Genomic DNA, 54,186 nt, shown 5'->3' with positions numbered 1-54,186 from the left:
GCCTGGTGTGCGTGACCCTGACACAGGAACGCTGCGAGCAACTGCAGCTGCCCCTGATGGCCAACCAGAACGGCACGCGCTACGGCACCAATTTCACCGTTTCGATCGAGGCCGCACAAGGCGTCAGCACCGGCATCTCGGCGGCGGACCGAGCCCGCACCATCCAGGCGGCGGTGGCGCGAGACGCATGCCCGGCCGATCTGGTGCAGCCGGGCCATATTTTTCCGGTGCGGGCGGTACCCGGCGGCGTGCTGGTGCGCGCCGGCCATACCGAAGCCGGCTGCGACCTGACGGCCATGGCCGGCCTGACGCCTGCCGCCGTCATCTGCGAGGTCCTGAAGCCCGACGGCACCATGGCCCGCTTGCCGGACCTGATGGTATTTGCCCGGGAACATGGCCTGAAGATCGGCACGATCGCCGATCTGATCCAGTACCGCAGCGAACATGAAACCATGGTCGAACGGCTGGTCGAGCGCGCCGTGACCACGCCTTGGGGGGATTTCCAGGCGGTGGCCTATCGCGATCGCGCCTCGAACGCCCCGCACCTGGCCCTGGTGCATGGGCAGATCCACGCCGACACGGAAACCCTGGTGCGCGTGCACGAACCCACCAGCGTGCTCGATGTGCTGTGCGAGGGTGCCACCCGCCACAGCTGGACCATCCCGCAGGCGCTGAGCACGATCGCCGCCGCCCCCAGCGGGGTGCTGGTGCTGCTGAACTGCCACGGCGAAGCCGACCTGCTGTTCGCCCAGTTCGATGCCTGGGCCCGCAGCGCGTCCGACGCCTCCACGGCAGCGGCACAGCCCGACGGCGAACGCCATGGATTGCGCACCTTCGGGATCGGCGCCCAGATCCTGCGCGACCTGGGCGTCGGCCAGGCGCGCCTGCTGGCGCGGCCTAGAAAAATGCCCAGCATGGCAGGGTTCTCCCTGACCATTACGGGGTACCATAACGAACCTGGCGTGTCCGACGCCGTCAACTGACATGGAATCACGGCTATGAACCCTTATGTGATGACCCCCGACATGAACGGCGAAGGCCTGCACATTGGCATCGTGCGTTCCCGATTCAATGCCGACATCGGCGAAGCCGAATTGCAGACTTGCCTGGATGAACTGGCGGCCCTGGGCGTGGACGAGCGCGACGTGATGGTCGTCTCGGTGCCTGGCGCGCTGGAACTCGGCGTGGCGCTGGCCCAGATGGCCGAGACCTTCGAATTCGACGCCCTGATCGCCCTGGGCGCCGTGATCCGTGGCGAAACCTACCACTTCGAGATCGTCAGCAACGAATCCGCCTCCTCCATCAGCCGCATTGCGCTGGAAACCGGCATTCCGGTCGCCAATGGCGTCCTGACTGCCGATACCGATGAACAGGCCCAGGCACGGGCGGCTGACAAGGGCCGCGATTGCGCCCGCGCGGCAGTCGAGATGGCCAATCTGGTCGCCGCGCTCGAGCCCGAATCAGGCGATGATGACGACGATGATGATGACGACGACGAGGACTTCGAAGAGGACTCTGATGACTGAACCCAAGGCGCGTAACGGGCGGGCCAATGCCCGCAGCGCCCGCCGCATGGCGCGTGAATTCGCGCTGCAGGGGGTCTATGCCTGGTTGCTGCGCGGCGGTACCGACCTGGGCGAACTCGGCGAAATCGATGCGCACGTGCGCGACGGCGAGGACTTCGACCAGGCCGATGCCCAGTGGTATCAGACCCTGTTGCAGGGGGCTGCCCGCCAGGCGGAATCCCTGCGGGCCAGCTTCGTGCCCTATATCGACCGTCCCTTGGCCGAACTGTCCCCGATCGAACATGCGGTGCTGCTGATCGGCAGCTTCGAATTGGTTCATCACGTCGAAGTCCCCTACCGCGTGGCCATCAACGAGGCCGTCGAACTGGCCAAGTCCTTTGGCGGCACCGATGGCTACCGTTTCGTGAACGGCGTGCTGGACAAACTGGCTGCCGAAGTCCGCGCATCCGAGGTGCAATCCACTGCGCGTCGCTGACGCGCCCAGGCCAGGCCTATGCCTTCAGGCGGCGAATTCGATCTGATTGCCCGGTATTTCAGCCGGCCAGCCCCCAGCGGCATGCTGGGGGTGGGCGACGATTGTGCATTGCTGTCGCCTGCCCAAGGCTGCGAATTGGCCGTCAGCACCGACATGCTGATCGAGGGCCGGCACTTCTTTCCGAATACGGATCCCGGCCTGCTGGGGCACAAGGCCCTGGCCGTCAATCTGTCGGATCTGGCCGCCATGGGCGCGCGGCCCCTGGCCTGCACCCTGGCCATCTCGCTGCCTTGCATCGACGAAGTCTGGCTGCAGGCCTTCGCCGACGGTTTTCATGCCTTGTCGCGAGAATCCCGCTGCCCCCTGGTTGGCGGCGACACCACCGGGGGTTCCTCGGGGGTGGTCCTGAGCATCACCGTCATGGGCGAGGTCCGCCGCCACCATGCGCTGCGCCGCGATGCTGCGCGGGCCGGCGACGATATCTGGGTGTCCGGCACGCTGGGCGCTGCGGATGTTGCCCTGCGCCTGGTTCAGGGGCGGCTGCCGCCGGATCCCGCGCGCCTGCAGGCTGCCCTGCCATTTCTGGAACGCCCCGTCCCACGCCTGAAACTGGGCCGTTATCTGGCCGGAGTCGCGCATGCGGCCATCGACATTTCCGATGGCTTGCTGCAGGATCTGGGCCACATCCTGGATGCCAGCCAGTGCGCGGCCGAGCTCTGGCTGGATGCCTTGCCCGCTGATCCGGTGCTCGACGGCCTGCCTGAGGACGTGCGTCGCGATGCCCTGCTGGCGGGGGGCGACGTCTATGAATTATGTTTCACTGCGCACCCGAGACGGCGTGAACAGATCGAGATCCTGGGGCGTCAGCTGGGCCTGCCTGTCTCGCGGATCGGCGAAATCCGGCGCGGCTCGGGCGTGCGTGTGCTGGATGCCGGCGGGCAGGCATTGACGGTGGAACACCAAGGCTTCGACCATTTCGCAGAATCCGTATGAACTCCTCTCGACATCCTGGCGCGGGCCGCGACGCGCCCGACAACCCTGAGCGGCCTTCTGCCGCCTGGGTGTTCTCCCGTCCCGAACGCATTCTCGCCTTTGGCTTCGGTTCCGGACTGATTCACCCAGCGCCCGGTACCTGGGGCACCCTGGTGGGCTGGCTGCTCTGGGCCGGGCTCTTGCGCGGGCTGCCGGACAGCTGGATGGTCGTCATTCTGCTGCTGTCCTTCGGACTGGGCTGCTGGGTGGCCCAGCGTTGTGGCGACGACCTGGGCATCGCCGACCACGGCGGCATCAATTGGGACGAAATCGTCGCCATCTGGCTGGTGTTGTGGCTGATGCCGGCCGGTTTCCTGTCTCAACTGGTCGGGGTCGTGCTGTTCCGGGTCTTCGACATCCTGAAACCGCCGCCCGTCAGCGTGCTGGACCGGCGCTTCAAGAACGGCTTCGGCGTCATGATCGACGATATCTTCGCGGCGGTGTATGCCTTGTTGGCCGCTGCCGTACTCATCCGTCTAGGAGTCCTGTGATGATCGACCGTGACTTGCGCGCCCTGGCGGGCGAATTCGGGGCTGCCCTTCGAGCAGCGGGCTGGATGTGCGCGACAGCCGAATCCTGCACCGGAGGGCTGTTGGCCGGGGCGATCACCTCCTGCCCGGGGTCCAGCCAATGGTTCGAGCGTGGCTTTGTCACCTACAGCAATGCGGCCAAGGCCGAGCAGCTGCGTGTTTCAGTCGACACTCTGGAACGCTATGGCGCCGTCAGCGAGGAAACCGCCATGGAAATGGCCGGAGGTGTGTTGGGGGCGGTGCCGGCCGCACGGCTGGCCCTGGCGACCACGGGCATTGCCGGGCCGGATGGCGCGACACCCGGCAAGCCCGTCGGCATGGTGTGTTTCGGCATCGCGCATCGGGCCGGGTCCGGCATCACGACGCGGGCCGTGACCAGGATCTTCGAGGGCGATCGGGAAGCCATTCGCCTGGCAGCGGTGCGTTTTGCCCTGCAGGTGGCGCTGGGCGACCTGAGCCGCCGCTGATGCGGCGCGCCAGGCTGTTCGCCTGGCGTCAGCGCGTCGTCGTTGTGGATGCCGCAGGGCCTTGCAAGGCCTGGCGGATTGCGTCGCGGGTGGCACGGGCGGCTCCGGCGGCCGCGTCGGTCCAGTCATCGCCCTGGCTGGCGTACAGGATGGCGCGGGACGAATTGATCATCATGCCAGCGCCAGACGCCGTGCGGCCCGCCTGGACGGTGGCCTGGACGTCGCCGCCCTGAGCGCCGATGCCGGGGATCAGCAGCGGCATGTCGCCCACACGGCGGCGCACCTGCGCGATTTCCTCCGGGAATGTCGCCCCCACGACCAGTGCGCACTGCCCGGTGGTGTCCCAAACGCGCGCGACCTGGTCCGCCACATGCAGGTAAAGCGGCGTGCCGTTGGCCAGGCGCATGTCCTGCAGGTCCGCGCCGCCGCGATTGGATGTGCGGCACAGGATGATCACGCCCCGGTCGCCATAGTCGATGTAGGGCTGCACCGAGTCGCGTCCCATGTAGGGGTTGACGGTGACGGCGTCGGCGCCGTAGCGCTCGAAGGCTTCCCGGGCGTACTGTTCGGCCGTGCTGCCGATGTCGCCGCGCTTGGCATCCAGCACGATGGGCAGGGTGGGATGATGTTCGCCGATGTAGCGGCACAGATCCAGGAGCTGGTCTTCCGCGCCCAGGGCCGCAAAATAGGCGATCTGAGGCTTGAACCCGCAGGCGTAGGGGGCGGTGGCATCGACGATGCGGCGGCAGAATTCGAACACGGCATCCGGCCGACCGGCCAGTTCCGCCGGAAAACGGCGCGTGTCCGGGTCCAGGCCGACCATCAGCAGAGAATCCTGGCTGGCCCAGGCGCGATGCAGTTTGTCGATGAACGTCATATGAGGTCTCTTTGTGTCGTGGCCTACAGCCAGCGGGGGATCAGCACGCAGGCCCAGGCAGCGCCGGTCAACAGCAGCGTGAGCAGCACGGCTGCGCTGCCGATGTCCTTGGCGCGCCCCAGCAAGGGGTGGTGGTCCGTGCTGATGGCGTCGGCCAGGGCCTCGATCGCGGAATTGATCAGTTCCACGATCAGCACTGCCACCACCATGCCCGCCAGCAGCAGCCGTTCCGTGGCGGAATCGCCCAGCCACAGGCCCAGGGGGATCAGCACCACGGCCAACAGCGTTTCCTGGCGGAAGGCGGCTTCGTGCCGCCATGCGGCGCCCAGCCCCTGCAGCGAGTAGCCGAAGGCGCGGACGATGCGGATCAGTCCGCCAGTGCTTTTGTAGGAAGGAGGCTGGGTCATGGCGGCATTGTACCGACCCCGGATCCAGATGCGGTACGGACCTATACGGCGCTGCGGTGCCGCTGGATGCAGGTGTCGAGCACCTCGCCCATCTCGCGTTGCCACCAGTTCGCCGCCGAGAAGATTTCGACTTCGCTATAGCCGGCGTAGCCTTGTTCTTCGACCCAGCTGCGAATGCGCGGAATGTCGATCGCGCCATCGCCCATCATGCCCCGGTCGTTGAGCATGTCGGTGGTCGGCGTCAGCCAGTCGCATACGTGTAAAGCCAGCAGCCGCGACTGGCCGGCGCGCGTGATTTCCGCCTGCAGCTTGGGGTCCCACCAGACGTGGTAGACGTCGCAGGCGACACCCAGGGCGCCGCTGCGGCCCGGATCAAGCAGGTCGCACAGGTCCAGGGCGTGTTCCAGGGTGTTGACGCAGGCCCTGTCTGCCGCGTACATGGGGTGCAGCGGTTCGATGGCCAGGGGCATGCCGGCTTGGCGTGCGTAGTCCAGCAGCCGATGGATCCCGTCCGCGATCTGTTGCCGCGAGAGTGCGAGGTCCTTGTGCAGGGGGTGTCCATCCAGCGCGCCCGGCAGGCCGCCCACGACCAGGACCAGACAGGGCGCGCCCAGCTCACAGGCCTCGTCCACGGCGCGCCGGTTGTCTTCATCCGCCGCCCGCAGGCCGGCCTCGTCGATCGCCGGGAACATGCCGCCCCGGCAATAGCCGGACAGCTTCAGCCCCAGGGATCGCAATTGCCGGGCGATGGGCTGGACCCCGACGGCGGCGACCTGGTCGCGCCAGGGCGAAACGGCACGGATGCCGCGCGCCGCGCAGGCGTCCAGGATCCTGTCCAGGGGCACGGGCTTGCCCTGGCTGAAGCGCACGGTTGCCGTGTTGATGGATAGCCAGCGGTGGTCGGTACTGAAGTCACGCATCGGGATCTCCTGTGTTCGGGGGGTGTGTCTGCGCCTTAGTCGATGCCGTGCAGCGCCAGCAGGGTCCGCATGCGGTGCGCGGCCAGGTCCGGCGACTGCAAGAGATCGGCGGTGTCGGCCAGGCGGAACAACTCGGCCAGGTGCACAAGGCTTCTGGCACTGTGCTGGCCCCCGACCATGGTGAAATGGGATTGGTGTCCGTTGAGCCAGGCCATGAACACCACGCCGGTCTTGTAGAAGCGCGTGGGGGCCTGGAAGATGTGCCGCGACAAGGGCACCGTCGGGCTCAGGATGGCGTGGAAGCGATCCACGCGTCCTTGGGCCAGCTCCGTCAGCGCCGCGCTGGCGGCGGGCGCGATGGCGTCGAATATGCCCAGCAGGGCGTCGCTGTGTTGATGCTCGGGGGCCTGGCCGTGACCGTCGCCTGCGATCAGTTCCGCGTAGTTGAAGTCGTCGCCGGTATACATGCGCACACCGGCCGGCAGGCGCCTGCGCATGGCGATCTCCTTGTCCTTGTCGAGCAGGGAGATCTTGATGCCGTCCACCTTGTCGGGGTGGGCGGCGATCACCGCCAGGGCGGTTTCCATGGCCTGGTCCAGATCGCGCGAACCCCAGTAGCCGCTCAGGGCGGGATCGAACATGTCGCCCAGCCAATGCAGGATGACGGGTTCGCGGGCCTGGGTCAGGATGCGGTCATAGACCGTGTGGTAGTCCTGCGGCCCCTGAGCCAGGCGGGTCAATGCGCGGCTGGCCATGATGATCAGGCGGCCGCCCAGGGCTTCGATGGCCTCCATCTGGATCTGGTAGGCGTCGATGACGTCGGACAGCGAACCAGCCGCATCGGCGGCCAGGTGATCCGTGCCGCATCCGCAGGCGACGCGCGCGCCGGGAACATGCCGGGCGGCTTCCTGGGTCCGCCGGATCAGTTCCAGGGACGTCGCCCAGTCCAGTCCCATGCCGCGCTGGGCAGTGTCCATGGCCTCGGCTACCCCCAGGCCCAATGCCCAGAGGTGTTGCCGGTAGGCGATGGTTGCATCCCAGTCGATGGCGGTCTGCAGCCAGGGATCGATGGCGGCGCGCGGGTCGGAGACGACGTGGGCGGCGGAGTAGGCAATGCGGTTGAAGCTCTGCGTGCCGGACGTGGCGACGGCGGGGGCCTGGCCCCTCAGGGTGTAGGGGGCGAGCCCGCCGTCCGCGCGCGGGAGATTCAGGGTCGAGGGCATGGCCGGCTCCTAGAGGGTCAGTTCGGGAACGTCGATCCAGCGCCTTTCGCGCCAGGACTGATGGGCCAGATCGACCAGCTGCACCCCTTTTGCGCCTTCCAGCAAGGTCCAGCGGTAGGGGGCATCGTCGACGACGTGGCGGATGAAGTGCTCCCATTGGATCTTGAATCCGTTGTCGTAGGTCTCGGTATCCGGCACGTCCTGCCACTGGTCGAAGAAGTCCATGGACTGCTTGACGTCGGGGTTCCAGACCGGCCTGGGAGTGGCGACGCGGCTCTGGATGCGGCAGTCCTGCAGGCCGGCGACCGCCGATCCGTGGGTGCCGTCGACGTGGAACGTCACCAGGTCGTCACGCCGCACGCGGGTGGCCCAGGACATGTTCATTTGCGCGATGACGGGTTCCCCCGCGTGTCCGATCAGTTCGGCCGTGGCATAGGCGGCATCGTCCGCCGTGACCTGATAGGGGGCGCCCGACTCGTCCAGGCGCTCGGGCACGTGGGTGGCGCCCAGGCAGGAAATCGACTTGACCTCGCCGAACAGATTGTCCAGGACGTAGCGCCAGTGGCACATCATGTCCAGGATCATGCCGCCGCCGTCCTCGGCCCGGTAATTCCAGCTGGGGCGCTGGATCGGCTGCAGGTCGCCCTCGAAGACCCAGTAGCCGAATTCCAGGCGCACGCTGAGCATGCGTCCGAAGAATCCGGCGCGCCGCAGCATGTCCAGTTTGCGCAGGCCTGGCAGGAACAGCTTGTCCTGCACTACCCCGTGCTTGAGCCCGGACGCGTGCGCCGTGCGGGCGATCTCGAGCGCTTCATGCAGCGACGTGGCGATCGGCTTCTCGCAGTAGACGTGCTTGCCGGCCGCGATGGCCTGCGCCAGCAGGGCGGGCCGCATCTGCGTGCTGCCCGCGTCGAAGAACACGGTGTCGTCCGGGTTGGCCAGCGCGACCGCCAGGTCCGTGCCCCAGCGTTCGATGCGATGCTGCTGCGCCAGCGACTGGAGCTTTTCCGCATTGCGGCCCACCAGGATGGGGTCGGGCATCACCCGGTCGCCGTTGGCCAGCAGCACGCCGCCTTGCTGGCGGATGGCCACGATGGAACGGATCAGATGCTGGTTCATGCCCATGCGGCCCGTGACGCCGTGCATGATGATTCCCAATCGTCGTGTGGTCATGTTGAAAGCTCCTTTGAGAATGTCCGAAGGGCGCAGGCCTTGCGTCGGCATGCCGTCAATCGCGCATCACGTATCCCAGGATCAGGTCGCACATGTGCGTCAGGCGTTCCTGGCGCGCCTTGGGGGCGAGCAGGTGGCGGCCGAAGATGGCCGACAGGGTGTGATTGTTGGAGAGATAGAAGAACGTGAGTGCGGCGATGGAAATATAGAGTTGGGTCGGGTCGATGCCACCGCGAAAAATGCCGTCGCGGCGGCCTTGTTCCAGGATGCGGCCCAGTGTGTCGACGACCGGGGAATTCAGCTCGCGTGCCCGGGACTGGCGCAGGTGCCGGGCCTTGTGCACGTTGGCGCTGTTCAGCAGGGATTGGAACTCGGGGTGCGTCGTGCTGTAGTTCCAGGTGAACTCGACGAGCTTGCGCACGGCTTCCGGCGGGGTCAGCGACAGCAGGTTGAGCGCTTGCTCGGCACTGCGAATATGCTCGTACGCTTTTTCCAGAACCGCCTGGAACAGCTGGTCCTTGTCGCGGAAGTAGTAATAGATCAATCGCTTGTTGACCTCCGCGCGCTTGGCGATCCCCTCCATGCGGGCGCCGTCGAAGCCCAGCTCCGCGAATTCGTCCCGGGCCGCCGCCAGGATCGCGGCCTGCGAACGGTCCGCGTCGCGTTGACGTTCTGGAGCGGGTGCGGTGGCGCTCATTCCATGCCTCCCGCTTCCAGGGGCTGCATGGCGGAAAAATCCGGATCCGCGCCGCTGGCGTAGCCGACGCAGGCCAGGGATGCGCATAGGATGCGGCCGGAGTGAATGGCCAGGCGCACTGCCCCGTGCCGGCGTTCGTACAGATCCGGATGCGCCTGCAGGAATGCGTCCTGTTCCGCTGGTGGCTGCGCGGCCATGCCGTTGACGTAGTGATGACCGTTGCGTTCGACGTGGGTGATGCCCAGCAGATTGACGAGCGCCAGGTCCTGTTGCACCGACAGCCCCGCCTGGGTGGTCAGGTCCTCGGCGGACATGAAATAGCGTGTGTCCTGTTGCGCGCGATTCCAGGCAATGCAGCGGCCGGTGTTGAGCAATGAACGATAGATGCCCTTGCAGGTCTTGGAGGACACGCCGGCGTAGCCGCATGCGCGCGCTTGCACGAAGGCATCCAGGACTCCGTCGGATTCGTCGATGATCACGGGCTTGCCCGGGCGTATATGGCGCAGGTCGGTCTCCAGCGCGTGCTGGCGCGAGATGGGTTGTTCGATGAAAACGATGGACGACCATAGGCGCGCCAGTTGGGGCGTGGCGCGTATTGCTTCCGTCAGTTCCAGCAGTTCCTGCGCGGTTGCATACTGTTCGTTGCCATCCAGCGATGCGAAGTAGGGTTCGGGGCGGCGATCCAGCACGGCGGCGATGTGGCTCAGGCGTTCGATGTCGTGCTGTCGCTGGCCGCTGACTTTGAGCTTGAACCAGCGGTGGCCGTACGCGGCGACGACCTCTTCCAGGGTCTCGGGCAATCCGTCGTCGAGCCGCTGCGCCTGGTCGTCCGCTGTAATGGCGTCCAGCAGCCCCACCGTGTGACGCGCCTCGATGGATGCCGCCGGGCGCAGGCTGCGCAGCAGGGCGCTCATGCCCAGGTTCGCGAAAGATGGCAGGGAATCATCGATACCCGGCAGGTTGGCCTGCAGGGCATCGTAGAAGGACATGTCGTTCAGGCGGCACGCCGCGTCCAGCACGGCGCGATCCAGCAGCGCCGGGCCGTAGTTGGCCAGCAGCGGATTGAATCCGCGTGCCACGCAGGCGTCTTCGTGGGCGTGGTGGTGGCGCGCGAAATGGCCGAATGCCGTGGCGGGCAGGGAGTCCGACAGGTAGGCGTCCCGTGCCGTCCACAAGACGGTGCGCAGCTGCCGGAAGTTGTCTTCGTTGGACAGTTGCAGGTTCTTGTCGAACCACTTGGGCGCCATGAGTTCCGCCGATGCTCCCCATGCGGCGCGGCCATCGGGGCCCCGCACGCGCACACGGGCAAAGGCCTGGGGGCATTCGGTGAGCGTCACGACCCCGAACCGGAAAGGCAGGCGCAGGCGCACGGGCCGTTCGTACAGTTCGATGGCTTCGATGCCAAGGCGGGGGGCGTCAATCGTCACGGCCGTTCTCCTGCAGTATGCCGCGGACGTAGCCGATGGCACGGGCCGCGCAGCCGGGCCCGTCGGGCACATAGTCGAAGGGTTCGACGGCGACGATGCCGTCGTAGACGCCTGCGTGTTGCAGGGTTCTAAGGCGGCGCAATATGGGGCCGAAGTCCATGTCGCCCTGGCCGGGGCCCTGCCGGTTCGGGTCGTTGATCTGTACGTGCGCGATATGGCCGCTCGGCATCCAGCGGTCGATCAGTTCGGTGACGGATTCCTGTTCGGTCTGCCCGGCCGCGCTGCAGTCGATCATGGTCTTGAGGCCCGGCGAGCCGACGTCCGTCACCATGCGCACTGCGTCACCGACGGTATTGACGAGATCCGTCTCGACCATCGATAGGGGCTCGAGACAATAGTGCAGTCGGCAGGCCTGGGCATGTTCGGCGGCGTGGCCGAGGCAGGCGCGGGCGCGTTCCCACGCCTGGGCATGGCTGGATCCCGGCGGCACCGAGCGCTGCTTGGGCGAACCGTGGACCAGATAGCGTCCGCCCATGAGCGCGCACAGCTCGATCAACCGTCTCATGACGTCGACGGTGCGCTGCCGCTGCGCGGCATCGGCGCTGACGATGGACAGGCCCGCCGGCGCGACCAGCAGCCAGTGCAGGCCCGAGATGAACAGGCCATGATCGCGCGCGACCCGTGCGCAGTCCCGCGCTTCCGCGTCCGTGATGCTCAAGGGGTCGGGCTTGAGCGTGAAGGGGGCGACTTCCAGGGCGTCGTAGCCCAGCTGGGCGGCCAGGCGGCACTGCGCCGGGAAATCCAGGGGCTGCAGCACTTCGTTGCAGAGCGCGATCTGCATGTGTGAGGCCGTTTTCATTCGGATGCCCCCCGTCCGATCAGGCTGCGCAGCCCCTGGCCGGCCATGGAAGCGGCGCGGCCGATGGCGCGGCGGACCGCAGGCACGTAGAGCAGGAAGGTGAAGATCGTGATGGTGGCCAGGACCAGGGCGATCGGCCGGGTGAAGAACGGGATCAGGCTGCCGTCGGAGAGCACCAGACCCCGGCGCAGGCTTTTGTCCAGCAGCGGTCCCAGGACCAGGCCCAGGACCAGGGGCGCCATTTCGTAGCCTCGCCTGCGCAGGAAGTAGGCGCCGATCCCGATGGCGACCATGACGTAGACGTCGAACAGCCGCGAGGCGACGGCAAACGAGCCCACGACGCACAGCAGGAAGACGATGGGCATCAGGATGTCGCGGGGGACTTTCAGGACCTGCAGCATGGGGCGCACGCCGAACAGGCCGAACAGCAGGATGGCGATGGAGGCCAGCGTGGTCATGGCCACCACCTGGTAGATAAAATCCGGGTGCTCGATCATCAGCATCGGGCCGGGCTGCACGCCGTGGATGATCATGGCGGCCATCAGCACCGCTGATGGCGCCGAGCCGGGCACGCCCAGGGACAGCACCGGGATGAGGTGGCCGGGAACAGAGGACATGTCGCCGGTCTCGGCCGCCATGAGGCCGTCGATGGAGCCCTTGCCGAACTGGTCCTTTTCCTTGCTGACGGCCTTGGCCGCCGCGTAGGAGACCCATGAGCCCGCGTCTTCGCCCACCCCCGGCAGCAGCCCTGTGAAGACGCCGATGAGGCCGGATCGCATGACGGTCCAGCGGTATCGGAACAGATCGCGCCAGCGTGGCAGGACCGAATCGGTGAGATCGTGGATCTTGCGCTCCACGGGGTCTGACAGCGCCATCAGGACTTCGGCCAGGCCAAAGGCGCCGACCAGGGCCGGAATCAGGGCAAGGCCGCCGGCCAGCTCTTCCGAGCCGAAAGTGAAACGGTCGTAGGCATAGAGGCTTTCTTCGCCGACCTGGGCCAGGAACAGCCCCAGCAGGCCCATCAGCCAGCCCTTGAGCGGGTCGCCGCCGACGATGCTGCCCGAGAGCGTGACGCCAAAGAGCGCCAGCCAGAAGAACTCGAAGGCGCCGAACTGCAGCGCGACGTCGGACAGCAAGGGCGTCAGCGTGGCCAGGAAGATGACGCCGAACAGCGTGCTGGTGACTGCGCCCGAGGTGGCGATGCCGATGGCGCGGCCCGCCTGTCCCTGCTGGGCCAGGGCGAAGCCGTCGGCGCAGGATGCCGCATTGGCCGCCGTGCCGGGGATGTTCAGCAGGATGGCCGTCCGTGATCCGCCATACAGGGCGCCGACGTAGGAACAGATCAGCACCAGGATGGCTTCATTGCCTTTCAGGTTGATGGTGACGGTGGTCAGCAGCGCAATCGCCAGCGTTGCGGACAGGCCGGGCAGGATGCCCATGATGAGCCCGACGAATGCGCCTCCCAGACCGTAGAGCAGGGTCATGGGTTCCATGAAGCTGAGGTAGGCAGCGCCCAGATCTTGCAAACCGTTCAGCATGTGCGTATCTCGTGAAAAAGGATGGCCATCGTCCCGTTCCTAAGGCAGGCGGACCAGGAAAAGCCGTTCGAATACCAGCCAGACAACCACCGATGAGCCCACTCCGATCAACAGTGCGTGGACGATGGCCTTCAGATTGAAGGGGTGGCGGCTTGTGTCCGGATGGAGGCGGTTCAGCGTCAGGATCGAGCCGGTGACGTAGATCGAGGACGCCAGCCAGAAGGGCAGGCCGTGACCGATCAGCACGATGCTGTAGCCGCAGCACAGGATGATCGTCAGCAGGACGCGCTTGCGCCGCAGATGGGCATGATCGTCGGCGACCGCCGCCGGGCCTGCAGGGTGGTGCCGATGGCGTTCCCAGCTGCGTATGGCCAGGATGGAGCCGACGATGATCATCCCCAGGCCCAGCAGGCCGGGCACCAGGCCCGGAATGGTGTAGGGGTTGATGTGCTGGTCTTCCAGTCGGCTCATGTTCCAGGAGGCGATGCAGATCGCCAGGCCCAGGACGATCCAGCCCAGTGCGTCATGCAGATCGGCCCGGGGTGAGGACTTTGCGTCGGGGGGCAGCCCCGCGTCCTGGGGCTTGTCGAGATCCGATGCGGGAACTGGGTCTGGAGCTTGCATGTTGGCCTCAGGGTTTGGGGATGCCGACGGTGTCCGGGGAAACCTTGCCCTTGCCGCTGTTGTAGATGTTCCAGGCATTCAACTGCACTGCCGGGAAGACCGCTTTTTGAGCGGCGTCTCCATACAGCGGGTCATAGACAGCGCCCCTGGACGTGGCGTATTTCTTCAGCGCAGCGTCCGACGGCATTTTCTCGGCCCAGATCTTTTGCAGGGTCTGGATGACGTTGTCAGGCACGCCCTTGGGGATGAAGATGCCGAAGTAGTTCAAGGGAGCCTGCAGGTTGGGGATGTCGTCGGACAATGATGGGATCGTTCCGTAGCCCTCCAGCTCCAGCGGCTTGTTGCCCACGACACCCACGGGGCGCAACCGTTTGCCGCGGATCATGTCGGCCTGCTCGACCGCCAGTTGCGAGGTCAGGTCGGTTTCACCGGCGACGGCGGCCAGGACAGCGGGATTGCCGCCGTCGTAGGACACTTCCTTGTATTTGACGCCGGTTGCGGCAACGATCCGGTCCATGGCCGCATGGCCTGCTGATGTGACGCCAGCGGTTGCCACGCTGATCTCTCCGGGCTTGGCCTTCATGGCGTCGATCAGTTCCTTGCCGGTCTTCCAGGGGCGCTGTGGATTGACGCCCAGGACCGAGACATTGGCCACATTCAGGAACAGATGCCAGTCCTTGATGCTGGCATCCAGCGAGCCCAGCGTCTGGTAGGCGCCCAGGTCCTGGGCGGCGCCCGCCGTCCAGGTGTAGCCGTCCTTGTCGGCCGTCAGTGCGTTGCGGGTGCCGATGGCGCCGGACGCACCGGGCTGGTTCACGATGACGATGGTCTGCCCCAGGACCTTTTCCAGTTCCGCCGCCGTGATGCGCGTGACCTGGTCGGTGGAACCACCGGCCGCCCAGGGCACGATCAGGTTGATGGGGCGCGTCGGCTTCCAGTCCTCTGCGCTGGCGGGGAGTGCGGTGGCCAGGACGGCGACAGCGGCCGCTGCTTGAAGGAATACACGCTTTTTCATCGGAGCTCTCCTTGTGGTTGCTCAGTGAATCCGGGCGGTAGTGTTGTCAGGTCAGCCACCGGCCGAGGTTTTTGGTGACAAATGCGTCATCCACCAAATGCGGGTAATCGTTATGCACCCGGGTCAGGGCTTGCGCCTGTCCGGGGCTGAGGCCTTCGTGCGGGTCCAGGCACCAGATGCCTTCGAACAGGCCCTGGCGGCGCAGGATTTCGTGGCAGCCAGCGATGCAGCCGCGAAAATCGTGCGCCACGTCGAACAGGGCGGCGTTGCAGTCCGTGATCTGCGGGTCCAGCGCCAGGAGGGCGGCATCGATCTGTTGCGCCCGGGCGGCATTCCGGATCCGTTGGAAGAGCTGCACGGCCCGTTCGGTCCAGACGCTCCAGTGGCCCAGCAGGCCGCCGCAGATGCGGACGGTGACCGGTTGGCCTTCGTGCACGAACGTGTACGGCGTCAGCAAGTCGAGCACGATATGGTCGTCATTGCCGGTGTACAGCGCGATGCGCTCTTGCGCTTTGGCCGCCAAGACGCCGCGCACGACATCCAGGGTGCGGTAGCGGTTGAAGGGCGCCATCTTGATCGCCAGCACGTTGTCGATCTCCGAAAAACGTTGCCAGAACGATTCGGACAGGAACAATCCGCCGACGGCGGGCTGCAGGTAAAAGCCCATGATGGGCATGACGCCGGCCGCCGCCCTGCAATGCTCGATCAGTTCTGTTTCGCTGGCGCCCGACAGCGCTGCCAGGCTCAGCAGTCCGGCGTGGTAGCCCAGGTCGCGGGCGGTGCGCGCTTCGTTCAGGGCCTGTGACGTCTTGCCCGCCAGGCCCGCCACCATGAACAGGGGACGGCGCCCGCCCAGGGGTGTCCAATCCTGGACGGTCCGCATGGCCAGCTCCAGCACGGGGCGATAGAGGCCGGATTCGCGGATGGCGAATTGAGTCGAGTGCACGCCGACGGCCAGGCCGCCGACACCCGCGTCCAGGTAATAGCGCGTCAGGGCCTGCTGTCGACGGGTGTCGAGGGCTCGGTTGGCGTCCAGGGCCAGCAAGTGGGCCGGAATTACGGTTCCGGCGCGCAGCGCCGCCAGGGTGTCGTCCGGTAAGGTGGCCCAGTGCATCATCGCGGCCTTGATTCAGTATTTGCCATCGCGTGCTTCGTAGTGCGTGGGTTTGTCCAGGCTGGCTCCGCCCCGGCGCACCCAGTCGGCGGTCCAGTCCAGCAGCCTGTCCAGCCCGACCTGGGGCGGGCCGAAAAGCCGGTCGGCCTGTGTGCAGTCGATCAGCAGCGCGCTGTCGGCTTCGGTGCCGGTGAAGCGGGGCTCTATGCCCAGGCGTTCGCCCAGCCCGATCGCCGCCTCGCGGATTGAGACCCTGGGGCCGCTGAGGTTCAGCGGCGACGTCGGGGTGTCGCAGTGCGCCAGCGCGCGCAGGGCCCGTTCGTTGGCGTCGCCTTGCCAGATGATGTTGGCGTAGCCCATGGCCAGATCGATGGCCTGGTGTTGCAGGACCTTGTTGGCCACGTCGTGCAGCACCCCGTAGCGCATGTCGATGGCATAGGACAAACGGAGCAGGCGCCCGGGTGTCTGGTGCTGGTGCGAGAAATACTGGAACAGTCGTTCCCGGGCGACGCAGGAGTTGGCGTATTCACCAACTGGTTCAAGCGCGCCGGATTCCGGGGTGCCGGCGCCATGGGTTTGCGTGAACGGATAGACGCATGCCGTGGAAAATACGACCAGGCGGGATTCTGAAAAGCGCTGAGCGACCAGCGCCGGAAGGTGGCTGTTCATCGCCCAGGTCAGCCATTCGCTGCCGGTGGAGCCAAATTTGCGGCCGGCCATGAAGATGATGTTGGGGGCGGCCGGCAGCCGATCGAGTGTTTCAGGATCGAGCAGATCGCCTGAAACGCAGTCCACGCCTTGCTCTTCAAGCTGGGTGCGCAGGCCGGGTTCGGAAAATCTGGCGACGCCGATCACGTGCCGATTGGGCGCGGCGCGCTTGGCCATGCGGGCCAGGGTCGGCCCCATTTTCCCGCCCACCCCCAGGATCATCAGGTCGCCGGGCACACGGCCCAAGTCATTGACCAGGGCCTCGGAGGGGCTGGACAGACAGTCTTCCAACTGAGAGACATCGTTGAAGCGGTGGGGCAGCGACATGGCATGTTCCCAAAGCGCGATGTCGTTATTTTCACCGTCCGGTGAATTGAATCAATACGGGTATTCCCTGGAAGGTGGCGTCTCCACCGAGACGATGGCGGGTATCGCGGCGCGGGTTCCGCATATGAAAAATCCCTGCTGCGGCGAACCGCAACAGGGATTTCCGAGGCTGCCCCCAGAGGCGAGTGAACGCCTGCCGGGGGCCGGGAAGGGATGGGCTTAGAAGCCGCCCATGCCACCCATGCCGCCCATGCCGCCCATGTCGGGCATGGCCGGGGCCGGCTTGTCTTCCACGATTTCAGCCACGGCGGCTTCGGTCGTCAGCAGCAGGCTGGCCACGGAAGCAGCGTTTTGCAGCGCGGTGCGCGTGACCTTGGTCGGGTCGATGACGCCTTGCTCGACCAGGTCGCCGTATTCGCCGGTGGCGGCGTTGTAGCCGAAGTTGCCTTCGCCCTTTTCAACCGCGTTGACGATCACGCTGGCTTCGTCGCCGGCATTGCTGACGATGGTGCGCAGCGGGGCTTCGATGGCGCGCAGGACCAGCTTGATGCCGGCGTCCTGGTCGGCGTTGTCGCCCTTGACCTTGGCCACGGCGGCCTTGGCGCGGATCAGCGCGACACCGCCGCCCGGGACGATGCCTTCCTCGACGGCTGCGCGCGTGGCGTGCAGGGCGTCTTCGACGCGGGCCTTCTTTTCCTTCATTTCGACTTCGGTGGCGGCACCGACGCGGATGACGGCCACGCCGCCAGCCAGCTTGGCGACACGTTCCTGCAGCTTTTCACGGTCGTAGTCCGAGGTGGCTTCCTCGATCTGCGCGCGGATCTGCTTGACGCGGGCTTCGATGTTCTTGGCATCGCCGGCGCCGTCGATGATGGTGGTGTTTTCCTTGGCCACTTCGATGCGCTTGGCCTGGCCCAGCTCGGCCAGGGTCGCCTTTTCCAGCGACAGGCCGGTTTCTTCGGAGATCACCGTGCCGCCCGTCAGGATGGCGATGTCTTCCAGCATGGCTTTGCGACGGTCGCCGAAGCCCGGGGCCTTGACGGCGGTGGTCTTCAGGATGCCGCGGATGTTGTTCACGACCAGGGTGGCCAGGGCTTCGCCCTCGACGTCCTCGGCCACGATCAGCAGCGGGCGGCTGGACTTGGCGACTTGTTCCAGCACCGGCAGCAGGTCGCGGATGTTGCTGATCTTCTTGTCGAAGATCAGGATGAACGGGTCTTCCAGGACGGCGACTTGCTTGTCCGGGTTGTTGATGAAGTAGGGCGACAGGTAGCCGCGGTCGAATTGCATGCCTTCGACGACGTCCAGTTCGTTTTCCAGCGACTTGCCGTCTTCGACGGTGATGACGCCTTCCTTGCCGACCTTGTCCATCGCGTTGGCGATGATTTCACCGACGGAGGTGTCGCTGTTGGCCGAGATCGAGCCGACCTGGGCGATGGCCTTGCTGGTGGTGCAGGGCTTGGACAGCTTGTGCAGCTCGTCCACGGCGGCGATCACGGCCTTGTCGATGCCGCGCTTCAGGTCCATGGGGCTGATGCCGGCGGCCACGTACTTCAGGCCTTCTTCGACGATGGACTGGGCCAGCACCGTGGCGGTGGTGGTGCCGTCACCGGCGTTGTCGGAGGTCTTGGAGGCGACTTCCTTCACCAGTTGCGCGCCGATGTTCTCGAACTTGTCCTTCAGTTCGATTTCCTTGGCCACGGACACACCGTCCTTGGTCACGGTGGGGGCGCCGAAGGAGCGGTCCAGCACCACGTTGCGGCCTTTGGGGCCCATGGTGGTCTTGACGGCATTGGCCAGGATGTTGACGCCACGGACGATGCGGGTACGGGCATCGTCGCCGAAATAAACTTGCTTTGCAGCCATGTTGAAATTCCTTGGGATTGAACGAAGCGGTGGCTTACAGGATCACGGCGAGGACTTCTTCCTCGCGGATGACGAGCACTTCCTCGCCATCGACCTTGACGGATTGGCCGGCGTATTTGCCGAACAGGACCTTGTCGCCGACCTTCAGGTCGACCGGCAGAACCTTGCCGTCTTCAGTCTTCTTGCCCGGGCCGACGGCCAGGACTTCGCCCTGATCGGGCTTTTCAGCGGCGCTTTCAGGGATGACGATACCCGAGGCGGTGGTGCGCTCGTTATCCAGACGCTTGACGATCACACGATCGTGCAAAGGACGCAGTGCCATGGAGGAACTCCTGTACGTAGAAATTGAGAGGTGCGGGGGCAAGGCAGTGTTGTTAGCACTCAACCCCATCGAGTGCTAATTATAGGGATGATTCGCGGCATTTCAAGGGGACCACAGGTGCCAGTTACATTTGGCTGCAGTGTGGTGGGATGGGTGCGAGACCCTTGGCCCGACTTCGGGAGCGTGTTTCTCCGGGGTTGTGATTACATCTCCGTCATGGTTGTAATTTTTTTAGGGATTTCCCGGATGCTTGTACAGGCCGCCCTGATTCATTTCAACAGCAACGAAAATTTTTAGAAATAGGTTTGCTGCGCCTCTTCCCCCAAGATGCATTGACTCGCTGCCCGAAAGGCGTAACTGGGCCCCGAGTCTAAATCACTTAGCTATATGCCCGCCCGTGTACGGCAGACGTATTTCGATGTCCCGTCGATTTACTTGCCTGCGTGCGACCTCTTGTACTGGACGCTCTAAGTTCAGGCCCGATATCCATCACTACAGGAGAGCCCCGAATGGCTGTTTTTACCATCGCTCCGATAGGAACCTGCCGCATCCACACGCCGCTGCGCGATGCCGTGGGACGCTACCCGATCAAGCTTCAACTCGGCCGCAACTACGGCTTTGTGCACACGGCCGCCGAAGCGCTCCAGCAGGCGCGATTCATGTTCAATCAGGCCGACATTCCCGCAGACGTCCAGCGTCTGATCTTCCGGCCTTCGAATGGCGAGCAGGCCCGCCGCGGCACGCACAAGCCGGCTGACCTGTACATGGTCGAGCTGTCTTCTCGCAAGCTCCTGACCATTGGCGGCTTTCCCATCCAATCCAACTACCTGGTCCGCTACTTCAGCGAGTTCTTCGCTGATCGGGCGCGTACCCGGCAGTTCTGGTCCATGGCCAACGCCGATCGACTTGTGGAGCGCCGCGCCGTCCTGGACCAGGATCCGGCCTTCAACAGCCTCAACGCGGACGACCGGGACTTGCTCGCCCGCATCGTCAGACGCGATCAGACGGACGAGGAGATCGAGCAGGAAATGCGCCAGCTCGTCGAATTGCTGGACAGGGACAAGGTCGTGTTCGTCACGCACGTCAACGCCACGACGCCGGACAACGTGACCATCGAACAGCGGGCCCAGCTGATCGCTGCCGTGACTGCCGCTGCCCAGCGTCTCGGCGTGCCTTGCTACGACCCGACGCCACTGATGAACAAGATCGGCCAGGCCGATGCGATGGAGGACGGCGGGCTCGACCTGACGCACTACACCCCCGTCTTCGCCGAACGCCTGTACACGGACTGGTACAGGAACTTCATGCGTCCGCGGATGGGAGCGTCCGCCCCGCAGCCCGTGGTGCACAAGCTTGCCGCCGACGAGAGCGCAGAGCATATCGAAAGGCTCTGGGATTCCGGTGATCTGCGGGATGCCTCGCGCCGCGTGCGCGAAGTGCTGCGCCGCTACCCCCAGTTGCCCGATCATGTGCTGCTGTTCGCACGGATCCAGGAAGAATTGGGCGATTACGAGGGCTCGCTGGCGCTGCTGGACAGCATGGACGGAGCCCTGGCATCGGGCAGCAAGGCCGAGCAGGTCCTCATGCGAAACAAGTTCAAGCTGGGCCACCATGACGTGGCGTACTCCTTGGCGGCCAGCCTGTTGGGCGACGAGATCGAGACGCCGGAAATCGTCCGGATCGCGGCGGTGTCTGCAGGCCATCTGGGCTACGTGGACGAAAGCCTGGGCATGTGGAAGCAGTTGTTCCGCATCTCCTCGTCCCAGGACGCGATGGCGGTGGAAGCGGCCGACACAGTGCTTGCGCTGCTGCAGGCTGCCGGGGACATGGCGGCAGCCATCCGCTGGGTTCATGAGGTCCGCGCGGCGCTCCCCGGCTATGGTCGCGGCTTCGCGGTGCTGTGGCGCGATCGCCTGCTGGCCGGCGACCGCGACGCGCTGCGCGGCCTGGCTTCGGAGCATCCCTCGCTGGATGACGCGGACGCCCTGGAGCTGGTCAAGGAAGCCTCGTGGCGAGGTTGCATCATGGCCGCCGCAACCCTGGCGGCGTCCTGCGGCCTGGTCAGGAGCAAGCAGGAGGAAATCGGCGCATGGCTGCGGGCGCAGTCTTCGACCTGGGCCGAGGAAGGCAATCGCGCGCTGGAGGAGGGGCGCCTGCGCGACGCGGCCGAGCAGATCTGCGCGCACCGCCTGCTCAATCCCGACGTGCTGGCCGGTGCGCGGGCGCAGCGGGCATTTGAACGCGCGATGCGTCTGGGCGTTCGCGCCGCGCTGGTGGCGGGCAATCACAAGGAAGTGATCGACCTGACCAACCTGGCCATCGACACCAATGTGGATTTCCCCGAGCTGCATGCCATGCGGGGCCGCGCCGCCGATGCGCTGGGGGACCAGAAGACCGCGATGCGGCATCTGGAGCAGGCTGCGGCCGGCGAATCCGCGCCGCTCAGCGCCAAGCTGTACTTTGCGCGGGTCGCATTCAAAGGTGGCTGGTTCGGCGAAGCCATCGACGCGTACAAGGATGTGCTCGCCCACGCGTCCGCCGACCAGAGCGTCCGGGACGAAGCAGAGCGCCAGCTCGGCAGGCTGGGCCCGCGTGCGATCCGCAGCGCCCGCCAGATATTGTCCCAAGGGGATCATCAGGCCGCCTGGAACCTGCTGGATCGCGTCGCCCGGTCGTGGCCCGAGATGGCGGAAGTGGCTCACGAAAAGCGGCGCATCCTGGCCTATCTGTATGCCGAAGCGCGCGCACTGGAATCGTCGAGCACGACCGAGCGCCTGGACTTGGGCGAACGCATCGTGAGGCTCGTGCCCGATGATCCCATCGGCCTGCGCCTGGCGGCCGTGGGCGCCATGCGCCTGCGCCGCTTCGAGCAGGCCTTGCCGTACTGGAAAAAGCTGCGGGAACGGGCCGAGAGCCCGGGACAGTTCGATCGTTACATCGAGCGCTGCACGGTGTGGATCGACAAGCTCAATCGGAGAAAGGCGGCATGAGTTCGCCACTGATTGCCGAGCAAGGGGAGGCCTCGTCCGATCTTCAACAGGTTCAAGCGCAGTTGGCGGACATCGTTGCAGGGTCGGGCCGGGTTCAAGTCGCACAGGAAAATCTGACTCGGGCCCAGGCGCTGGCCGAGCATCACATGGAGGACTCGAAGGTCCGCTTTCTGCTGCTTCGCTTGCAGGAGTTGGCGGGCCTGAACGAGGGCATGGCCGAGCAATGGGCGACCTTGCTGCAGCAATGCCCGGACGATCTGCATATTGTCCGCCATTGCGCCACGCGCCTCGTGAAGGAACGGCGCGTTGAAGAGGCCCTGTCGCTGGTCGATCGCCATCTGCCCGAGTCGAAGAGTAATGCCGAGCGCCTGTTCGCGCGGGCGAAGCTGCTGGGCGACATCCGCGCGCACGAGCAGTCCGACGCCCTGTTCCGCCGCCTGATCTCGCAACACACGGATCGCAACATGCGGGCCGAGTTTGCCAAGCGCCTGCGCAAACGTGGCCTGCTGGCCGATGCGTTCGAGGTGATCGCGCCGGTGGTCAAGCACCTGGCGCCCGGCAGCAAGGCGGCCGAACTCGCCGAGGGACTGGCCAGTGATTATGCGTTCTACCAGCGCTTCGAATCCGAAGAAGCACTGGCGGGAAAAGACGTCCGGATCGTGTCGATGAAACATGCGATCCTGCACTTTCGCGACCGGAAGATCGCCGAACATGCGCTGGACAAGTCCGTCTCGGTAGCGCTGGTCACCGGCAGCCTGGGCCCCGGCGGCGCAGAACGGCAACTGACGCGCCTGGCCGGCGAGCTGACCCGCATGGCCAAGTCCCGCCGCCGACGGCCTTCCGCCGATATCCCGCTGCGGCCCAAGAAGGTCGAGGTGCTGGTCAAGCAGCACACCGAGCCGACGGGCTCGCCCAAGAAGCAGGACGATTTTTTCCTTCCCGTCCTGGTCAAGGCGCATATTCCCGTCACGGAGATCAACCGCTTGCCGGCCGTCTCGGTGTCCCACCAGACCGTTCCCGCAGGAAGCCTGGCCCGTCTGCTGGAACAATTGCCCCCGCCGGTCCACTATGGCGTGACGCGGCTTGCGCCGGTGCTGCGGGCCAATCCGTTCGACGTGGTGAGCCTGTGGCAGGACGGCACCTGCCTGTTCGGCGCGCTGGCGGCGTTGCTGGCGGGCACGCCGACCATCCACCTGGTGTTCCGCGGCTTGCCGCCGAACATCCGCAAGGATCGCTTCCGCGCAGAGTATCCGGAGCTGTACCAGGCCCTGGCCCAGGTGCCGGGGGTGGTCTTCGTCAGCAACAGCCGCAAGGCTGCGCAAGCGTACTCGGAGTGGCTGGACATTCCGATCGAGCGCTTTCACATCCTGTACAACGGCGTGCCCGAGCTGCCGACCGACGCGTCGGACGCCGACAAGGAAATGTGGAAGGCCTTCCACGCAAGCACGGACGACGCCACGGAAACGATCGGCGGCGTATTCCGGCTGGAACCGGACAAGCGGCCACAGCTATGGATCAAGCTGGCCGCGCTGTACCTGAAGGAGCGACCGCATGCGCGCTTCGTCATCGTGGGCGACGGGCGTTTGCGCGAGAACATCGAGGCGCTGGCGCAGGAGCTGCATGTGAACGACCGGCTGTTGCTGGTGGGCTTGTCCAATCACGTCGGCTATTGGTATTCGCAGATGGACGCCAGTGTGCTGCTGTCGCGCTACGAAGGCTTGCCCAACGTGCTGATCGAGGCTCAGTTGCAGGGGGTTCCCGTGGTCTCGACGCCAGCCGGCGGCGCGGGCGAGTGTTTCGTGGAGAACGAGACGGGCCACCTGCTCAGCGACGTCGTTCATCCGGATCTGCACGAGGCGTGCGAGAAGGTCACATCGATGGTGGACAAGGTACGCAGCAACGAGGACTTGGGGGCGCACAGCCGCCGCCGGGCGCAGAAGCTGTTTTCGCTCGAGGCAATGCTCACCAAATTCCTGAGCCTGTGCATGCCCGGCATGTCCGAGCACGACGATCGTGTCGATCTCGCGCCGGCCATGGGCCTGATGCGGGCGTGATGGGCGATGGGGCTTTTTTTAAGCTGCTGGAGTGGAAGGATCATTATGCAAGTGAAAGTCCTGAACCCGGACGTGCGGCGTCACACAACCCTGATCATGCTGCTGCTTGCCGCACTGATGCTCACGGGTTGCCAACTGCCGCGGTCCGGCCCCATGCTGAGTGAAATGACGGGGGCTCACGATGACAAGGATGTCATCGTGATGCCCGTGTCGCGCGAACTCGCACAGCAGAGCCGTGAGCCCGAGGTGTCCGATTTCCCTGCGCGCTACCGTGACCTGACGCAAGCGGGATTCGACCGCCTGGTGCCCGGCGACGGCATCAACATCAAGGTGTGGGAACGCGGTGGCCTGGGCGTGTTTGCGTCGGACCCGTCCGGTGTGAGCGATCTGGGCAACCATGAAGTCGACCGCTCGGGCCATGTCTCGTTTCCCATCCTCGGCAAATTCAGGGCCGAGGGCCTGACCCTCGGGCAGCTGCATGACGCCGTGATGGAGCGCCTGAGTACGCTTGTCGTTGGCGCAGACATCAGCGTGACACGCGTGGCCGACGAACGCGGCCAGATGGTGACGGTGCAGGGGAACCTGACCAAGCCCGGCATGTATCCCATCACGCAGACATCCCAGCGCCTGAGCAGCGCGTTGGCGCAGGCGGCGCCGGTGCAGGAGAATCCCGAGCAGCTGATCATCAGCCTGCGCCGCAACCACCAGGTGGCATCGGTGCGGCTGTCGGATATCTACCGGAACCAGAAAAACGACATCCTGTTGCGGGCGGGCGACGTCATTACTGCCTATGAATCCAAGGAGTTCCTGACCGTGTTGGGGGCGGCCGGCACTCAAGGGCGCGTGGCCATCAGCAAGCGCAATTACAGCGTGCTGGATGCGCTGGCGGATTCCAGGGGGCTGGACGACAAGTTGGCAGATCCGCGTTCCGTGTTCCTGTTCACGCCCGCAAAGGCCGGGGTGGACGGCAAGCCGGACATGCTGCCCGTGGTCTACCAGTTCGACCTGACCCGTCCGGAGCAGGTGGCGCTGGCGCGCGAGTTCACGGTGCACGAAGGCGAGGCGATCTATATTTCGGACGCGCCGTTCACGCAGGTGCAGAAGGTCTTGTCGGCCTTCCGCTTCACGATGAGCGCGGGCTTCAGTGCCACGAAAGCCATCGGCAGTGATGCGGGCGCCAGCTCGTCGTCGCTATCCCCATAGCATGTCGATGGGTAACGAGGATCGGATCAAGAGCTGGCGATCGCGCCGGAAAGACGGCCGCTACACGGTAGGGTCCGGCGTTGCCGACTGGCGGCTGGATCCGGCCTCGCTGTTCGAGGCCCAGGCCGCGCCGGCTGTGCTGTTCAAGCCCTTGCTCGCCCGCCTGCAGGGTGCGCCGCACGATTCCGTGGCGGCCCGGCGGGCGGTGTATGAGGCAGTGCAGGCGGAACTGGAGGCGGAGATCGCGCGCAGCGCAGTCGATGAAAACCTGGCCGATTTTTCCCGGCGGCGCCTGCGTATCATCGTGCGCCTCCTGGAACAGGACATCCGCGCGGGCGTGCCGGTATTCGAACCGGGCTACATGCCGACCAGGCTGGTGGCCGAGGACGAGCGCCTGGCCGCAGCGCATGCGCTGCGCGCGGAACGACGCAAGCAGGACAAGGCGCGCGAAGCGCGGCGCCATGCGTCACGCAACGACATTGCGCTGGAAATCGAGGTGGCGCAGGACGAAGCGGGCGACCTGGCGATCCTGCGGGACCGTCTGCACACCTTGCATGAAGGGTACTCGCCCGGCAGGGCCGGCCAGGCCCGCCCTGCCGGGCGCACACTGATGGCGATGTTCATCTACCAGCTGCGTGTGATGCAAGGCGAGAGCCGCATCGCTTTGGTGTGGGCGCTGGTAGGCCCCGTGGTGCTGCTGACCTTGATTTCGTCGCTGTATATCCTGATGGGGACGCATTACATCCTGGGCATGGACGTGCAGACGTTCGCGATGTTGGGGGCGACGACCTGGATCATGTTCCGGCAGATCGCCTTTCGCAGCAGCACGGCCTATGTGTCAGCCCGAGGCCTGCTGAACTTCCAGGGCGTCACGCCGTTGATGTGCGCCCTGGTGCAGGCGCTGATCTATGTGTCGGTCTATCTGGTGGTGTTTGCGGTGTTGATCGGTGCAGGCCACGCGCTGGGCTACATCACCTTGCCGATCAGTTGGGCCGGCTTTCTTGCTTTCGTAGTGCTGATGGGGTGTTGCGGCGCGGCCATGGGGCTGCTGTTCGGGACGATCGCGACCTTCTGGCACTTCTTTCTGCGGCTTGCGCCGATCATCGAACGTTTCCTGCAGATTTTCGCGGCCGTCTTTTTCGTATCGGAACAGTTGCCGGAGCAGTTGCGCCCGTGGGTGCTCTGGTCGCCGTTCGCGCATGGCATGCAACTGCTGCGTTCGGCGTACTTCCCGGCGTACCAGTCGCACGATGCCAGCCTGGGCTATTTCCTGACCTCGCTGGTGTTCCTGATGGTGGTCGCCCTGATGGCCGAGCGCCTGGCCCGCCCCAATGTCCAGCCGATGTGAGGTAGATCCTGTGCGAGGGAAGATGATCCAGCTCAATGGCGTGACCGATGCGCCCCATGTCTTTGGCAGCAGGCAATCGCTGCTGGTCAATGCCAGCCTGGATATCCCGGTCGGACGTTATGCCTTGCTGTCGTCCGTGCCCGAAATGCATCGGCAGCTGGTGGACGTGCTGTGCTGCCTGCGCCCGCCTCTCCAGGGTTTCGTCAAGCACGCTGGCAACGTGTCGTGGGCGATCGGCCGGCAAGGCTTCATCCGCGGCAAGGCGACCGGCCTGAGCATGATCGATTTCGTCAGCGAGATGTACGAGATCGATGCGGATGCGGCGTACGAACTGGTTGCCGACCTGATCAGCGATCCCGGCTGCCTGGCCAAGCCCATGGAGCATTGGCCGCTCTACATACGGCAGGAGTTTTCATTCGCGCTGGCGCTGGCGCCGGCGTTCGATGTCTACGTGATCGAAGGGAGCATTCCCTTCGAGCCCTGCCGTTTCACCCGGCTCTGGCTAGCCCTGTTCGAAGAACGGCTGGTGAGCCGGACTCTCATTTTCTCCAGTTACCGCCAGAATCAGTTGGCGGACTATTGCTTCAAAGGCTTGATCTATGAACGAAGCGCACTCCGCATCGACGACGACCTCGACCAATGCCTCCAACGATATCCCCCGCGACGATCGCGCAGCGACTCTGGAACACGCGGGGACGACTTCGGAGGCGGCTTCGACGAGGGCCAGCTCGGGTTCTGAGTCCGGGTCGGAAATCGAACGCCGCCGCCGCGAGCGGCAGTCGGCGCTGCGGGAGCGTCGCCGCCGGCGCTGGATCAACGCGCTGATCGTCGTCGCGCCGGTGGCGCTTGCGCTGGTCTACGTGTGTTTCGTCGCCACGCCGCGCTACGAGGCGGAGTCACGGTTCTTCGTGCAGTCGGCATCCGGTCAGCAAGGTGGCGCAGGTGCGGCGGCCAGTCTGCTCACCACGGGGAATTCAGGCGGCATGCTCGGTGGCTTCGTGGACGGGTGGGCGGTTGCGGACTTCATCAGGTCGCGCGATGCGATGCAGCGGCTCGACCAGAAGGTTGGCCTGCGCCATTATCTGACCAACACCGGATGGGACCCGCTCAATCATCTTTCCGAGGATTCCAGCGAGGACGCGCTGTATCGCGCCTACCAGGCGTCGGTGCAGGTCTCGTTCAATGCCTTGGAGCAGATCGATGTGCTGCGGGTCAGCGCGTTTTCCCCGGAAGACGCGGCCACGCTGTCCCAGGCGCTGATCGGCCTGGCCGAGGAATTCGTCAGCACCATGAACGAGAAAGGTGTCACCGACAAACTGACGGTGAGCCGGGAGTCAGTCGGGCTGGCAGAGCAGAAGGCGCTTGCAGCCCGGGACGCGCTGACGACATGGCGTACGGCCCATGGAAACGTCGACCCCGCTGCCACGGTGTCGATGCTGCTGGATCTGTCCAGCCAGATCGAAGGGGAACTCAGCACCGCGCAGATCAGGTTGGACAAGATCCAGGCCCTGGGCAACAAGAACCACTTCATGCTCAAGCCGGCCGAAATGCAGGTCGCTGCCCTGAAAAAGCGGCTCAAGTCGGTGCGCTTTCGCCTGAGCGGAGGCGGCAATGCGGAAGTCAAGCAGCTCAAGCCCTACGAGGCGTTGCGCAATGCCCAGGCATTCGCGGATTCCAACCTGACCCTGGCGCAGCAATCGTACCAACAGGCCATGACGGACGCTTTGCGCCTGCAGCGGTACCTGTCGATCATTGCGCAACCGGTTCCCACGGACCGGCCCAGCAGCCCGCGCACGGGTCTCCTGTTGTTGCAGGCACTGGCGCTGGGCTTTGTGCTTATGTTCATCGCCCGCGTGGCGCTGGCTTTGTTGAGAGGACTCCGTCATGGTTGACACAGCTATGGAAAGTCGCCCGCGTGCGGCGGGTGCTGATCCGCAGGGCGCCATCGCCCGCTTGCGCGACATCATCGGGCAGATCCGCGACGCGGCCGACCCCGAGCGCGACATGGCCGCGCTCGAACCGGCGTTGCGACAGGCCAGGGACGGCTGGCGTGATGTCCGGCGATTGCTGGTTTCGCCCTTCGTGCGCGAGGGGCGGTTCGGGCCCGCGATCGCCGCGCTGGGCGTGCTGATCACCGTCCATCCCTCGCGTGTCGAAGACCGCCGCCTGCTCGCCAGCCTTTTCGGACGCATGGAGCAGTGGGACAGGGCGATTGCCGAGGCGGATGTTGCCGCCGGCATCGAGCCTGGCAACGCGGCCCTGCATGCCGCGCGGATTCAGTTGCGCGTGCAGGCGGGCCGGGTGGCCGAGGCGGCCGACGTTGCCCGCGCGACCCTTGCCCTGGCTCAAAGCGAGCCCGGTGACGCGTACTCCTGGATGATGGCTTTCGTGCGCAATGGCGATGTGGCCCAGGCGGCAGTCGTCGCGGCAGCACTGGACCCGGACACTCTGCCAAACGGACGCATGGCGACGATGGCGGTGCGCGCCCTGATGGAGGATGGCCGCACGGTGGCGGCGATCCGGCTGGGTGACGCCGCGCTTCGCGCGGGCCACGATTGCGCGGCGCTGCGCTCGTCGCTGGGGCTCTCGCATCTGCGGCGCGGCGCAGACGAAGATCGCAAGGTGCATGCGGTGGCACATTTCGAGGCCGGCTTGCAGATGGCGCCGGCGGATGTGCGGCTGCTGACGCTGTATGGCGAAACCCTGCTGCGTGCTGGCCGCTACCAGGAATCGGTGGCGCCGCTGGCGCAGGCCCTGGAACTGGCGCCGGAACTGGAACAGACGCGCGCCCTGTATGCCCGCGCGCTGCGACACACCTTGCAGTATGACGATGCGGCTGATCAGTGGATGAGACTGGTCCGGAAGTCTCCGGACAAGCTGCTGTGGCAGCGGGCCGCCATCGGCGCGCTCACGCAGGCGGGCCGCCAGGAAGAGGCAGAGGCGCTGTTCTCGCGATACATCGCCACGCGCAGCGCGCGGCTGCCGGGCACGTTTCAGGAAGCTCTGGCCCGCATGGAAGAAAAACTGGATACCGCGCCTATTCCGCAGGCGCGGCTGGATTGGGCCTGGTCGCTGCGCGGCGATACGTCCACCGATCGCGCGTCCTGGGAGCGCCGGGCGCGCTGGGGCCATATGATCGACCACCTGCTGCTCGACTGGCTCGAATGCCGCGAGGAGCGCGCCGAGGAGGCCATGTATTTGCTGGGCGAACTCGATACCGGAGAGCGTTTCTTTGCGCCACTGCTGGCGGCCGGGCGTGGTGTCGTGGTCGCCACGGCGCACGTGGGCCCCATGTACGCCGGCTTGATGGCCATGGAGCTGGTGGGTATCCCGTCCCGCTGGTTGGCGACGGCACCCAGCATCGCTCAGAGCAGCTATTCCGAGGCGCTGATCTCTACCGCCGACCAGACCGAGGCCCAGGTTGCCAAGGCCTGCATGCGTGCGATCAACGAGGGCTACGTGCTGTGTCTGGCCATCGATGGGGCAATCAATCCCGCCGCGCCGCGCACAACCTTCGAAGGACAGGACGTGACGTACTCCGGTTTTGCGTCTCATCTGGCATATCGCCTGAACGTGCCGTCGGTGTTCTACGTGCCCCGCTGGGAGAGCGGACGCATGTCCTACACATTGGAGATGCTGCCATCGCCCGATTCGGGCGAGGATGCCCAGACCTACTCGCAGCGCTGGCAGGCAGCCTATTTCGCACATCTGCGGGAACACTTGGCCAGCGAGCCGGAGAACCTGCGCCTGAGCGGCGGCATCTGGCGCCATGTGACGTCTGCCGATCGGTCCGCGCAAGCGTAGATGGTGGCTTCGATGTTTGCGCGAAAGAATGCGACGACCTGGTTGCTGGTGCTGGCCGCGCTGTATGGCGGCCTGGCGGTGGCCGGCGAACGGTGCGCGGCCCCGGATGAACACTGTCCATTCGTGTCCGCGTTGCTGCAGCAGCGCGAAGGCTATGGCGCCAAGGCCACGGGCGGGCTGGGCGGCAAGTTCATCCAGGTGACGTCCGACCAGGATGCCGGGCCCGGGACGCTGCGCGCCGCGCTGGAGCAGGCCCGCACAGGGCGAACGTGGATACGGTTTGCCTCCGACATGACCATCGTCCTGGAGTCGCAGTTGCGCGTGCCGTCCAACACGACCATCGACGGACGCGGCAAGCGAGTGGTATTGATAGACGACGGCCTGGGCGTGTATGGAAGCCGGAACGTCATCCTGACGCATCTGACGATCGACGGCCGCCTGAACCGGTTGACGCAAGCCGTGAACGTCGCCAACGACAGCCGCAACGTCTGGGTCGACCACATGGACCTGTCGCGCATGTCCGACCGCCTGCTGAACGTGAAGAACGGATCGACGGATGTGACGATCTCGTGGACCAAGTTCCACAACTCGAACAAGGTCATGCTGCTGAACAACATCACGTCGAAGAACCTGTTTCACCACTACGCGCGCGATTCGATCGCGCGCGTGACGCTGCACCACAACTATTTCTTCAACACCGTGCAGCGCAATCCCAGAGCGCAGTTCGGCACGTTCCACTTGTTCAACAACCTGGTGGAGAACTGGGATTTCTATGGCATGAGCTTCAGCCTGGAGGCCAAGGCTCTGGTCGAAGGAAACATCTTCAACAACGACTCCCGGCGCAAGTGCGTGGAGCCTGCGTTCTTTCCCACGGTGGAAGGCATCGATGTGAATTACTGCCGCTATATCCCCATCGCACCCCAGCGCAGTGCGCTGGGCAACGGCGAATCCGATCGCAAGGCCTACGAGAGACTGAAGCCCCTGTACGGCTATACCCGCGACTACAAGGCCTTTCTGCGCTTGAAAGACAACCTGTATCTGGGCGATGCAAAGCCCGTGTTGCAGGATTACCGGCCCGAATTGGTTCCGACGCCTCCGTACTGCTACGGTTATGAGAAACCGACCCAGGACCTGGCCGAGAGGATACGAAAATTTGCGGGCAACACGTCCGTGGATATCCCGTTGCCTGAATCGCGCGCAGTCGTGAGTTGTCCGGATTGAAGCGCGAAGCGCCTTGAGCGGGGAAACTCCGGCGGGTGCCATGGCACGGGCGTTTGTTACAGCTCGAAGTGCGGAATCCGGCACTGCCGGTGTACTGTAGGCAGGCTTCTCATCGAAAATCAGGCGGGGCAGGGTCCGCGCCATCAGAAGGAGAATGAACATGGGAATGACACACAAGATCGCCCTGGCTGCAGCCTTGGGCCTGAGCGTGGCGACCCTGGCGGGTTGCTCTGTCGCCAATCATCAGGAATCCGTGGGCGAATACGTCGATGGGTCGGTGGTGACCACCCGGGTCAAGGCCAGCATCGCCGATGACCTGGGGGCGGGCCCTGCGGCCAACATCAATGTGAAGACCATTCAGGGCGGCATCGTCCAGTTGTCGGGCTTTGCCAAGACCCAGAAGGAAAAGGACCGTGCCGGCCAGGTTGCCAGCACGGTCCATGGCGTCAAGGAAGTCCACAACAATATCGTCGTGGCCCCCTGATCGTCCAGGACTCGGCGGCTTGCTCCGGTGCAACGCAGGTTCCGGAACAAGCCGCCGATCGCGCGCCGGGAAGGCGCGGGAAGATGAGCCGGATGCCGGCTACAGGCGCCGTCCGCTGATCAGACGCACCAGAATCATGATCACGGCGATGACCAGCAGGATGTGGATGAAACCGCCGATGGTGTACGAGCTGACCAGCCCCAGCAGCCACAGGATCAATAAAACGACGGCGATGGTATAGAGCATGAATATCCCCTTCTTGTTATGGCTGAATATCGCCGGACAACCGCTTGCGTGAATGCAAATCGGCTGGCCGGGTGTCGTGCGGAATCATTGCGAGGCGTTTCCGCCGGCGGCGGGGGCTGGCGAGCCCAGCGGGGAAGAAGGCGGCTGCGTCTGCTGCTGCTTCAGTTGGGACTGCTGCTCAGCCTGTTCCTGCTTGGCCTGCTTGTCGGCCAGTGTCACATAGGCCGGAGCTTTTTCCAGTTCTCCCTTGCTCATGTGCACGACGGCGGTCTTGGCCTGGGTGTTGAATGCCACCTTGTCCAGCGGCACCCCCACGTTCTTGGCGCCGATCCCCAGGAAGCCGCCTACGCCGATCAGCACGTTGACGGTCTTCTGGTCCTGGTTCAGCACCAGGTCGGTGATCTTGCCGATGTCCTCGGCCTTGTCGTCCGTGCCGTTCCTGACCGGCATGCCGATGAGATTGCTGGCCAGCACCTGGGATGCTTCCTGCTGGCTGGTCGATGCAGCGCCGGATGCGCCCATGGTTGCCGGCGCTGGAGTGGAAGCAGTGCCTGAGCCGGTCTGGGCAAAGCCGGTTCCGACCAACGTCATTGACATCACGGCCATTGCGGCCAAAGTGTGTTTTGCTTGCATAAGACGTATCCTCCGTAAAGTGAGAAGGCAGTGCTTTCACGCTACCCCCCGCCTTTCTAGGCCGTCAACGACGAGATGACTTGAACTGTTAGCAATTATTCAGCTGCCGTTTTCCGGGCGGTCCGGGCTGAAAACCGGCTAAAAGACGGTGAAATGCCCGCCATCGGTCATTTGCAATCCCGGATATGATATTCAGGCAGGGGAAATGGGAACCCATCTTTAAGATGTAGGTACGATTCCGGAGGTCTTGTTGCACGTTCTACCGGCTCGCTGATAGTCAATTCCAATCACGACAATAAAAACTATCAATTTTACTTATCAATAGGGATTGCCTACACTAGCTCCTGTAGCCACTGAGGCAACGTCCCGAACCAACCACAAGGAGTCCTTATGTCCCTGATCAACACCACGATCAAGCCCTTCAAAGCCACTGCGTATCACAATGGCAAGTTCGTCGAGGTCAGCGACCAGACCGTCGCCGGCAAATGGGCGGTGTTTGTGTTCTACCCTGCCGACTTCACGTTCGTGTGCCCGACCGAGCTGGAAGACCTGGCCGATCATTACGCCGAATTCCAGAAGCTGGGCGTGGAAGTCTATTCCGTGTCCACCGACACCCATTTCGCCCACAAGGCCTGGCACGACACGTCCGACGCCATCAAGAAGGTCAACTACCCGATGATCGGCGATCCGACCCACGCGCTGTCGCGCAACTTCGACGTGCTGATCGAAGAAGAAGGCATCGCCCTGCGCGGCACCTTCGTGGTCAACCCGGCCGGCGAAATCAAGGTTCTGGAAATCCATGACAACGGCATCGGCCGCGACGCGTCCGAACTGCTGCGCAAGGTCAAGGCTGCCCAATACATCGCCAGCCACCCGGGTGAAGTCTGCCCGGCCAAGTGGGAAGAAGGCGCCAAGACCCTGACGCCCTCCCTGGACCTGGTCGGCAAGATCTGATCCCCATCGCCTGAGCGGCGTGCGGCGGCAGGAGCCGCCGATACGCCGGGCATTCTGTCTGGCTGGACCACACGGAATGCGAATGATGCGATCGCGGCCCGGCTGCGGGCGGGCCGCCCATTTTTTCTCCCCATGCGTTTGATTGGGCAGTGCCATAATGGCCTGTCCGGGGGAAGTTTTTTCCAAAAAGGTGTGAACTATGCTGGATGCAAACCTCAAAGGACAATTGGGAACCTATCTCGAGCGGGTCACGTTGCCCGTCGAGCTGCGCGCCTCCCTGGATGGAAGCACCCAGGCGCAGGAATTGCGCGTCTTTCTGGAAGAAATCGCCAGTCTGTCCGACAAGCTGTCCCTTTCCGAAGTCGCGGCCTCGGATGGCCGCAGCCCTTCGTTTGAAATCGCCCGGGCGGGCAGTGATGTCGGCGTGCGTTTCGCCGGGATTCCTCTGGGTCACGAATTCACCTCGCTGGTCCTGGCCTTGCTGCAGGTTGGCGGTCATCCGCCCAAACTCGACGACTACGTGATCGAACAGATCCGCGCCTTGCCGGGCGATTACCAGTTCGAAACCTATTTTTCCCTGTCGTGCCAGAATTGCCCGGACGTGGTCCAGGCGCTGAACGCGATGTCGGTCGTCAACCCGCGCATCCGTCACGTGGCCATCGATGGCGCGCTGTTCCAGGACGAAGTGCAGAAACGCGAAATCCTGTCGGTGCCTGCGGTGTTCCTGAATGGCGAATTGTTCCATCAGGGCCGCGCCGGGGTCGAGGAATTCCTGGCCAAGCTGGATGCCGGCAACGACGACGCCAAGGTCGAAGCCCTGAATGCCCGCGAGGAATTCGACGTGCTGGTTGTGGGCGGCGGTCCTGCCGGCGCTGCGGCAGCCGTCTATGCGGCCCGCAAGGGCATCCGCACGGGTGTGGTGGCCGAACGCTTCGGCGGCCAGGTGCTCGATACCATGGCGATCGAAAACTACATCTCGGTGCTGGAAACCGAGGGCCCTAAATTTGGCGTCGCGCTGGAACAGCACGTCAAGGCCTACGAGGTCGACATCATGAACCTGCAACGGGCCACCAAGCTGGTGCCGGGCAAGTCCATCCAGGTCGAACTGGCCAGCGGCGCCGTGCTGAAGGCCAAGAACGTCATTCTGTCCACAGGCGCGCGCTGGCGCCAGATCAACGTGCCGGGCGAGGACGAATACCGCAATCGCGGCGTGGCCTACTGCCCGCACTGCGACGGTCCGCTGTTCAAGGGCAAGCGCGTGGCGGTCATCGGCGGCGGCAATTCGGGCGTCGAAGCGGCAATCGACCTGGCCGGGATCGTGGGCCATGTCACGCTGGTGGAATACGGCGACGCTCTGCGTGCGGACGAGGTCCTGCAGCGCAAGCTTCGCAGCCTGCCCAACGTCGTCGTCCTGACGTCGGCGCAGACCACGGAAATCCACGGCGACGGCAAGCGCGTGACAGGCCTGAGCTACAAGGATCGCAGCAGCGGCGACGTCCATCAGGTCGAGCTGGAAGGCGTGTTCATCCAGATCGGTCTGGTGCCCAACACCGAATGGCTGAAGGGCACGGTGGATCTGACCCAGCACGGCGAAATCGTGGTCGATGCGCGAGGGCAGACCTCGGTGCCGGGCGTGTTCGCCGCTGGCGACGCGACCACGGTGCCCTACAAGCAGATCATCATCGCCGCCGGCGATGGGGCCAAGGCCGCCCTGTCCGCCTTCGACCACCTGATCCGCAGTTCGGTAGAAGTCGACGCGGTCGCGGCGGCCTGATCCAGAGGCTGGAAGCACCCAGGGCTCCACAGTGATGCTGTGGGGCCTTTTTTAGCTCAGGTCGCGCATTTCATGAACCCGATCTGGATACAATGATTGTTGCGCAATTCCCGCGTGCGGCCGCCTGGCGCGGCCTCTCTGATCGCACTCATCATGTTTTCTGAATACGGCGTTCTGGACGTCTGGACCTATCTGGCGGGCGTCGTCTTCATCGTGCTGCTGCCCGGGCCCAATTCCTTGTTCGTGCTGGCTGTCGGGGCCGGGCGCGGGGTGCGTGCGGGATACCAGGCTGCCTGCGGGGTGTTCCTGGGGGATTCCATCCTCATGACGCTGACGGCAGCTGGTGCCGCGTCCGTGCTGCGCTTGTTGCCGATGCTGTTCCTGGCCCTGAAGGCCGTGGGCGCCGTGTATCTCAGCTACTTGGGCATCCGCCTGCTGTGGTCCGCCCTGCATCCGGGGCATGGCGAGACAAAAACCGTATCCAGCGCGGCCGGCAACCCCTTTCACAAGGCCTTGCTGCTCAGCCTGCTCAATCCCAAGGCCATCCTGTTCCTGCTGTCGTTCTTCGTCCAGTTCGTGGACCCGGCCTATCCGCATCCGGCTTTGTCCTTCCTGATCCTGGCCGCGATCCTGCAGGTGTGCAGTGCCCTGTATCTGTCGTCCCTGATCTTCGGCGGCTCGCGTCTGGCGGCAGCGTTTCGTCGGCGACAGGGGCTGGCGCGCACCGGCAGCGGCCTGGTGGGGGCGCTGTTTCTGTGGTTTGCCGGACGCATGGCCTTCGAGGCCTGAGGCCTCTCCGGGGCCTGATGGGACTGGACATGACAGTCATCATCACTCTGCGATAATATCCATCATTCACAAAACGTGATGTCCCGGTGCCAGAGCCCCGAACACGACCATGTGGCGGGCCTGGCGGTTCGTCGTGCTCAGGTCTGCCAGGCTGGCCTAGGGGTTTGTCCCCTTTAGGCCGCTTCCCGCTTCCTGAGTAGAATTTTTCGAATCCGGCTGTTTCACGAACGATTCGAACAGGACGCCTGCATGCCGCCGCGACTGGCCTTACGCCGCATCACCAAGACCTACCCCGCCGTCCGCGCCAACGACGCGGTGGACCTGACGGTCGAACCTGGCGAAATCCACGCAGTGCTGGGTGAAAACGGTGCGGGAAAATCCACCCTGATGAAAATCATCTATGGCGTGGTGCGGCCCGATGCCGGCACGGTCGAATGGGACGGCCAGGCCGTGCAGATCGCCAATCCGGCAGCGGCACGCGCCTTGGGGCTGGGCATGGTGTTCCAGCATTTTTCGCTGTTCGACACACTGACGGTCGCGGAAAACATCGCCCTGGGCCTGCCGCCGGATATCCCTTTGCAGACCCTGGCCGGCCGCATTGCGCAGACCGCCGAGCAATACGGGCTGGACGTCCAGCCGCACCGGCACGTCCATACCCTGTCCGTGGGCGAACGCCAGCGCGTCGAGATCATCCGCGCCTTGCTGGGCAAGCCGCGCCTGCTGATCCTGGATGAACCGACTTCGGTCCTGACGCCCCAGGCCGTGCAGCGGCTCTTCGAGGTCCTGCGCCGGCTGGCCGCCGAAGGCTGCAGCATCCTGTACATCAGCCATAAGCTCGACGAGATCCGCAGCCTGTGCCACCGCTGCACGGTCATGCGGGCGGGGCGGGTGACGGGCGTCTGCGATCCGCGCCAGGAAACCGAAGCCAGCCTGTCGCGCATGATGATCGGCGCCGACCTGCCGGTGCAGCATCGTCAGGCGCGGGCTGCCGGCCCGGTGCTGATGCAGGTACAGGGGCTGGATCTGCAGCGGGCGCATCCCTTTGCCACGCCTTTGTCCCGGGTCGCGTTCGATCTGCATGCCGGAGAAATCCTCGGGGTAGCGGGCGTGTCGGGCAACGGCCAGCAGGAACTCATGGGGGTGCTGTCCGGCGAAGACCTGCGGGCCGAACCGGCGTCCATCACGCTGGATGGGGCGCCCATCGGACGGCAGTCGGCCGCCTGGAGGCGAGCGCAAGGCCTGGCGTTTGTGCCCGAAGAACGCCTGGGGCGGGGCGCCGTGCCCGAACTCAGCTTGTCGCGCAATCTGCTGCTGTCGCACCAGGGGGCGCAAACCGTCCGCCATGGCTGGATCCGATCCGGTGCCGTGCAGCGCATTACCGCCGGCATCATCGACCGCTTTCGCGTCAAGGCCGCCGGGCCGCAGGCCCTGGCCGGCAGCCTGTCGGGGGGCAATCTGCAGAAATACATCGTCGGCCGGGAGGTCGTGCGCCAGCCCCGGCTGTTGATCATCGCTCAGCCCACCTGGGGGGTGGACGTCGGCGCGGCGGCGCAGATCCGGGGCGAACTCCTGGCGCTACGCGATGCCGGATGCGCCATCTTGCTCATATCCGAGGAGCTCGACGAATTGCTGGAACTCTCTGATCGTCTGGTCGTCATGGCCAAGGGCCGCCTGTCTCCGCCGATCACGCGGGAACGGGCCAGCCGGGAACAGATCGGCCAATGGATGAGCGGCCTGTGGCCCGGTGCGGCAGATGTCACCCAGGAGGCCGCCCATGCTTGAGCTGATCCCTCGCGCCCAGCCTTCGCGCCGCATGGCCTGGGTCTCGCCGCTGCTGGCCTTGGCCCTGACCGCCCTGTGCGGCGTGTTCATGTTCATGGCGGTGGGCAAATCGCCGTTGCAGGGGTTGGCGGTCTTTTTCATCGAACCTCTCAGCAGCCTGCGCGGCTGGTCGGAAATCGGCGTCAAGGTCGCGCCGCTGCTGCTGTGCGCGGTGGGGCTGGCGCTGTGCTTCCGGGCCAATATCTTCAACATCGGCGCCGAGGGGCAGCTGGTCCTGGGCGCAGTCACTGCCGGCGCCTTCATCCTGCAGTTCGACGATGGCTCGGGCAGCGGGGGCGGTCCCCTGATGATCACTCTGGCGCTGATCGCCGGGGCCCTGGGCGGGGCATTTTGGGCGGCGCTGGTGGCATGGCTGCGCGACCGCTATCACGCCAATGAGATCCTGGTGTCCCTGATGCTGGTCTATGTGGCGCAACTGTTGCTCAGCTACCTGGTGCATGGGGTGATGCGCGATCCCGATGGTTTCGGTTTCCCGCAGTCCCGCCTGTTCGACCAGGGATTCCTGCTGCCGGTCTGGCCGGGCACGCGGCTGCACCTGGGCATCGTGCTGGCGCTGCTGGCCGCCGTGTTCGCCTGGCTGCTGCTGTCGCGGCTGTTTGCGGGCTATCGCCTGACGGTCGGCGGCCTGGCGCCGCTGGCTGCCCGCTACGCCGGGTTTTCATCCAGAAAGGCCTTGTGGGGCTGCATGCTGGGGTCAGGCGCCCTGGCCGGGGTGGCCGGCGCCTGTGAAATCATGGGGCCCATTGGGCAGGTGACGCCGTCCGTGTCGCCCGGCTACGGTTTTGCCGCCATCATCGTGGCCTTCGTCGGGCGCCTGCATCCGATCGGTGTCGTCTTCGCCAGCTTCATCATGGCGCTGTTCTACATCGGCGGCGAACTGTCGCAGACGCGCCTGGGCATGCCCAGCGCGATCACCGGCATCTTCCAGGGAATCCTGCTGTTTTCCCTGCTGGCCTGCGATGTCCTGATCCATCAACGACTGCGCTGGAGGCGCTGACCATGGACGCCTTGGCTCCTCTGATCGCCGCTGCCATGAATGCCGGCACGCCCCTGATGCTGGCGGCTCTGGGCTTGCTGATCAATGAAAAATCCGGGGTCATCAACCTGGGTTCCGAAGGCATGATGCTGGTGGCAGCCGCCCTGGGCTTCGCCCTCACGGTCCAGACCGGCAGCACGGCGGTGGGGTTTGCCGGCGGCGCCTTCGTGGGCGCAGTCATGGCCGGACTCTTCGCCTGGCTGGTGGTCTGGCTGGGCGCCAACCAGATCGCCTGCGGGCTGGCCTTGTCCCTGTTCGGGGTGGGCCTGTCGGCCTCGATCGGCCTGCCCTACGTCGGCGCCACGATCCAGGCCTCGACCTGGTCGATCCCTGTGCTGGGCGACATCCCCTTTGTCGGCGAGGCCCTGTTCCAGCATCACCCGATGGTTTACGGGGCGCTGATCCTGGCCGTGCTGCTCAGCCTGTTCCTGTATCGGACCCGCGCCGGGCTGGTGCTGCGGGCCGTGGGCGAGTCCCCTGAATCGGCCCACGCCCTTGGGTATTCGGTACGCCGCATCCGCCTGGTCGCGCTGCTGTTCGGCGGCGCCTGCTGCGGTCTGGCGGGGGCCTTCATGTCCCTGGTCTACACCCCGATGTGGGTCGAGAACATGGTGGCCGGGCGCGGCTGGATCGCCCTGGCCCTGACGCCGTTTGCCACCTGGCGGCCGCTGCGCGTGCTGGTCGGGGCGTATCTGTTTGGCGGCATCACCATTCTGACCTTCCATATGCAGGCCCTGGGCGTGCCCATCGCCTCGCAGTTGCTGTCCATGCTGCCGTACCTGGCTACGATCCTGGTGCTGGTCCTCATCTCGCGCAACGTGAACTGGATCCGCATCAACATGCCCGCGTCCCTTGGGCGCGTGTTCAACCCCAACAGTTGACGGCGCCTGTCGTCCGACCCGATCCCAACCTTGACCCGACGGAGATCTCCTGTCATGAAAACTCGTGTGATACGCCAAACCCTGGGGGCCGTGACGGCCGCCGCCTGCCTGTGGGCTGCCGGTCCGGCCATGGCCCAGGAACCCCTGAAAATCGGCTTTGTGTACGTCAGCCCCGTGGGCGAGGCTGGCTGGTCCTGGCAGCAGGACCTGGGCCGCAAATACATGGAACAGCAGCTGGGCGACAAGATCAAGACCCAGTACGTCGAAGACGTGCCCGAAGGCGCCGATGCCGAGCGCGTCATCCGCGACCTGGCTCAGCAGGGCAACAAGCTGATCTTCACCACATCCTTTGGGTTCATGAATCCGACCATCAAGGTCGCCAAACAGTTCCCCGACGTGAAGTTCGTGCATTCCACGGGCTACAAGACCGCGCCCAACGTCGCCACGACCAATGCGCGCTTCTATCAGGCCCGCTACGTGGCTGGAGTGCTGGCGGGCCACAAGACCCAGACGGGCGTGGTCGGGTATGTCGGCGCCTATCCGATTCCCGAAGTGCTGCAGGGCATCAACGCCTTCACGCGCGGCCTGCGCAGCGTCAAACCCGATGCCACGGTGCGAGTCATCATGGTCAATAGCTGGTTCGATCCGGGCAAGGAACGCGACGCCGCCCTGGCGCTGCTGGACCAGGGTGCCGACATCGTCACGCACCACACCGATTCCACCGCCACCGTGCAGGCCGCCGAAGAACGCGGCAAGTGGGCCATCGCCTACCATTCCGACATGCTGAAATTCGGCCCGCACGCCCAGCTGGCGGCCGTCACCCACCACTGGGGTCCGTACTTCACCCGCGAGGCCCAGGCCGTGCTGGACGGCACCTGGAAGTCCGATCAGGTCTGGGGCGGCTTCAAGGAACACATGGTGGACATCGAAGGTTTCGGCCCCGCCGTCGACGATGCCTTGAAGGCCGAGGTCAAGTCCAAGGAAGACGCCATTGCCGCCGGCACGCTGAACGTCTTTGCCGCACCCATCAAGACCAATGAAGGCAAGGTCGTGCTGGCTGAAGGCGCCCTGGACGATAAGGGTCTGAACGCCATGGACTACTACGTCGAAGGCGTCGTCGGGAAACTGACGAAAAATTGATAAGGCCCCGACGCTGCGCAGCCTGCGGCCGCCTCGCAGCTTGCATGCTGCTCGGATTTGCCTGGCACAGATCGGTCCGCAGGGACCGCTCCGTGTCCAGGCGCATCCCCCTGGGGGGCTCTAGCTGGGTCTTCTGGGGACCGACCAGGTGCTGATGACCTGGGCGACGGGTTCCCCGCCGCCCTCGGGCACCAGCAGGACTTCACCGGCCGTCATGCGGCCGGTTTTCAATATCTGCGCCTGGGCAATGATGCCGCCTGCCGGCGCGCCGCGCAGGAAGTTGATGGTCAGGCTGGCCGTGACGGATTCGGGCACGCCGGTGGCGCTGACCACGGCGGCGTACAGCGCCAGGTCCGCCAGACCCATCAGCATGGGCCCCGCCACGATGCCGCCCAGGCGTTGATTGGCCGGGTTTGGCGGCAGGCGCAGCGTGGCCTGGCCGTAGCGGATGTCCTGGACTTCGATCCCCAGCACGGCGGCAAAGGGGTGCAGCCGCGCCAACAGGTCACGGAAGCCATCCGGCGTGATGTGCGCGGCGGGCAGGGCAGTGGCGTCGGCAGGATCAGCAAGATTAGACATGGCGCAAAAGAGAGCGGAAAAGCCCATAGTACACTGGCCTGAGCCGGTGTCGTACGGGGCCATGGGGGCCTGCTGCGCCGGGCTTGAAAGGTGGTAGAAATGAATCGGATAGGAATGATCGCAGGCAGTGTCTCGGCCTGCATGCTGTTGGCGACGTCGGCATGGGCCGCGAATCATGGCGCGATGGCGCCGGCCGCCGATGCGCCCGTGTCGACGACTGTCACCGCATCGGACTGCTGGATCCGCCAGTTGCCGGCTCCTGCGCCTTCGGGCGGCTTTCTGGTCTTTCACAATGCCGGGTCGCAGGCGGTGAATCTGGTGGGTGCGCGTTCATCGGACTACGCCGAGGTCATGATCCACCAGACGAAGGAAGAAAACGGCATCAGCAAGATGTCCATGGTGCATCAGGTCGCGGTGCCGGCTGGCGGGCAACTGGCGTTCAAGCCGGGCAGCTACCACATGATGCTGGAGCAGGCCCGGGCTGGACTGAAGGTCGGCGATCATGTGCAGGTCGATTTCGCGCTGGACAATGGCCAGCGGGTGACGGCGCAGTGCGAGGTCAAACCCGCCAACGCCATGCCCGGCATGGCCGGACACGCTATGAAGCACTGATGCCTGGTGCCGGGTCGCGCACGGGATCGACAAAATCCAGCACGGCGCGGTTGAAGGCCCGGGGGTTGGCCAGGTTCATGCCGTGCGCTGCCAGGGCGATGCGTACCCGGCGCGCCTCAGGCTGGATCTGTTGCAGCCGATCCTGGCGCGTGCCGTATTTGGCGGGGCTGTTGGACCCGCCTACCAGCAGGATCGGGACGCGCAGGGCGGCTGCATCGCGCCACGGCACCGGGGTGTTGGCCTCCAGGATCTGCGACAGCAGCGTCATGGCGTTGTCGCGGGCCATGTCCTTGAACCAGCCGACCATCCTGCGCCAGGTGTCTTCGCCGTTGACGGTATCGACAAAGCCCTCCAGGGCGCCGTCGATGTCGCCGGCCTGCAGCAGTTCGACGGTTCGCGTGTAGAAAGGCGGAGTTTCCGGCTCGTCGTCAAAGCGAAAGCCCGGGTCCGCCAGCGTCAGGGATCGGCACAGATCCGGGGCCTGGATCGCAAAAGCCATGGCGACCTGCGCCCCGCGTGAATGACCCACCACGTGCACGCCCTGTTCGATGCCCAGGGCGCGGGTCAGGCGGATCAGGTCGTGCGCATGCGCGTCGACCCGATAGCCTGCCTGGGGGTGATGGTGCGCGGCCGGCCAGCAGCCGCGCAGGCTGGGGGCCAGTACGCGGCAGTGTTCCGCCAAGGCCGGCAGTTGCCAGCGCCAGTACCGATAGTCGCACAGTGAACCGTGGATCAGCAGGACGACGTCTTCACCGCTCCCGGCCTGGGTGTAGTGCAGATCGCCGTCCTCCAGGGCCAGGGTGTGGCGTGGCAGATCGGGGACAGCCGGCATCACAACAGCTTCAGGCGGCTCTTGGCGGTTTCGGCGGCGGAGCTCTGGGGATAGTCCTTGATGATGCGCTGCAGGCTGGCCTTGGCGCCCTTCATGTCGTTCAGTTCGATCTGGTCTGCAGCCACGACCAGCAGGGCATCCGGGGCACGGGCGTCGTCCGGGTGGGCCTTGACCAGCGCCTGCATGGTCTGGATGGAATTCTTGAAGTCCTTCGAGGCGTACTGGCTGCTGCCCAGATAGAACTGCGCGTCGGTGGCCGTGTCGCTGTTCGGATAGGACTGGACGAACGTGGCGAAACTGCCGGCGGCTTCTTTGTAGCGGCCGTTGCGGTATTGGTCGGCTGCGGCTTCGTAGGCGGCCTGCTGCTGCGGGTCGCCAGTCTGCGGAGTCTGGGGCGCATTGCCCTGGCCCGGGGCCGAGGCATTGCGGTTGATCTGGCTCAGTTCTTCGACGCGGCCACGCAGGGTCGCTATTTCCTGGTGCAGCATGTCCATCTGGTCGGCCAGTTGCAGCCGGGCCTGCTGGTTCTGGTCCTTGATCTGCTGGATCTGCGTGCGCAGTTCCAGGATGGCGCGGCGGGCTTCGTCGTCGGAAAAGGCATGGGCTGCCGGGGTGGCCAGCGTCAGGGCCAGCAGCGCGGCGGCGGGCAGAGCGTTCAGGCGATGAGTCAGTGCATGCATGGGGCGGTTCCTTCCATCCAGGGTGTCGGCGCAAATGAAAACGCCGTAGCGTCAGCCGCTACGGCGCTGTCATGGCCAGACGGCGATCAACGTTGGTAGTTGATGTCGGCGCGGCGGTTTTCAGCGTAGTCGGCTTCGGTGTTGCCTTGAGCCTTGGGACGCTCTTTGCCGTAGCTGATGGCTTCGATCTGGTTGGCGTTGACACCCAGCAGTTTCATCATGCGCGCCACGGCATCCGAACGGCGCTGGCCCAGTGCCAGATTATATTCGGAGCTGCCGCGTGCGTCGGTGTTGCCTTCGACGCGGACTTTTTGTGCCTGATGGCTGGTCAGGTAGTTGGCGTGCATTTCGACGACGCTGCGATACTGTTCGGGAACAGAGTAGCTGTCGAAGTCAAAATAGACCGAGCGTTGCTGCGCGAGCGGGCTTTGAGGATTGAAGGGATCCATGATTTGCCCAGCGGACGCCGAATCCGAGCCGGCGCCGTTAGCGCCGTTTTGATCCAACGGCACGGAGCTGCAAGCGGCCAGAGAGGCGGCAAAGGCGGCTATGGTCAGGGTCCTGGTGATGCGCGAGCTCATTTAATGTCCTTTAAGAAGAAAGAGTCACACGGAAAAATCAGTTGGTGAAAGGGCCCCAGGCCGGCTCGCGGACCTTGCCGTTGAGGACCGACAGCGTCTGACGGACCCGGCCGTCGATCGAAGTCACTGCCAGTACACTGCGCCCGTTCTGAATCGAACTGTAGAGCACTTGCATGCCGTTGGGGGCGTAGCTGGGAGACTGATCGTCCGGACCGTCCGTCAGGAGCTGTTCGGAGCCCGAACCCAAGGACAAGCTTGCAATTCTGAAAGCACCGTTTCTGCGAGTAACGTACACCAGTTGTTGTCCATCCGGCGATACCCTAGGTGAGATATTGTAACTTCCAGAGAAGGTCAGGCGCTGAGCGTCACCGCCGGCGGCAGGGACCTTGTAGATCTGGGGGCTGCCGCCGCGGTCGCTGGTGAAGACCAGGGACTGGCCGTCGGGGGTGTAGTAGGGCTCGGTGTCGATCAGGGGGGACCGCATCACGCGGCGCAGGTTCGAACCGTCCGCGTTGATGGTATATATCTGCGAGATGCCGTCCATAGACAGTACGATCGCCATATGGCTGCCGTCAGGCGACCAGGCCGGGGCGCTGTTGTTGCCCTTGTAGTTGGAGATCGGCTGGCGCTGGGCGTTGGCCAGCGTCTGCACGTAGATGACGGATTTGCCCGATTCGAAGCTGACGTAGGCAAGTTTGCTGCCGTCAGGCGACCAGGTCGGCGAGATGATCGACTGTTTCGAACGCAGCATGACCTGCGGATTCTGGCCGTCGGCGTCAGCAATTTGTAACTCATAGCCGTTGCTGGTTTGCAACACATAAGCGATCCGGGTGGAGAAAACGCCGCGCACGCCGGTGATCTTTTCGTAGATGCGATCGGCAATGCGGTGGGCGATCCGCCGCATTTCGGCTTCGCCGCCGCTGAACACGGCCGAGTCCAGTTCGGACTTGCGCACGTTGTCCACCAGCCGGTAGCTGACGGTGTACTGGCCGCCGTTCTGCGCCACGGTGCCGTAGGCCAGGTAGTCAGCCCCGCGCGACTGCCAGGTGCCGTAGTCGATCGGGCTTTGCACGGTCAGATTGGCGCCTGCGGCGTTGATCAGGCGGAACTGGCCGGATCGGGTCAGGTCGGCGCGGATGACTTCCGGCGTGGAAGTGCCGCTGGCGGCACCTGAGAAATCGGCGATGGCGATCGGGTACTGGGTAGCGCCGACGCCAGAAATGTCGACGCGCAACTGGGCGTGGGCGCTGGTGGCCGCTACGGTGGCCAGCGCCAGACCCAGGCCGGCCGTCGTCGCGCGCCGCCACAGGCGCCCGATGAAGCCGGAGGCTGTAAATACGGTCATGGTAACGATCTCCTTAGTCGTACATGCGGTAATCCACGTCAATATACGATGGATACCGGCCGCTTGGCGGTTTGGGGAATGGGGAACATGCCAGGATGCCCTTGCGCACGGCGTCGTCGAAACGAGGATCGCCTGAAGAGCGCGTCAGGTTGACGTCCTGCACCTGGCCGCTGGAGGCCAGGCGCGTGCGGAAGCTGGCAGTCGGGTTGCCCGAGCCGCTGCGCGGCGGGACGTTGTAGATGACGCCGGGTTGTACGCAGGCGCGGACCTTGGCGGCGTAGCCGTCGTTGCCGCCGCCCCCGCGCTGGTTGCGATCGGCGTTGCCGTTGGGGATGCCGGCTGCCTCCAGTGCCGCGCCGCGCATGGCGGCCTTCAGGGCCTCGCGCTTGGCGGCGGCTTCTTTGGCGGCTTTTTCCTTGGCGGCCTTGTCGGCCGCCGCTTTTTCGGCGGCTGCCTTGGCTGCCTTTTCCTGGGCTGCCTTTTCGGCTGCGGCTTTTTCAGCAGCCGCCTTGTCTTTGGCGGCCTGTTCCTTGGCTGCGTGTTCTTTTGCTGCTTTGTCTGCGGCGGCTTTTTCTTGGGCTGCTTTTTCAGCGGCTGCCTTGTCGGCTGCTGCCTTGTCGGCTGCTGCCTTTTCGGCAGCCGCTTTTTCTGCTGCGGCTTTCTCTGCAGCCGCCTTGGCGGCTTTTTCCTTGGCCGCCTTGTCAGCGGCTTCCTTTGCGGCCTTTTCCTTGGCGGCTTGTTCCTGAGCCAGGCGTTCTGCTTCTTCCCGGGCCTTGCGTTCCTTGGCCAGCGCGATTTCGGCGTCTGCCTGGGCTTTGGCGGCCGCAGCGGCGCGCGCCTGGGCCTCCGCCAGCTGTTGGGCCTGCTGGGCGGCTGCGGCCTGGCGCGCGGCTTCGGCCTGGGCGGCCTCTTCGGCGGCCTTCTGGGCGCTGTCGTCGGGTTTCGGAGGTTCCGGAGTCGGTTCCGGCTGCTCTTGAGGCGGGACCTCTTCCGGTTGTTCCTGGGGCGGGGCGGCTTCGGCCACCGTGCCCTTGGCCCAGAGTTCCACCTGAACCGGGCCCGAATTGTCGGGAGCCGAGGAAAAACCCAGGACCATCAGCAGGATCAGCAGGCCGTGCGCCACCAGGGACAGGATCAGGCCGTGCCGATCGTCGCGTCCGTCGGGCTGCCCTTCGGAGTCGGTGAAGCGATCAAACCATGTCATTGGGCGGAAATCCTGCCGGGGTGTGCGTCACTGGCGGCTGCCCGGCGCGTTCTGATTGACGAGCAGGCCGAGTTTCGCAACACCGCCGTTGCGCAGCTGGTCCATGACCTGCATCACGGATTCGTAGGGTACCTTGCCGTCGGCCGAGATCACCACCGGTGTCTCGGGTGTGGCGGCGGCACGGACTTCGGCCAGCAGATTGGCCTTGTCCACGGGGCGGAACGAAGCGCCGCCCTCGCGCAGGCGCATCGACAGCGCGCCCTGGGCGTCGATCTGGACTTCGATGGGCTGGACGGGAACGTCGGACGCCGTGCCTACGGAGGGCAATTCGATCTGGCCCGGGGTGATCATGGGGGCGGTCACCATGAAAATGACCAGCAGGACCAGCATGACGTCGATGTAGGGTACGACGTTGATGTCGTTTTTCATCCGCCGTTCGCGACGGCCGCTTAGAGAGGTCATCTCAGTGCACCTGGCGTTGCAGAATGTTCAGGAATTCTTCCACGAAGCTTTCAAAGCGGATCGACAGGCGATCGATCTGGTTCGTGTAGCGGTTGTATGCCAGCACGGCCGGAATGGCGGCGAACAGACCGATGGCGGTGGCGATCAGGGCTTCGGCGATGCCGGGCGCCACGGCCGCCAGCGTAGCCTGTTGCATGGTGGACAGGCCCATGAAGGCGTGCATGATCCCCCAGACCGTGCCCAGCAGGCCGATGTAGGGGCTGACGGAGCCCGTGGAAGCCAGGAAGTTGAGGTGGGATTCCAGGCTGTCCATTTCTCGCTGGAAGGCCGCCTTCATGGCGCGGCGCGGGGCGTCCAGCAGGGTGTCGCCCCGGCTGGAAGAACGTCGGGCCTTCACGAATTCCGTCATGCCGGCATCGAAGATGCGGGCCAGTGCGCCGTGTTCGTTGCGGCGGCTGGCAATGGCCTGTTGCAGTACCGTCAGGTCGCCGCCGGCCCAGAAGTCGTCTTCGAAGCGCCGGGTCTGCTCGTCGGCGCGCCGCAACGCGGCCCGCTTGCTGAAGATGTAGGTCCAGGACAGGACCGAAGCGCCCAGCAGGATCAACATGACGATCTGCACGGGAAGACTGGCGTTGCCGATCAGGGACAGCAGCGACAAATCGCTAGAGGCTTGCATGGTTAATGAAGGGCCTTGTTCAAAAGATCCCGCAGAGTGGGGGACAGACGGATGGGTTTGAAGGTCGTGGCGTGCACGGTGCAGATTTGGACCGTGGCCGAGGCGAGAAGTTCGCCGCCGCGCATCGCCTGCTGCTGGAACACCAGGGTCGATGCCCGTAGATCAGCGACGGTGGTGCGGATGTCGATCTGATCGTCCAGACGGGCCGGTTGCCGATAGGCAATGTCCGCATGTCTGACCACAAACATCATCTGTTCCCGGGCTGCTAGTTCGCGTTGATCGACTCCGAGCGCCCGCAGCCATTCGGTGCGGCCGCGCTCGAAAAATTTCAGGTAGTTCGCGTAGTACACGACTCCACCGGTATCGGTGTCCTCGTAATATACGCGAATGGACAGGTCGCCGGAAGCGTTGGCGGGTATCGGGCTCATTTTTTCGTTAAGCCGTGTGACATGTCGGGTTCAAAGGGCCGCCAGCGCGTCGAGGATGTGGGCGAGCGCGTCGGCGGGCGCGATGCGTTGCGCTTCGGTGTCCCGGCGCGTCTGGATCTCGACGATGCCGTCTTTCAGGCCGCGATCCCCCAGCGTCACCCTCAGCGGCACGCCGATCAGTTCCCAGTCGGCGAACATGATACCGGGCCGGACGTCGCGGTCGTCCAAAATGACGTCGATACCCTGCGCCTGCAGGTCCCGGTACAGGGATTCTGCGGCGTTGCGAACTGTTTCACTTTTGCCCAGGCCGATGGGGCACAGCACGACCTCGAATGGCGCCAGGGCGCGGGGCCAGATCATGCCGCGCTCGTCGTGGTTCTGCTCGATGGCGGCGGCCGCGATCCGGCTGATGCCGATGCCGTAGCAGCCCATTTGCAGCACGGCCGGCTTGCCGTCGGTTTCCAGGAAGGTGGCGTTCAGGGCGCGGGAATATTTGTCGCCCAGGAAGAAGACGTGGCCGACTTCGATGCCGCGCTGGATGGCCAGCGTGCCGCCCTGCGGGTCGGGGTCGCCCGCCACGACGTTGCGCAGGTCAGTCACCAGGGCGGGTTCCGGCAGGTCGCGGCCCCAGTTCACGCCGCTCAGGTGGTAGCCGGCCTCGTTGGCGCCGCAGACGAAATCGCCCATGTGCGCGACTGTGCGGTCGGCGATCACCGTAACGGCAGCATTCAGGCCGACGGGCCCCAGATAGCCCGGCGTGCAGCCGAACGCTGCCTGGATTTCGGCTTCGGTGGCCAGGCGGTAACCATCCTGGAAGCCGGGCAGCTTGCCGACCTTGATCTCGTTGGTCTCGTGGTCGCCGCGAATCAGCAGCAGCCACAGGCGCGCGGGGCCGTCGGCCGGATCGGTCGCCAGCACCACCGATTTCACCGTGCGCGACAGGGGCAGCCCCAGCTGGTCGGCGACGATCTCGCATTTGGGAGCGTCGGGCGTGGCGCGCTTCTCCAGCGCCTCGCGCGCCGGTTCGCGGGCCGGCAGCAGGCAGGGCGCATCCGCCAATTCGATGTTGGCGGCGTACTCGGAATCGGGGTTGTAGACGATCAGGTCCTCGCCCGTGTCGGCGATGACCTGGAATTCATGGCTGCGCGAACCGCCGATGGACCCGGTGTCCGCTGCCACTGCCCGGAAGGTCAGGCCCAGGCGGGTGAAGATGCGCTGGTAGGCGGCGTACATGACGTCGTAGCTGGCCAGGGCGCCGGCCTCGTCGCGGTCGAAGGAATAGGCGTCCTTCATGGTGAATTCGCGCCCGCGCATCAAGCCGAAACGGGGCCGGCGCTCGTCGCGGAACTTCGTCTGGATGTGGTAGAAGTTCAGCGGCAGCTGGCGCCAGCTGTGGATTTCATTGCGGGCGATGTCGGTGATGACTTCTTCGGACGTGGGCTGCAGGACGAAATCGCGCTGGTGGCGGTCCTTGATGCGCAGCAGTTCGGCGCCGTATTGTTCCCAGCGACCGGATTCCTGCCACAGTTCGGCCGGCTGCACGACCGGCATCAGCAGCTCGATGGCGCCGGCGCTGTTCATTTCCTCGCGCACGATGGCCTCGATCTTGCGCAGCACCTTCAGGCCCAGAGGCATGTAGGTGTAGATGCCGCCGGCGATCTTGCGGATCATGCCGGCTCGCGTCATCAGCTGGTGGCTGACGACTTCGGCTTCTGCAGGGGCTTCTTTCAGGGTGTTCAGGTGGTACTTGCTGGCGTGCATGGTAGGGATTCCGCTGGGTACGTATAATCGATGGTAATTGTATTGAATTCACAACCGAGGTGGCCCCATGTTGGATCGCGAAGGCTACCGCCCCAATGTCGGCATCATTCTCGTGAACCAGAAAAACGAGGTTTTCTGGGGTAAACGCATCCGCGAGCACGCGTGGCAATTTCCGCAGGGCGGCATCAAACACGGCGAAACTCCCGTGCAGGCGATGTACCGAGAACTTCACGAGGAAACCGGCCTGCAGGCCGAACATGTCCGCATCCTGGGGCGTACCCGAGACTGGTTGCGCTATACCGTGCCCGATCATTACGTGCGCCGCGAATTGCGCGGCCACTACAAAGGCCAGAAGCAGATCTGGTTTCTGCTGCGCATGGTAGGGCGAGACAGCGATGTCTCGCTGCGGGCGACCGATACGCCCGAATTCGACGCCTGGCGCTGGAACGCCTACTGGGTGCCGCTGGATGCCGTGATCGAATTCAAACGCGAGGTCTACACCCTGGCGCTCAATGAACTGTCCGGCCTGCTGTTCCGGCGTGGGCGGGAAAACCGGTATTTGCGTCATCGTGGGCATCGCGGTACCGTACAGCCCAGCCCGTCTCCGGCCGCGCCGGAGGGGCACTCCTCCCAGTCCTCTTCCTAGGGTAGACCGCATGCTCGAAGATCTCGACGCCTTATCCCGACGTATCCAGACGGTCGTGCAGCTTGCCCAGAACCTGCAGGCCGAACGCCGCGCCCTGAAGGCCCGGATCCAGCAACTGGAACAGGAATGCCAGACGCTCAAATCCCAGCAGGCCCAGGAACACGACGAATTCGCCCGCATGTCCGAGCGCATGTCCCGTCACGACCAGGAACTGCAGGCCGTGCGCGACGAAACCGCCCAGGCCCGCCAGACGCTGGAAACCCAGCTGCAGGACCACCAGTCGCGTTCCGAATCCCTGCAGCAGCGCCTGTCCACGGCGCAGGCTGACTACGACCGGCTGCGCACGGCGGCCAGCGGCGCCCAGCAACAGATTGATCTCATCCTAGAACGCCTGCCCGGCGCGGAGGCCTGATCCATGGAACGTGTCGATGTATCCATTCTGGGGCGCGATTATTCGCTGGCGTGTCCTCCCCAGGAAAAAGACGCCCTGCTGGCGGCAGTGCGCCAGGTCGATCAGCGCATGCTCGCCATCAAGGGCAGCGGCAAGATCGTCAGCAACGAGCGCATTGCCGTGATGGCCGCTATCCAGATCGCCAACGAGCTTTTGACGCTGCGCGCGCCGGACGGTCCCCTCAGCCAACTTGCCGTGGGGGATTTCAGGGGTAAAATTGATGCCATGAACCGCATGCTCGACACCGTATCGGACGATGCTGTTTGACCCGTTTTTCCGGACGCCTCCCCGGCATCCGGCTGATTAAGTCCCTGCCGTGTTCGAGACATGGCCATACATTCCTTGAACCAATGCTAATTGGCATCGGTTGCCGGATTGGCAGATAGGCGTGCTACCTTTATTTGGATAGCCCGAAGGCTGACTGAAGGCGACCACCGTGAACCTCCGGTTCCGGGATGCCGGCCTAGACGGCACAGGCGGGGCATTTACAAAGAGTCCGTCGTGGTAACACGACGGACTTTTGTTGGTAGTTCTTTGCAAGTATCCTGCAGGCTTCTGGCCACCACGCTGGTGGCGCCCACAGGAATCCTCATATGACCCATCATGTCTCGTTTCGCACGCCGCTGATAGCCGGCCTGGTGCTGGGCGTTACCTTGGCCTTGGCACCCTTGGCCCAAGCCCACTCACACGACCCGGCGCAGTCCCGCCAGGACCGTCCGCAGGCGACGCTGTCGGCGCAGGCCAGCGCGGAAGTGCCGCAGGACACGGTGCAGGTCACGCTGGCCGCCGAGGTATCCGGCGCCTCTCAGTCCCAGGTGTCCGATCAGTTGAACAGCCGCCTGGACGAGGTCATGAAGCAGGCCAAGGGCCATGACGGCATCCAGGCGCGCAGCGGCAGCTATCGCATCTGGCCCATGACGGATCGGGATGGCCGCATTTCAGAATGGCGGGGACATGCCGAAATCCTGCTCGACTCGCAGGATTTTCCGGCGGCCTCGAAGCTGGCGGCCCAACTGGCCGACCGCATGCCGATTGCCGGGATGGCGTTTTCAGTCTCGCGGGAACGCCAGGCAGCGGAGGAACAGAAGCTGCTGCAGCAGGCCGTCAAGGCCTTCCAGGATCGCGCCCAGGCCCTGACCCAGGCCCTGGGGTTCAGCGCCTACCGGTTGCATCAGGTGGATTTGGGCGGCGCTGGCGAGGCCCCGGCGCCCATGCCGCGCATGATGATGAGCGCGATGGCGGCAGACAAGGTCGCCGCCCCCATCGAGGGCGGGCGCCAGACGCTCAGCGTGTCGGTGCAGGGGACGATCGTCCTGCTGCCCGCAGGAACAGCCACAGGCCAATGAGCACCATGGGGATGGACAGGATCTGCCCCATCGACAGGCCGCCTGCCAGCAGCCCCAGGAAATCGTCGGGTTCGCGGGTGAATTCCACCAGGAACCGGAAGACGCCGTAACCCATCAGGAAGACGGCGCTGATCTGCCCCATGGGGCGGGGTTTGCGGGCGAACCACCAGACCAGGGCGAACAGCGCGAATCCTTCCAGCCCCATTTCGTACAGTTGCGATGGATGGCGCGGCGTGTTGTCGTGAGCGCCCGGAAAGATCATGCCCCAGGGCAGGTCGGTGGGTCGACCCCAGAGTTCGCCATTGATGAAGTTGCCCAGCCGCCCGGCCGCCAGGCCCAGGGGGATCAGGGGGGCGATGAAGTCGCCGATGGCCAGCAGGTGCTGGCCACGCTTGCGGGCGAAGAACAGCATCGCCAGGATCACGCCCAGCAGGCCGCCGTGAAACGACATGCCGCCCTGCCAGACCTCGAAGATCGAGAGCGGGTGGGCCAGGTAGTCGTCGAATTTGTAGAACAGCACGTAGCCCAGTCGCCCACCCAGCACGACGCCCAGCACGCCGTAGAAAATGATGTCTTCCAGGTCGCGCAGGGTCAGCCCGTTGGGGTGGTGCTGGATGCGCCAGCGGCCCAGCAGCCAGGCCAGGGCGAAGCCGGCCAGGTACATCAGGCCATACCAATGAATGGCCACTGGGCCAAGCTGCAGCGCAATGGGGTCGATATGGGGGTAAGGCATGGAGAACACCGGCAGACAGGACAATCAAGGATAATACCGTGATCGGTCTGATGGGGGTGACAGCCACGCCATGCAATATCGTCGCACAATGATCCGGATCGCCCGCATCGGGGCACTCTCCGGCCTGCTTACGCTGACAGTCGGCTCGGCCCTGGCCGCCGGGCCTGTGGTCGCCGGCGGCCAGGCGCTGGCCAGCCAGCGCCAGTGCCTGGGGTGCCACCAGGTCGACGCCCGGCGGGTCGGGCCGCCTTTTCGCGCCATTGCGCAGCGTTTCCAGGGGCAGCCGCAGGCGGCGCAGTACCTGGCGCAGGCGATACGCAATGG

Annotated in this window: 56 protein-coding genes and 1 other RNA gene (2 of these 57 running past the window's edge); 29 read left to right on the top strand and 28 right to left on the bottom strand. The window is 64.9% G+C overall.

The genetic code is table 11. The annotated features are described in order from the left end of the window. The 6 genes in view from ribBA to VDP74_RS01070 are tightly spaced (at most 18 nt apart) and all read left to right on the top strand, a layout consistent with a single transcriptional unit that may run on beyond the window. Positions 1-983, top strand: partial view of a bifunctional 3,4-dihydroxy-2-butanone-4-phosphate synthase/GTP cyclohydrolase II gene (gene ribBA, locus VDP74_RS01095; RefSeq protein WP_322997755.1) — the 3' portion only. Its footprint begins 202 nt before the window's first position; the window shows 983 of its 1,185 coding nt (coding positions 203-1,185); the start codon falls outside the window, past its left edge; its stop codon occupies positions 981-983. Between the two features lie 15 nt (positions 984-998). Continuing rightward, positions 999-1,526 (top strand): 6,7-dimethyl-8-ribityllumazine synthase, encoded by a 528-nt coding sequence (ribH, locus tag VDP74_RS01090; protein WP_322997754.1) that lies wholly within the window; start codon positions 999-1,001, stop codon positions 1,524-1,526. Beyond that, positions 1,519-2,001 (top strand): transcription antitermination factor NusB, encoded by a 483-nt coding sequence (nusB, locus tag VDP74_RS01085; protein WP_322997753.1) that lies wholly within the window; start codon positions 1,519-1,521, stop codon positions 1,999-2,001. Before ribH ends, nusB begins: the two co-directional genes overlap by 8 nt. 18 nt (positions 2,002-2,019) lie before the next feature. Continuing rightward, positions 2,020-2,994, top strand: coding sequence for a thiamine-phosphate kinase (gene thiL, locus VDP74_RS01080; RefSeq protein WP_322997752.1), 975 nt, complete (start codon positions 2,020-2,022; stop codon positions 2,992-2,994). Continuing rightward, on the top strand, positions 2,991-3,524 hold the full coding sequence (locus tag VDP74_RS01075; protein WP_322997751.1) for a phosphatidylglycerophosphatase A: 534 nt from the start codon (positions 2,991-2,993) through the stop codon (positions 3,522-3,524). The genes thiL and VDP74_RS01075 overlap by 4 nt, the downstream gene beginning before the upstream one ends. Then, on the top strand, positions 3,524-4,030 hold the full coding sequence (locus VDP74_RS01070) for a nicotinamide-nucleotide amidohydrolase family protein (RefSeq protein WP_322997750.1): 507 nt from the start codon (positions 3,524-3,526) through the stop codon (positions 4,028-4,030). The genes VDP74_RS01075 and VDP74_RS01070 overlap by 1 nt, the downstream gene beginning before the upstream one ends. A gap of 28 nt (positions 4,031-4,058) precedes the next feature. Here VDP74_RS01070 and pyrF read toward each other — a convergent pair whose 3' ends face one another. The 15 genes from pyrF to VDP74_RS00995 form a co-directional block, all read right to left on the bottom strand. Continuing rightward, positions 4,059-4,907, bottom strand: a complete 849-nt coding sequence (gene pyrF / locus VDP74_RS01065) for an orotidine-5'-phosphate decarboxylase (protein WP_322997749.1) — start codon at positions 4,905-4,907, stop codon at positions 4,059-4,061. 23 nt (positions 4,908-4,930) lie between these two features. Next, positions 4,931-5,314: a diacylglycerol kinase gene (locus tag VDP74_RS01060; protein ID WP_322997748.1), complete on the bottom strand. Its 384-nt coding sequence runs from the start codon at positions 5,312-5,314 to the stop codon at positions 4,931-4,933. 41 nt (positions 5,315-5,355) lie between these two features. Further along, positions 5,356-6,234: a sugar phosphate isomerase/epimerase family protein gene (locus VDP74_RS01055; protein ID WP_322997747.1), complete on the bottom strand. Its 879-nt coding sequence runs from the start codon at positions 6,232-6,234 to the stop codon at positions 5,356-5,358. Between the two features lie 35 nt (positions 6,235-6,269). After that, positions 6,270-7,457, bottom strand: a complete 1,188-nt coding sequence (locus tag VDP74_RS01050) for a dihydrodipicolinate synthase family protein (RefSeq protein WP_322997746.1) — start codon at positions 7,455-7,457, stop codon at positions 6,270-6,272. A 9-nt stretch (positions 7,458-7,466) separates the two neighbouring features. After that, positions 7,467-8,630 (bottom strand): Gfo/Idh/MocA family oxidoreductase, encoded by a 1,164-nt coding sequence (locus tag VDP74_RS01045; protein ID WP_322997745.1) that lies wholly within the window; start codon positions 8,628-8,630, stop codon positions 7,467-7,469. Positions 8,631-8,685: 55 nt separating this feature from the next. Continuing rightward, positions 8,686-9,327, bottom strand: coding sequence for a TetR/AcrR family transcriptional regulator (locus tag VDP74_RS01040; protein WP_322997744.1), 642 nt, complete (start codon positions 9,325-9,327; stop codon positions 8,686-8,688). Continuing rightward, on the bottom strand, positions 9,324-10,754 hold the full coding sequence (locus VDP74_RS01035) for an enolase C-terminal domain-like protein (RefSeq protein ID WP_322997743.1): 1,431 nt from the start codon (positions 10,752-10,754) through the stop codon (positions 9,324-9,326). The genes VDP74_RS01040 and VDP74_RS01035 overlap by 4 nt, the downstream gene beginning before the upstream one ends. Continuing rightward, a complete protein-coding gene (locus VDP74_RS01030) occupies positions 10,744-11,613 on the bottom strand; it encodes a sugar phosphate isomerase/epimerase family protein (protein WP_322997742.1) in 870 nt (289 codons plus the stop codon). Before VDP74_RS01030 ends, VDP74_RS01035 begins: the two co-directional genes overlap by 11 nt. Further along, a complete protein-coding gene (locus tag VDP74_RS01025) occupies positions 11,610-13,151 on the bottom strand; it encodes a tripartite tricarboxylate transporter permease (RefSeq protein ID WP_322997741.1) in 1,542 nt (513 codons plus the stop codon). Before VDP74_RS01025 ends, VDP74_RS01030 begins: the two co-directional genes overlap by 4 nt. A 39-nt stretch (positions 13,152-13,190) precedes the next feature. Next, on the bottom strand, positions 13,191-13,775 hold the full coding sequence (locus VDP74_RS01020) for a tripartite tricarboxylate transporter TctB family protein (protein WP_322997740.1): 585 nt from the start codon (positions 13,773-13,775) through the stop codon (positions 13,191-13,193). Positions 13,776-13,782: 7 nt separating this feature from the next. Further along, entirely contained in the window at positions 13,783-14,790 is a 1,008-nt protein-coding gene (locus VDP74_RS01015; RefSeq protein ID WP_322997739.1) for a tripartite tricarboxylate transporter substrate binding protein, read from the bottom strand. Positions 14,791-14,836: 46 nt separating this feature from the next. Then, positions 14,837-15,904, bottom strand: coding sequence for a dihydrodipicolinate synthase family protein (locus tag VDP74_RS01010; RefSeq protein ID WP_322997738.1), 1,068 nt, complete (start codon positions 15,902-15,904; stop codon positions 14,837-14,839). A 15-nt stretch (positions 15,905-15,919) separates the two neighbouring features. Next, the gene (locus VDP74_RS01005) at positions 15,920-16,939 is read right to left on the bottom strand and encodes an NAD(P)-dependent oxidoreductase (protein WP_322997737.1); all 1,020 of its coding nucleotides are present in this window, start codon (positions 16,937-16,939) and stop codon (positions 15,920-15,922) included. Between the two features lie 219 nt (positions 16,940-17,158). Further along, complete coding sequence (groL, locus tag VDP74_RS01000) at positions 17,159-18,805, bottom strand: chaperonin GroEL (RefSeq protein WP_322997736.1); 1,647 nt, start codon at positions 18,803-18,805, stop codon at positions 17,159-17,161. A gap of 34 nt (positions 18,806-18,839) precedes the next feature. Further along, positions 18,840-19,127, bottom strand: coding sequence for a co-chaperone GroES (locus tag VDP74_RS00995; RefSeq protein ID WP_322997735.1), 288 nt, complete (start codon positions 19,125-19,127; stop codon positions 18,840-18,842). 509 nt (positions 19,128-19,636) lie between these two features. Here VDP74_RS00995 and VDP74_RS00990 point away from each other — a divergent pair. The 9 genes from VDP74_RS00990 to VDP74_RS00950 all read left to right on the top strand — a co-directional run bounded on the left by VDP74_RS00990 (position 19,637) and on the right by VDP74_RS00950 (position 32,231). Continuing rightward, the gene (locus tag VDP74_RS00990) at positions 19,637-22,117 is read left to right on the top strand and encodes a hypothetical protein (protein ID WP_322997734.1); all 2,481 of its coding nucleotides are present in this window, start codon (positions 19,637-19,639) and stop codon (positions 22,115-22,117) included. Beyond that, positions 22,114-24,171, top strand: a complete 2,058-nt coding sequence (locus VDP74_RS00985; protein WP_322997733.1) for a glycosyltransferase — start codon at positions 22,114-22,116, stop codon at positions 24,169-24,171. The genes VDP74_RS00990 and VDP74_RS00985 overlap by 4 nt, the downstream gene beginning before the upstream one ends. A gap of 45 nt (positions 24,172-24,216) precedes the next feature. Beyond that, positions 24,217-25,374, top strand: a complete 1,158-nt coding sequence (locus VDP74_RS00980; protein ID WP_322997732.1) for a polysaccharide biosynthesis/export family protein — start codon at positions 24,217-24,219, stop codon at positions 25,372-25,374. 7 nt (positions 25,375-25,381) lie between these two features. After that, on the top strand, positions 25,382-26,722 hold the full coding sequence (locus VDP74_RS00975; protein ID WP_322997844.1) for an ABC transporter permease: 1,341 nt from the start codon (positions 25,382-25,384) through the stop codon (positions 26,720-26,722). Positions 26,723-26,744: 22 nt separating this feature from the next. Then, positions 26,745-27,461, top strand: coding sequence for an ATPase (locus tag VDP74_RS00970; protein ID WP_322997731.1), 717 nt, complete (start codon positions 26,745-26,747; stop codon positions 27,459-27,461). 121 nt (positions 27,462-27,582) lie between these two features. After that, positions 27,583-28,614 (top strand): sugar ABC transporter, encoded by a 1,032-nt coding sequence (locus VDP74_RS00965; RefSeq protein ID WP_322997843.1) that lies wholly within the window; start codon positions 27,583-27,585, stop codon positions 28,612-28,614. Beyond that, the gene (locus tag VDP74_RS00960) at positions 28,607-30,526 is read left to right on the top strand and encodes a tetratricopeptide repeat protein (protein WP_322997730.1); all 1,920 of its coding nucleotides are present in this window, start codon (positions 28,607-28,609) and stop codon (positions 30,524-30,526) included. Before VDP74_RS00965 ends, VDP74_RS00960 begins: the two co-directional genes overlap by 8 nt. Positions 30,527-30,538: 12 nt before the next feature. Beyond that, a complete protein-coding gene (locus tag VDP74_RS00955; protein WP_322997729.1) occupies positions 30,539-31,747 on the top strand; it encodes a polysaccharide lyase family 1 protein in 1,209 nt (402 codons plus the stop codon). A 160-nt stretch (positions 31,748-31,907) separates the two neighbouring features. Further along, on the top strand, positions 31,908-32,231 hold the full coding sequence (locus VDP74_RS00950; RefSeq protein WP_322997728.1) for a BON domain-containing protein: 324 nt from the start codon (positions 31,908-31,910) through the stop codon (positions 32,229-32,231). Between the two features lie 99 nt (positions 32,232-32,330). Here VDP74_RS00950 and VDP74_RS00945 read toward each other — a convergent pair whose 3' ends face one another. Together VDP74_RS00945 and VDP74_RS00940 are read right to left on the bottom strand one after the other, a co-directional pair. Then, on the bottom strand, positions 32,331-32,477 hold the full coding sequence (locus tag VDP74_RS00945; protein ID WP_322997727.1) for a lmo0937 family membrane protein: 147 nt from the start codon (positions 32,475-32,477) through the stop codon (positions 32,331-32,333). Positions 32,478-32,561: 84 nt separating this feature from the next. Beyond that, positions 32,562-33,068, bottom strand: a complete 507-nt coding sequence (locus VDP74_RS00940; RefSeq protein WP_322997726.1) for a PRC-barrel domain-containing protein — start codon at positions 33,066-33,068, stop codon at positions 32,562-32,564. A gap of 432 nt (positions 33,069-33,500) precedes the next feature. On the opposite strand from VDP74_RS00940, the gene ahpC reads away from it, so the two are divergent. The 7 genes from ahpC (at position 33,501) to VDP74_RS00905 (ending at position 41,526) form a co-directional block, all read left to right on the top strand. Further along, complete coding sequence (gene ahpC / locus VDP74_RS00935; RefSeq protein ID WP_322997725.1) at positions 33,501-34,064, top strand: alkyl hydroperoxide reductase subunit C; 564 nt, start codon at positions 33,501-33,503, stop codon at positions 34,062-34,064. 199 nt (positions 34,065-34,263) lie between these two features. Beyond that, positions 34,264-35,838 carry an alkyl hydroperoxide reductase subunit F gene (gene ahpF / locus VDP74_RS00930; RefSeq protein WP_322997724.1) on the top strand — a complete coding sequence of 525 codons (1,575 nt, stop codon included), beginning with the start codon at positions 34,264-34,266 and terminating at the stop codon, positions 35,836-35,838. A gap of 153 nt (positions 35,839-35,991) precedes the next feature. Continuing rightward, complete coding sequence (gene leuE, locus VDP74_RS00925) at positions 35,992-36,627, top strand: leucine efflux protein LeuE (RefSeq protein WP_322997723.1); 636 nt, start codon at positions 35,992-35,994, stop codon at positions 36,625-36,627. Between the two features lie 249 nt (positions 36,628-36,876). Further along, on the top strand, positions 36,877-38,409 hold the full coding sequence (locus VDP74_RS00920) for an ABC transporter ATP-binding protein (protein ID WP_322997722.1): 1,533 nt from the start codon (positions 36,877-36,879) through the stop codon (positions 38,407-38,409). Continuing rightward, positions 38,402-39,466, top strand: a complete 1,065-nt coding sequence (locus VDP74_RS00915) for an ABC transporter permease (RefSeq protein WP_322997721.1) — start codon at positions 38,402-38,404, stop codon at positions 39,464-39,466. The genes VDP74_RS00920 and VDP74_RS00915 overlap by 8 nt, the downstream gene beginning before the upstream one ends. A 2-nt stretch (positions 39,467-39,468) precedes the next feature. Next, a complete protein-coding gene (locus VDP74_RS00910; RefSeq protein WP_322997720.1) occupies positions 39,469-40,386 on the top strand; it encodes an ABC transporter permease in 918 nt (305 codons plus the stop codon). A 54-nt stretch (positions 40,387-40,440) separates the two neighbouring features. Continuing rightward, complete coding sequence (locus tag VDP74_RS00905) at positions 40,441-41,526, top strand: BMP family ABC transporter substrate-binding protein (protein ID WP_416232907.1); 1,086 nt, start codon at positions 40,441-40,443, stop codon at positions 41,524-41,526. Positions 41,527-41,646: 120 nt separating this feature from the next. On the opposite strand, the gene VDP74_RS00900 is transcribed toward VDP74_RS00905, so the two are convergent. Then, complete coding sequence (locus VDP74_RS00900) at positions 41,647-42,105, bottom strand: PaaI family thioesterase (protein ID WP_322997719.1); 459 nt, start codon at positions 42,103-42,105, stop codon at positions 41,647-41,649. Positions 42,106-42,219: 114 nt separating this feature from the next. On the opposite strand from VDP74_RS00900, the gene VDP74_RS00895 reads away from it, so the two are divergent. Next, the gene (locus VDP74_RS00895) at positions 42,220-42,717 is read left to right on the top strand and encodes a copper chaperone PCu(A)C (protein WP_322997718.1); all 498 of its coding nucleotides are present in this window, start codon (positions 42,220-42,222) and stop codon (positions 42,715-42,717) included. Here the strand turns inward: VDP74_RS00895 and VDP74_RS00890 are convergent. The 9 genes from VDP74_RS00890 to VDP74_RS00850 form a co-directional block, all read right to left on the bottom strand. Further along, positions 42,704-43,549: an alpha/beta hydrolase gene (locus tag VDP74_RS00890; protein WP_322997717.1), complete on the bottom strand. Its 846-nt coding sequence runs from the start codon at positions 43,547-43,549 to the stop codon at positions 42,704-42,706. The two genes, VDP74_RS00895 and VDP74_RS00890, sit on opposite strands and share 14 nt — an antisense overlap. Next, positions 43,549-44,229, bottom strand: a complete 681-nt coding sequence (gene ybgF / locus VDP74_RS00885; protein ID WP_322997716.1) for a tol-pal system protein YbgF — start codon at positions 44,227-44,229, stop codon at positions 43,549-43,551. The genes VDP74_RS00890 and ybgF overlap by 1 nt, the downstream gene beginning before the upstream one ends. An 86-nt stretch (positions 44,230-44,315) precedes the next feature. Next, positions 44,316-44,810, bottom strand: coding sequence for a peptidoglycan-associated lipoprotein Pal (gene pal / locus VDP74_RS00880; RefSeq protein WP_322997715.1), 495 nt, complete (start codon positions 44,808-44,810; stop codon positions 44,316-44,318). Positions 44,811-44,847: 37 nt separating this feature from the next. Then, positions 44,848-46,155, bottom strand: a complete 1,308-nt coding sequence (gene tolB, locus VDP74_RS00875) for a Tol-Pal system beta propeller repeat protein TolB (RefSeq protein WP_322997714.1) — start codon at positions 46,153-46,155, stop codon at positions 44,848-44,850. A 13-nt stretch (positions 46,156-46,168) separates the two neighbouring features. Further along, on the bottom strand, positions 46,169-47,359 hold the full coding sequence (gene tolA, locus VDP74_RS00870) for a cell envelope integrity protein TolA (protein ID WP_322997713.1): 1,191 nt from the start codon (positions 47,357-47,359) through the stop codon (positions 46,169-46,171). Positions 47,360-47,386: 27 nt separating this feature from the next. After that, a complete protein-coding gene (gene tolR, locus VDP74_RS00865) occupies positions 47,387-47,821 on the bottom strand; it encodes a protein TolR (protein ID WP_322997712.1) in 435 nt (144 codons plus the stop codon). Position 47,822: 1 nt separating this feature from the next. Continuing rightward, a complete protein-coding gene (gene tolQ, locus VDP74_RS00860; RefSeq protein WP_322997711.1) occupies positions 47,823-48,497 on the bottom strand; it encodes a protein TolQ in 675 nt (224 codons plus the stop codon). Between the two features lie 2 nt (positions 48,498-48,499). Then, complete coding sequence (ybgC, locus tag VDP74_RS00855; RefSeq protein ID WP_322997710.1) at positions 48,500-48,925, bottom strand: tol-pal system-associated acyl-CoA thioesterase; 426 nt, start codon at positions 48,923-48,925, stop codon at positions 48,500-48,502. Between the two features lie 30 nt (positions 48,926-48,955). Then, positions 48,956-50,686 carry a proline--tRNA ligase gene (locus VDP74_RS00850; RefSeq protein ID WP_322997709.1) on the bottom strand — a complete coding sequence of 577 codons (1,731 nt, stop codon included), beginning with the start codon at positions 50,684-50,686 and terminating at the stop codon, positions 48,956-48,958. A gap of 67 nt (positions 50,687-50,753) precedes the next feature. On the opposite strand from VDP74_RS00850, the gene VDP74_RS00845 reads away from it, so the two are divergent. The 5 genes from VDP74_RS00845 (at position 50,754) to VDP74_RS00825 (ending at position 53,129) form a co-directional block, all read left to right on the top strand. Continuing rightward, positions 50,754-51,332 (top strand): RNA pyrophosphohydrolase, encoded by a 579-nt coding sequence (locus tag VDP74_RS00845; protein ID WP_322997708.1) that lies wholly within the window; start codon positions 50,754-50,756, stop codon positions 51,330-51,332. A 10-nt stretch (positions 51,333-51,342) separates the two neighbouring features. Further along, positions 51,343-51,744 (top strand): hypothetical protein, encoded by a 402-nt coding sequence (locus VDP74_RS00840; protein WP_322997707.1) that lies wholly within the window; start codon positions 51,343-51,345, stop codon positions 51,742-51,744. A gap of 3 nt (positions 51,745-51,747) precedes the next feature. Further along, the gene (locus VDP74_RS00835) at positions 51,748-52,050 is read left to right on the top strand and encodes a cell division protein ZapA (protein ID WP_322997706.1); all 303 of its coding nucleotides are present in this window, start codon (positions 51,748-51,750) and stop codon (positions 52,048-52,050) included. A 38-nt stretch (positions 52,051-52,088) separates the two neighbouring features. Further along, a non-coding RNA gene (gene ssrS / locus VDP74_RS00830) (6S RNA) lies at positions 52,089-52,270 on the top strand. A 106-nt stretch (positions 52,271-52,376) separates the two neighbouring features. After that, the gene (locus VDP74_RS00825) at positions 52,377-53,129 is read left to right on the top strand and encodes an SIMPL domain-containing protein (protein ID WP_322997705.1); all 753 of its coding nucleotides are present in this window, start codon (positions 52,377-52,379) and stop codon (positions 53,127-53,129) included. Here VDP74_RS00825 and lgt read toward each other — a convergent pair. Further along, positions 53,068-53,862, bottom strand: a complete 795-nt coding sequence (lgt, locus tag VDP74_RS00820) for a prolipoprotein diacylglyceryl transferase (RefSeq protein WP_322997704.1) — start codon at positions 53,860-53,862, stop codon at positions 53,068-53,070. The two genes, VDP74_RS00825 and lgt, sit on opposite strands and share 62 nt — an antisense overlap. 70 nt (positions 53,863-53,932) lie before the next feature. Here lgt and VDP74_RS00815 point away from each other — a divergent pair, with 70 nt between their 5' ends. Beyond that, on the top strand, positions 53,933-54,186 hold the 5' portion of the coding sequence (locus VDP74_RS00815) for a c-type cytochrome (protein ID WP_322997703.1). 115 nt of this gene lie beyond the right edge of the window; only the first 254 of its 369 coding nucleotides appear in the window; the start codon lies at positions 53,933-53,935; its stop codon lies beyond the right edge, outside the window.

The sequence above is a fragment of the Castellaniella sp. genome, from assembly GCF_034674885.1.
In the GTDB taxonomy this organism is placed as follows: domain Bacteria; phylum Pseudomonadota; class Gammaproteobacteria; order Burkholderiales; family Burkholderiaceae_B; genus Castellaniella.
This window is presented reverse-complemented; position numbering and strand designations above follow the sequence as displayed.

What these genes read in the sequence shown, in the direction of transcription:
- ribH (WP_322997754.1), top strand. Translation starts at nt 999, where the DNA reads ATGAACCCTTATGTGATGACCCCCGACATGAACGGCGAAGGCCTGCAC.
- nusB (WP_322997753.1), top strand. Translation starts at nt 1,519, where the DNA reads ATGACTGAACCCAAGGCGCGTAACGGGCGGGCCAATGCCCGCAGCGCC.
- thiL (WP_322997752.1), top strand. Translation starts at nt 2,020, where the DNA reads ATGCCTTCAGGCGGCGAATTCGATCTGATTGCCCGGTATTTCAGCCGG.
- VDP74_RS01075 (WP_322997751.1), top strand. Translation starts at nt 2,991, where the DNA reads ATGAACTCCTCTCGACATCCTGGCGCGGGCCGCGACGCGCCCGACAAC.
- VDP74_RS01070 (WP_322997750.1), top strand. Translation starts at nt 3,524, where the DNA reads ATGATCGACCGTGACTTGCGCGCCCTGGCGGGCGAATTCGGGGCTGCC.
- pyrF (WP_322997749.1), bottom strand. Translation starts at nt 4,907, where the DNA reads ATGACGTTCATCGACAAACTGCATCGCGCCTGGGCCAGCCAGGATTCT.
- VDP74_RS01060 (WP_322997748.1), bottom strand. Translation starts at nt 5,314, where the DNA reads ATGACCCAGCCTCCTTCCTACAAAAGCACTGGCGGACTGATCCGCATC.
- VDP74_RS01055 (WP_322997747.1), bottom strand. Translation starts at nt 6,234, where the DNA reads ATGCGTGACTTCAGTACCGACCACCGCTGGCTATCCATCAACACGGCA.
- VDP74_RS01050 (WP_322997746.1), bottom strand. Translation starts at nt 7,457, where the DNA reads ATGCCCTCGACCCTGAATCTCCCGCGCGCGGACGGCGGGCTCGCCCCC.
- VDP74_RS01045 (WP_322997745.1), bottom strand. Translation starts at nt 8,630, where the DNA reads ATGACCACACGACGATTGGGAATCATCATGCACGGCGTCACGGGCCGC.
- VDP74_RS01040 (WP_322997744.1), bottom strand. Translation starts at nt 9,327, where the DNA reads ATGAGCGCCACCGCACCCGCTCCAGAACGTCAACGCGACGCGGACCGT.
- VDP74_RS01030 (WP_322997742.1), bottom strand. Translation starts at nt 11,613, where the DNA reads ATGAAAACGGCCTCACACATGCAGATCGCGCTCTGCAACGAAGTGCTG.
- VDP74_RS01025 (WP_322997741.1), bottom strand. Translation starts at nt 13,151, where the DNA reads ATGCTGAACGGTTTGCAAGATCTGGGCGCTGCCTACCTCAGCTTCATG.
- VDP74_RS01020 (WP_322997740.1), bottom strand. Translation starts at nt 13,775, where the DNA reads ATGCAAGCTCCAGACCCAGTTCCCGCATCGGATCTCGACAAGCCCCAG.
- VDP74_RS01015 (WP_322997739.1), bottom strand. Translation starts at nt 14,790, where the DNA reads ATGAAAAAGCGTGTATTCCTTCAAGCAGCGGCCGCTGTCGCCGTCCTG.
- VDP74_RS01010 (WP_322997738.1), bottom strand. Translation starts at nt 15,904, where the DNA reads ATGCACTGGGCCACCTTACCGGACGACACCCTGGCGGCGCTGCGCGCC.
- VDP74_RS01005 (WP_322997737.1), bottom strand. Translation starts at nt 16,939, where the DNA reads ATGTCGCTGCCCCACCGCTTCAACGATGTCTCTCAGTTGGAAGACTGT.
- groL (WP_322997736.1), bottom strand. Translation starts at nt 18,805, where the DNA reads ATGGCTGCAAAGCAAGTTTATTTCGGCGACGATGCCCGTACCCGCATC.
- VDP74_RS00995 (WP_322997735.1), bottom strand. Translation starts at nt 19,127, where the DNA reads ATGGCACTGCGTCCTTTGCACGATCGTGTGATCGTCAAGCGTCTGGAT.
- VDP74_RS00990 (WP_322997734.1), top strand. Translation starts at nt 19,637, where the DNA reads ATGGCTGTTTTTACCATCGCTCCGATAGGAACCTGCCGCATCCACACG.
- VDP74_RS00985 (WP_322997733.1), top strand. Translation starts at nt 22,114, where the DNA reads ATGAGTTCGCCACTGATTGCCGAGCAAGGGGAGGCCTCGTCCGATCTT.
- VDP74_RS00980 (WP_322997732.1), top strand. Translation starts at nt 24,217, where the DNA reads ATGCAAGTGAAAGTCCTGAACCCGGACGTGCGGCGTCACACAACCCTG.
- VDP74_RS00975 (WP_322997844.1), top strand. Translation starts at nt 25,382, where the DNA reads ATGGGTAACGAGGATCGGATCAAGAGCTGGCGATCGCGCCGGAAAGAC.
- VDP74_RS00970 (WP_322997731.1), top strand. Translation starts at nt 26,745, where the DNA reads ATGATCCAGCTCAATGGCGTGACCGATGCGCCCCATGTCTTTGGCAGC.
- VDP74_RS00960 (WP_322997730.1), top strand. Translation starts at nt 28,607, where the DNA reads ATGGTTGACACAGCTATGGAAAGTCGCCCGCGTGCGGCGGGTGCTGAT.
- VDP74_RS00955 (WP_322997729.1), top strand. Translation starts at nt 30,539, where the DNA reads ATGTTTGCGCGAAAGAATGCGACGACCTGGTTGCTGGTGCTGGCCGCG.
- VDP74_RS00950 (WP_322997728.1), top strand. Translation starts at nt 31,908, where the DNA reads ATGGGAATGACACACAAGATCGCCCTGGCTGCAGCCTTGGGCCTGAGC.
- VDP74_RS00945 (WP_322997727.1), bottom strand. Translation starts at nt 32,477, where the DNA reads ATGCTCTATACCATCGCCGTCGTTTTATTGATCCTGTGGCTGCTGGGG.
- VDP74_RS00940 (WP_322997726.1), bottom strand. Translation starts at nt 33,068, where the DNA reads ATGACGTTGGTCGGAACCGGCTTTGCCCAGACCGGCTCAGGCACTGCT.
- ahpC (WP_322997725.1), top strand. Translation starts at nt 33,501, where the DNA reads ATGTCCCTGATCAACACCACGATCAAGCCCTTCAAAGCCACTGCGTAT.
- ahpF (WP_322997724.1), top strand. Translation starts at nt 34,264, where the DNA reads ATGCTGGATGCAAACCTCAAAGGACAATTGGGAACCTATCTCGAGCGG.
- leuE (WP_322997723.1), top strand. Translation starts at nt 35,992, where the DNA reads ATGTTTTCTGAATACGGCGTTCTGGACGTCTGGACCTATCTGGCGGGC.
- VDP74_RS00920 (WP_322997722.1), top strand. Translation starts at nt 36,877, where the DNA reads ATGCCGCCGCGACTGGCCTTACGCCGCATCACCAAGACCTACCCCGCC.
- VDP74_RS00915 (WP_322997721.1), top strand. Translation starts at nt 38,402, where the DNA reads ATGCTTGAGCTGATCCCTCGCGCCCAGCCTTCGCGCCGCATGGCCTGG.
- VDP74_RS00910 (WP_322997720.1), top strand. Translation starts at nt 39,469, where the DNA reads ATGGACGCCTTGGCTCCTCTGATCGCCGCTGCCATGAATGCCGGCACG.
- VDP74_RS00905 (WP_416232907.1), top strand. Translation starts at nt 40,441, where the DNA reads ATGAAAACTCGTGTGATACGCCAAACCCTGGGGGCCGTGACGGCCGCC.
- VDP74_RS00900 (WP_322997719.1), bottom strand. Translation starts at nt 42,105, where the DNA reads ATGTCTAATCTTGCTGATCCTGCCGACGCCACTGCCCTGCCCGCCGCG.
- VDP74_RS00895 (WP_322997718.1), top strand. Translation starts at nt 42,220, where the DNA reads ATGATCGCAGGCAGTGTCTCGGCCTGCATGCTGTTGGCGACGTCGGCA.
- VDP74_RS00890 (WP_322997717.1), bottom strand. Translation starts at nt 43,549, where the DNA reads ATGCCGGCTGTCCCCGATCTGCCACGCCACACCCTGGCCCTGGAGGAC.
- ybgF (WP_322997716.1), bottom strand. Translation starts at nt 44,229, where the DNA reads ATGCATGCACTGACTCATCGCCTGAACGCTCTGCCCGCCGCCGCGCTG.
- pal (WP_322997715.1), bottom strand. Translation starts at nt 44,810, where the DNA reads ATGAGCTCGCGCATCACCAGGACCCTGACCATAGCCGCCTTTGCCGCC.
- tolB (WP_322997714.1), bottom strand. Translation starts at nt 46,155, where the DNA reads ATGACCGTATTTACAGCCTCCGGCTTCATCGGGCGCCTGTGGCGGCGC.
- tolA (WP_322997713.1), bottom strand. Translation starts at nt 47,359, where the DNA reads ATGACATGGTTTGATCGCTTCACCGACTCCGAAGGGCAGCCCGACGGA.
- tolR (WP_322997712.1), bottom strand. Translation starts at nt 47,821, where the DNA reads ATGACCTCTCTAAGCGGCCGTCGCGAACGGCGGATGAAAAACGACATC.
- tolQ (WP_322997711.1), bottom strand. Translation starts at nt 48,497, where the DNA reads ATGCAAGCCTCTAGCGATTTGTCGCTGCTGTCCCTGATCGGCAACGCC.
- ybgC (WP_322997710.1), bottom strand. Translation starts at nt 48,925, where the DNA reads ATGAGCCCGATACCCGCCAACGCTTCCGGCGACCTGTCCATTCGCGTA.
- VDP74_RS00850 (WP_322997709.1), bottom strand. Translation starts at nt 50,686, where the DNA reads ATGCACGCCAGCAAGTACCACCTGAACACCCTGAAAGAAGCCCCTGCA.
- VDP74_RS00845 (WP_322997708.1), top strand. Translation starts at nt 50,754, where the DNA reads ATGTTGGATCGCGAAGGCTACCGCCCCAATGTCGGCATCATTCTCGTG.
- VDP74_RS00840 (WP_322997707.1), top strand. Translation starts at nt 51,343, where the DNA reads ATGCTCGAAGATCTCGACGCCTTATCCCGACGTATCCAGACGGTCGTG.
- VDP74_RS00835 (WP_322997706.1), top strand. Translation starts at nt 51,748, where the DNA reads ATGGAACGTGTCGATGTATCCATTCTGGGGCGCGATTATTCGCTGGCG.
- VDP74_RS00825 (WP_322997705.1), top strand. Translation starts at nt 52,377, where the DNA reads ATGACCCATCATGTCTCGTTTCGCACGCCGCTGATAGCCGGCCTGGTG.
- lgt (WP_322997704.1), bottom strand. Translation starts at nt 53,862, where the DNA reads ATGCCTTACCCCCATATCGACCCCATTGCGCTGCAGCTTGGCCCAGTG.